This window comes from Streptomyces sp. NPDC001002 (assembly GCF_053599215.1).
The window spans coordinates 1-57,337 of record NZ_JBSFLV010000027.1 but is presented as its reverse complement, the minus strand read 5'-3'; the positions used below and the strand labels follow the sequence as shown (position 1 = coordinate 57,337).

Genomic DNA, 57,337 nt, shown 5'->3' with positions numbered 1-57,337 from the left:
GTTCGGTGTGGATGCCCTCCGACACGCGCTCGATGCCGGACTCCACCATGGAGTCGTTCCCGGTCACCGTGCCGTCGAGAGCCGACTGCACCTGCGCGGTGAGCTTCTTCTCTTGCTGCACCGCGGAGTTGGAGCGACTCGGCGACGCGGAGGGCGAAGAGGGCTTGGAGGGCGTGGAGCCGGCTTCGGCATCGCTTCCCGACGTGCACGCGACCAGGAGGAACACCGGTGCCAGGGCAGACCCGAACAGGACAGTGCGTACCCCGCGCGTGGCGGTCATGAAAAAGCCCCCGTCGACTGTGCTTGCCCGTGCTCGAAAAGAGGCTGGGGCACCGGATTCCCTCCGGCGCCCCAGCTCAACAGCTTCCGCGTGCTCTGCGGTGGGTGTGGGATTTGAACCCACGGTGACATCGCTGCCACGACGGTTTTCAAGACCGTTCCCTTAGGCCGCTCGGGCAACCCACCCCGCGCCGCCCACCTGGGACGGAGCGGGTACAGCGTACCCGGCTTGGTCGATTCTCGGGGAGCGTGGGGCGGGAGGGGGCGTGTGGGAAGGTCGGACGCAGGGACGGTCGAGGAAGGGGTACGGCACGTGGACAGCAATCGGCGCCAACTGGCGGAACGCTTCGTCGAGTTGCACAAGGAGGGGTGCTTCCTGTTGCCCAACGCCTGGGACGTGGGGAGTGCCAAGGTGCTGGAGGCCGCCGGGTTTTCCGCGCTCGCCACGACCAGCGCCGGGGTCGCCTTCTCCCTCGGGCGGCCTGATCATGACTTCTTCGCCGACGCCGCAGCGGCGGGGGGTGACGGGCGCGTCGATCGGTCGACCATGCTCGCGCGCGTGCGCGAGATCGCCGGTGGCGTGTCCGTGCCCGTCAGTGCCGATCTGGAGGACGGGTACGGGGAGGCGCCCGAGGTCGTCGCCGAGACCATCAGCGCCGCGCTCGCCGCCGGTGTGGCCGGCGGCAATGTCGAGGATTTCACCGGGGAGCGGGCGCGGCCGCTCTATCGGTACGACCTTGCCGTGGAGCGGATTCGGGCCGCTCGGGAGGCTGTTGACGGCCACGGGGAGCCGTTCGTGCTCGTGGGGCGGACCGATGTGCTGCTGGTGGGCGGTTCGCTCGACGAGTGTGTGCGGCGGGCCAACGCGTATCTGGCGGCCGGTGCGGACTGCGCGTTCGTGCCGGGGGCCGCGGACGCGGCGACCATCGGGACGCTCGTGCGGGAACTCGACGGGCCGCTCAACGTGGTCATGGGGCTGACCGGGAACGCGCTGGGGATGGCGGAGTTGCGCGAGTTGGGGGTGCGCCGGGTCACCGTGGGGGGCAGTATCGCGCGGGCCATGTATCGCCGGCTCGTGCTCGCCGCGCGGGAGTTGGCCGAGTCGGGGACGTTCTCGTACGCCGAGGACCAGATGTCCCAGGGGGAGCTCAACAGCCTCTTCGAGAAGTGAGAACCCAGAGGTGAACCAAGAAGTGAGCCGGGTGTCGGAGGGGGAGCTCCGGCACCCGGCTCATCGCGCTTCACGCACGCGTGCGCGTCAGTTGGATCCTCGGACGGACCCTCGGACTCAGCTGTCGCCCTCGCGGGAGCCCAGCGTCAGGTCCACCGTGTGGGACTTGCCGCCGCGCTCGTAGGTGATCGTGACCTTGTCGCCCGGCTTGTGGGTCCAGATCTCGCCGATCAGGGTGGGGCCGGAGTCGATCACGTGGTCGTCGAGCTTGGTGATGACGTCGCCGGGCTTGAGGCCGGCGTCGGCGGCGGGGCCGCCCGCCTCGACGGCGTCGGAGCTGCCGGCGCCCTGTTCGCTGATCTTCGCGCCGCCGGTGGAGTCCTCCAGGGAGACGGACGCGCCGATCTTCGCGTAGACCGGCTTGCCGGTCTTGATCAGCTGCTGGGCGACGTACTTGGCCTGGTTGATCGGGATGGCGAAGCCGAGGCCGATCGAGCCGGACTGGCTGGTGCCGCCCAGACCGCCGCTGCCGGTGGACTGGATCGCGGAGTTGATGCCGATGACGTTGCCCTGGGCGTCCAGGAGGGGCCCGCCGGAGTTGCCCGGGTTGATCGAGGCGTCGGTCTGCAGGGCGCTCATGTAGGAGGCGTTGGAGCCGGTGCCGTCGCTGGAGGCCACGGGGCGGTTCTTCGCGCTGATGATGCCGGTGGTGACGGTGTTGGACAGGCCGAAGGGCGCGCCGATGGCGATCGTGGAGTCGCCGACGGCGACCTTGTCGGAGTCGCCGAGCGTGAGGGGCTTGAGGTCGGACGGCGGGTTCTTGAGCTTGATGACCGCGACGTCGTAGCCCTGGGCGTGGCCGACCACTTCGGCGTCGTACTTCTTGCCGTTCGGGAAGGTGGCCGTCAGCTTGCCGCCGTCGATCGCGTCCGCGACGACGTGGTTGTTGGTGACGATGTGGCCCTGGGTGTCGAAGACGAAGCCGGTGCCGGTGCCGCCCTCGCCGCTGGTGGACTCGGCCTCGATGGTGACGGTGCTGGGTACGGCCTTGGCGGCCACGCCCGCGACCGTGCCGGCGTCGCGCTTGACGTCACCGCCGCTGGTGGAGGCGGAGACGGTGGTGGAGCCGCTGTTGTCGTCGTTGTCCTTGGCCAGGGTGTAGCCGAGGCCGCCGCCCAGGCCGCCGGCGACCAGTGCGGCCACCAGGATCGCGGCGATCAGTCCGCCGCGCCCGCTGCCGGACTTGTGGCTGTGGGCGGGCTGCTGCTGGTACGAGTCGCCCCAGCCGGCACCCGAGCCGCCGCCCGCGCCGCCGTCGGCGTAGGAGGGGGTGGCCGGGGGCGGGGGCGGCCAGGCCGCGTCGGGGGCCGAGCCCTGGGAGTGGTCGCCCGTCGAGGCGTAGCCGGGGCCCTGGGAGGCGCCGGCGGACGCGTACGTGGGCGCGTGGCCGGAGTGCAGCAGGTCCTGCTCCGGTGCGCCGGGGGCGCTCGAAGGCGTCGGCGGGAGCGGAGTCGTGGGCGCGCCCCCCTCGGGGGCGACGCGTGCCGAGGGGGCGGGAGCATCCACCGGCACGGGGGGTGCGGACGGGGCCGGGGGTACCGGGGTGCCCTCGTTCTCGGTGCTCACAGCTTGTCTCCTCGGTCCACGGCTGGTCTTCTCGGTCGCACTCGGGCATGCCCGTTCACGTTGTTCGACGGTCCGGTGCGCTGCAGCTGTGCATGTCCTTTTGTATGCCGTCAGCTTTTCCCATGAGCCGTCAGGGCACCATAAGCGGCGCCTGTGCGTTCGGGGCTATTCCTTATATAGGTCATGAGGGGCAAAAGGGACGCAATCTCTGCCCCTCCGCTCGCACGACTACCCCCGGGCGGTGGCACCATGACGCGGTGACCCACGCACGGCAGCCCCGGACCCAAGTCGTCGCCCACCGAGGAGCCTCCGAAGAGGCCCCCGAGCACACCCTGGCCGCGTACAAGAAGGCGATCGAGGACGGTGCGGACGCCCTCGAGTGCGATGTACGTCTGACCGCCGACGGACATCTCGTCTGTGTCCACGACCGTCGCGTCAACCGTACGTCCAACGGCCGCGGAGCGGTGTCGGCGCTGGAGCTCGCCGATCTCGCCGCACTGGACTTCGGCGCCTGGAAGACTCGGGAGGGCTGGCGCACGCGCGACGAGGAGCCGGACTGGGAGTACCGGCCCGAGGACCGCGCCGACACCTCCGTACTGACCCTGGAGCGGCTGCTGGAGCTCGTCGCGGACGCGGGGCGGCGGGTGGAGCTGGCGATCGAGACCAAGCACCCCACGCGCTGGGCGGGGCAGGTGGAGGAGCGGCTGCTGCTGCTCCTGAAGCGGTTCGGGCTGGACGCGCCGGCCGCGCCCGAGGAGTCGCCGGTGCGCGTGATGAGTTTCTCGGCGCGCTCGCTCCATCGCGTGCGTGCCGCGTCGCCGACGCTGCCGACGGTCTATCTGCTGCAGTTCCTCTCGCCGCGGCTGCGTGACGGGCGGCTGCCCGCGGGTGTCGGGATCGCGGGTCCCTCGATCCGTATCGTGCGCAACCACCCGACGTACATCGAGCGCCTTCAGCGGGCCGGTCACCGGGTGCACGTGTGGACCGTGAACGAGCCGGAGGACGTGGACCTCTGCGTCGACCTGGGCATCGACGCCATCATCACCAACCGCCCGCGCGCGGTGCTGCGCCAGCTCGGGCGCTGAGCCCCGTCCCACAGCTGAGTCCCGTCCTCACAGGAATCCGCGTCCTCTTTACACAGAAGACCGGCTTGACGCGGAAGACCGGCTTTACACAGGAGAGTGGTAAAGACCTGTGAAGAAACCCTTGACCCACCCGCCCCAATGACGCCATCCTCCCAATCTCAGTCACTCCGGCGAATTCCAGCCACGTGACTACGGGGAGTGCACCGGCGCGTTCGGTCCGTGTTCGATCATTCCGAATGCGTCACCGAACGTGAGTTGGCCGGTTTCCGGTTCAGGCCAATGGGGCATCCACACCGTGGCGTGGGGCGAAGGAGGTCTCGGGGGTGGCGTTGGTGGTGGCACAGGAGGTGCCCACGTCGTCGAGCATGGCCGTACCCCATGGCCCTGCGGGCGTGGGCAAGGCGAGACATCGCATGCGCGAGCAGCTGCGCAGGGGCGGGGTGTCGGACGCGGTCGTCGACGATGCCGTGCTGATCCTGTCCGAGCTCTTGAGCAACGCGTGCAAGCACGGTCGTCCCTTGGGCGACGCCCTCGCCGGGGACGGTGACGTGCGTGCCGCGTGGCGCGTCGACGCGGGCGGCCGGCTCACGGTGGAGGTGACGGACGGTGGCGGACCCACCCGCCCGGCTCCGGCCACTCCGTCGGTCACCGCGCACGGCGGCCGGGGGCTGAACATCATCACGGCGCTGGCCGACGACTGGGGTGTGCGCGACGACACCCGCGGCGAGGTCACGGTGTGGGTCGTCGTGCGCGACGCCGTTCATGATCCGGACGCCGGACACCGTCGTGACGACTTCGCTACGCGCGTCACGGCACCCTCGGTCCGGCCGCTGCCCGCACTGGGCTTCACGGACGCGTTCGACGAACTGGACTGAACCTCTGGTCCGACCGGACCGCAGCACGGAACCTCGGGTCCGCGCGCGAGCCTGACCGCTGAACCTCTGGTCCGGACACAAGCCTGAGCCCTGAACTTCCGGTTCGGGCGCCGGCCCAACCGCTCAACCTCGGGTCCGGGCAAGGGCATAAGCCCTGAACCGCGGATCCGGGCGCGAGCCTGACCGCTGAACCCCGGGCCCGGGCACCTGCCTGAACCCTGAACTTCCGGTTCGGGCGCCGGCCCAACCGCTCAACCTCGGGTCCGGGCACGGGCCTGACCGCTCAACCTCGGGCCCGCGCACAGGCCTGAGCCCTGAATCTCGGGTCCGGGCGTGACCGATCTCCGGTTGAACCTCGGGCGCCGGCCCGGACCGAACCTCCGGTTCCGGGACGAGCCGGTGCGTTGTCCACAGGTCGGCACGGACAGCCACGTTGTCCACAGGCTCCGGCCGGTCATGGCATGAACGGCTAGGCTCCCGCCCGTACGAGACGAGCCGTAACCGGGAGACACCCACGATGGCCAAGAAGCGACCCCTTACCAAGGCCAACCAGCCTCGGATCACCGACGGAGAGGTCCCGGTCGTCGGCGCGCGCGAGCCCTGCCCCTGCGGCAGCGGCCGGCGTTACAAGGCCTGCCACGGCCGGGCCGCCGCGCACGCGGTGACCGAACTGGTGCACCGCCCCTTCGAGGGCCTGCCCGGCGAGGGCGACTGGGTGGCCCTGCGCGAGCTGGTCCCCGCCGCCACCGCCGAACTGCCGCTGAAGGGCGGCCTCCCCGAGGGCGTCCCGTCGGTCCTGCTCGCGACGGTGCTGCCGATGGCCTGGCCGGCGCTGCGCCGCGAGGACGGCTCGGTGCTGATCGGCCTGCAGAACGACACGGCGTCGGGCGACATCAGCCGCGACCTCGCCGACACCCTCCAGCGCGCCCTCGCCGCGGAGCCGGGCAATCCGGTCCAGAGCCGCCGGGCGCCCGCCGAGGGTCCGCGCCTTCAGGATCTGCTCGATCCCGAAGGCGCGTTCGAGCCAGTTGTGCACAGCGGCTTCGAATTCTGGGTCCCGGACGCGGAGAACGCGACTCCGGAAGTGACCGCCTCCCTGGAGCGGGCGAACGCCGCGGCGATCCCGACCGCGAAGCTCACGGGCGTGGACGCGGCGTACTGGTGCGAGACACCGGACAAGAACCACCTGCGCTGGGTCATGCCGCACGAGGAGGAGCTGCTTCTGGACGCCCTCGCGCGGCTGCACGCGGCGGGCCGCTCCAACCTCGGTGACGGCACGCGCCTCGTGGGTTCCTTCCGCGCTCACGGCCTCACCGTCCCGGTCTGGGATCTGCCCAGCGGCGTCGGCGCGGAGGACGTGGAGAAGCCGGCCGCCGAGTTCGCCGAGCGGCTCGCCGGGGCCCTCGCGGCGGGTGTGCCGCTGACCGCGGACGAGCGCCGCGCGCGCGGCGGGCTCACCAACCGGCAGGTCACGCTCAGTTGACAGGGTGTGACGAGATCGTGTCGAGCCGGCCGGTCGGCCGGCTCGGCACGATCACTCGGAATCGGTGAATCCGGTCACAAGTCCCGCTCTCCACAAGCAAATCCGTGACTGGAAAGCCCGGATCGAATTTGCGAACCGCCGATCTCTTGTTACCGTTCCAGTAGCCCGGTTGCTGGTGCATCCCCCGTCGCCAGCAACCGGGTCTTTGCATGCCCGCCCTTCGTTTACGGAGCGCAGGCCTCTGTCAACTGCCCGTGGAGGCCCCGGAGTTGCTCTCCGAGCCGGCATCCGGGTTCACCGCGAAGCCATCGCCCGCACCATCACGCGAGCCATCGCTCGAGCTACCGCCCGCGCCGACACCCGAGTCACTTCCCGAACGCAGCAGCAACGGCCCGCGTCCGCCGCGCGCCGCGAACTCCGCGACCGCCGCGTAGGAGTCGGGTCCGCCCTGGCTGCGCTCCCGAGGTGTCTCGCAGGTCCCCGGATCGTCCCCCGCGCCCACCGCGCAGTTCATCCGCACGGTGCGGTCGGCGGGTGCCATGAGGGTAAGGACGGCGTCCAGGGCCTCACCGGTGGCGTTGCGGTAGTAGGTGCGCGCCCAGGTGTCCTCACCCTGGGTGAGGACACAGGTCTGCGCCTCGATGCCGTCGGGCGAGGTGAGTTGGGGACCGCAGCGGGCGGCGGTGGCCAGGCCGAGGCCGAGCAGGAGGGGCGAGCGGGAGGGCTCGACGGAGGGCGCCGCCTTGGCGTCGTCGGCCGGGGAGGAGCGTACGGCGGCGGGGGCGCGGACGACCGCGTGGCCCGCGTCGCCCACCTGGCCCGCGGACGCCACGGCCAGCGGCAGCACGACCGCGGCGACCACGACGCCCGCGAGGGCGAGGAGACGAACTCTTCGGGGGTCAGGCCCGCCGCGAGGCGGCTGTGGGGCGCTGTGTCCCCCGGATTCGCGCAGCATGGACGGAAGATAACTTCCGCGCGCGGGTGGGCAGTCCCGCGCGCGCCGGACACCCCTACAACTCGGGGGCGCTCACACCCGTACGAGTGAGGGCCTCGACGACCGCGTCCACCACGGCCTCGACGTCGGGCACCCAGGGCGAGGCGGTGCCGGGCAGCGGGGCGCGCTCCCAACGGATCTCGCCCTCGCCCGATTCGGACGGGGGCAGGGCGAGGTAGCCGCCCTCGCCGTGGAAGCGGAGGGAGCCGGGGACGAAGTCCTTGGCGTAGAGCAGTTCGCCCAACTGCTCCATGGAGTAGGGCTTCACGAGGATCGCCCAACGGCTGGCCGTCGCGACGACCGGGCCGAGCCGCATGCCCCTGCGGTCGAGTGCGGCAAGAGCGTGCGAGGCCGCGAGGGCCGGCAGGCTGACCGCGCAGGGCGCCTTGCCACCGGTGGCCAGGATGATCGGCGCGGTGGGTCGGTTGGTCCACCACCAGCGCACCATGCGGGCGTCGGTGGTGCCGGCCAGCAGGCCGGGGTCGAAGGGGTGGGCACCGGGCACCGTGCACTCCGGGTCCGGGCAGCCGCAGCGACCCTGCGGGTCCGCCGCCACGCCCGGGAGTACGGGCCACTGCCATTGGGTCGCGAAGGTCAGGGCCGCGCTGATCAGTTCAGGCCCCCCGTCGCTGCGCTGGGACAGGAGCCTGCGTCGCTTTCCGAGGATCTCGCGCATGAGCGCTCGTTCCTTTCCGTTGCACCGCTGGCAACACCGTGGGCCACATCACATCATGTGTCGATCACTTCACTGTGCGTACCTGTTGGCGCATCACACCCCTGTGAAAACCAGGGGGAACCCCATATGGGCCGAGCGTCGGCTGCTTCCTCGGCAGCCTCGTCCATGCCGTATCGCTGGATCCATCAAAAGCATGGGCGTGGCGTGGGGGTGGCGAAGTCTGGCGTTTTGCCGTCCCGCATTTTTCTCTTCGCCTCCGCCACGGGAGGATGGGGCACGGTCGTCGGTGGCTAAGACGCTCGGGTCGGTCACCAGGTTCCGGGTGACTGTCAACCACCCCTGGCCTTCTCCGAGTACGTACCCATCACGACCGGTGTGACGCTCCGTGGAGCAAGGCCAGTCGACCGCAATACCCCGTTACCCGAGTCAGTTTTAAGCCAACTTTGCTTTTCCGCAAGGGGTGGACTGGTTGCCCATGGACACCAGGAATCCCGGCAGGACAATGCTGGACATCCCCTCACGAGTGCGTGTACATGTGGAGACACTGCTAGCGGCGCAGAATGACATGGGGGTTTGCGATGCTTTTGAGCAATACGCACCGGTCGGAAAGCCGGACGCCATGAACGCCCCTCACCCTCCGAAAGTGGCCGGAATCGATTCAACGGTTCCCTCGCCCGCACACACTGTCGCGCCCGCGCCTGCCGTCCCGGGCACCCCTCCGGGCGCCCCGAGCGCCCTGCTCCAGGACCGTCTCGCCGGTTGGGTCTCGGACCTCACGACCCTCCATGAACTCACCGAACGGCTGGCCCGCACCGACACACTCGACGGCGCGCTCAAGGAACTCCTGCACGCCGGAGCCGCCCTCGTGGGCGCCCGCCGCGGACTCGTCGTCCTGGAACCGGGCGACGGCCTGGGCCCCGACACCACGATCGGCCTCGGCCTGGCCCGGGCCGACCTCGGTCACATCGAGACCGTGCCGCGCAGCGCGATGTCCTACGGCCGCATCCTCGACGGACTGCCGGGCGCGGACGGCGAGATCGCCGAGCCGGACCTGCTCGCCGAGGACGGCCTGGACCCCCGCCACCGCGAGGTCGCCGCGCGCCTGGGCTACGCGGCCTGCTACGCCCTCCCGCTGACCGCCGAGACCGCGGGCCGGATCGGCGCCGCCGTGTGGCTGTACGACGAACCCGCCGAGCCGGTCGAGCGGCAGCGGCACCTGATCGGCCTGTACGCCCGCTACGCCGCCGAGCACCTGGCCCTGCTGGTCGAGGTGGAGCGCACGCGCGCGTGCGTGGCGACGATCTCCGAGGAGCTGCTGCCGTCCCGGCTCCCCCGGGTGGCCGGCGTCCAGCTCGCGGCGCGCCACCGTACCGGGCCGCGCGGGGGCGGCGACTGGTACGACGCGCTGCCGCTGCCGGACGCCGCGCTGGGTCTCGCGGTCGGCTCGGTCACCGGATCCGGGCCGAGCGCGGTCGCCGCGATGGGCCGGCTGCGGGCGAGCCTGCGGGCGTACGCCGTGATGGAGGGCGAGGACCCGGTCGCCGTCCTGTCCGACCTGGAGCTGCTGCTGCGGCTGACCGAGCCCGCCCGCTCCGCCACCGCCCTGTTCGCCTTCTGCGAACCCGCGCTGCGCAAGATCACCCTCGCCGGTGCCGGGCACTGCCCGCCGCTGCTGGTCGGCGAGCGGCGCACGGAGTTCGTGGAGACCTCCGTGTCCGCGCCGCTGGGCATGCTGGCCTGCTGGGAGGCACCCAGCGTGGAGCTGCAGGCCGAGCCCGGCGAGACCGTGCTCCTCTACACCGACGGCCTGCTGCACCGCACCGGAGACGCCACCGACCGCGCTTTCGCCCGCCTGCACGCGGCGGCGGCCGGCGTCCCCAAGGCGGTCCGCCACGACCCGGACGCGATCGCCGAGCACGTACTGCGCACGATGCTGCCGGACGGCCTCGACGCGCAGGACAGCGCGGAGGACGTGGTGTTGCTGGCGGCGCGCTTCGAGTAAGTCGGGGGCGTGTGTCCGCGCGTGTGCGCCGCTGCCGTAGGTAACAGGCCTTCCGGCCCTGGGACCCCTTCCGTACGACCGTACGATGGAGGGGGTCCAGTGCCGTATCGAGGAGGATGACCGTGGCGGAGGAGCTCCCGGAGACCCCGGAGACCGCTGAAGAAGAGCCGATCAAGCAGCGCAAGAACGGCCTGTACCCGGGCGTGTCCGACGAGTTGGCCGAGATCATGAAGTCCGGTTGGGCCGACACCGAGTTGCGTGACCTGGAGCCGATCGCCCAGGTCGCCGAGACCGCCGCCCGCCGGGCCGCGCTCTCCGCGCGCTTCCCGGGCGACCGTCTGGTGATCCCGTCCGGCAATCTCAGGACCCGTTCGAACGACACGGACTACCCCTTCCGGGCGTCGGTCGAGTACGCGTACCTCACCGGCAACCAGACCGAGGACGGCGTCCTGGTCCTGGAGCCCATGGCCGAGGGCCACGAGGCGACGATCTACCTGCTGCCGCGCTCCGACCGGGACAACGGCGAGTTCTGGCTCTCCGGCCAGGGCGAGCTGTGGGTCGGCCGCCGCCACTCGCTGACCGAGGCCGGCACGCTCTACGGCATCCCCGCCTCCGACGTGCGCGAGCTGGCGGACAAGCTGCGCGAGGCGACCGGCCCGGTGCGGGTCGTGCGCGGCTACGACGCCGGTATCGAGGCGGCCCTGACCGACAAGGTCACCGCCGAGCGCGACGAGGAGCTGCGGGTCTTCCTCTCCGAGGCGCGGCTGGTCAAGGACGAGTTCGAGATCGGCGAGCTGCAGAAGGCCGTCGACTCGACGGTCCGCGGCTTCGAGGACGTCGTGAAGGTCCTCGACAAGGCCGAGGCGACCAGCGAGCGCTACATCGAGGGCACGTTCTTCCTCCGCGCGCGCGTGGAGGGCAACGACGTCGGCTACGGCACCATCGCCGCCGCCGGCCCGCACGCGTGCACCCTGCACTGGGTGCGCAACGACGGCCCGGTGCGCTCCGGCGACCTGCTCCTCCTGGACGCGGGCGTCGAGACGCACACGTACTACACGGCCGACGTCACCCGCACGCTGCCGGTCAACGGCCGCTTCAGCGAGGTCCAGAAGAAGGTCTACGACGCCGTGTACGAGGCCCAGGAGGCCGGCATCGCGGCGGTGCAGCCGGGCGCCAAGCACCGGGACTTCCACGACGCGGCGCAGCGCGTGCTGGCCGAGAAGCTCGTCGAGTGGGGCCTGGTCGAGGGGCCCGTGGAGCGGGTCCTGGAGCTGGGGCTCCAGCGCCGCTGGACGCTGCACGGCACGGGTCACATGCTGGGCATGGACGTCCACGACTGCGCCGCCGCGCGCGTGGAGTCGTACGTCGACGGCACGCTGGAGCCGGGCGTGGTGCTGACCGTCGAGCCGGGGCTGTACTTCCAGGCCGACGACCTGACCGTGCCCGAGGAGTACCGGGGGATCGGCGTCCGGATCGAGGACGACATCCTGGTGACGGAGGACGGCAACAGGAACCTGTCGGACGGGCTGCCCAGGCGGTCCGACGAGGTCGAGGCGTGGATGGCCTCGCTCAAGGGCTGACACACGAAGGATGGCCGGGTACCAGTGCGGTGCCCGGCCATTCACGTGCCTCGATTCATTTCACGTACCTGAGGGGGAAGGTTTTCGTGGGGGACTTCTGGTCCGGTGTCGGTGTCGATCTGCATCTGGAGCCGGAGGCCGGTGACGGGCGCCGGGTCGGCCTTGAACGGGCGCTGCGGGACGCCGTGCGGGACGGCAGGCTGGCGCCCGGGACCCGGCTGCCGGCGACCAGGCGGCTCGCCGGTGAGCTCGGCATCTCGCGGGGCACCGCCAAGGCCGCCTACGACCAGCTCGTCGCCGAGGGCTATCTGACCGCGCGGCAGGGCTCGGGGACGCAGGTCGCGCAGCTGCCCTCGACCGACACCGAGGCCCCGGACGCGGCGGCACACGCGCGTGCGCCCCGATTCGACCTGCGCCCCGGGAGCCCGGACGTCGGGGCGTTCCCGGCGGCGGCCTGGCTGCGGGCGCTGCGCCGGGCCATCGCGACGGCTCCCCTGCTGGCGTACGACTACGGGGATCCGCGCGGGCGGATCGAGCTGCGGACGGCGCTGTCGGGGTATCTGGGGCGCACGCGGGGAGTGATCGCGCCACCCGAGCGGATCGTGATCACCTCCGGCTATGTGCAGGGGCTCGCCCTCCTCACGCGCGTGCTGGACGGCGCCGACATCGCCATGGAGGACCCCGGGCTGCCCTTCCACCGCGAGGTGGTCCGGCGCAACGGCGGGACCGTCGTGCCGGTCGCGGTGGACGAACGCGGGGTGTGCCCCGAGCAGTTGGGCGAGGTCGCCGCCGCCGTCGTCACGCCCGCCCACCAGTACCCGACCGGCGTGACCCTGCACCCCACCCGCCGGCGGGCGCTCACCGACTGGGCTCGCGCGCGTGGGGCACTGATCATCGAGGACGACTACGACGGGGAGTTCCGCTACGACCGCCAGCCCGTCGGCGCGCTCCAGGGCATGGCCCCCGGACAGGCCGTCTACCTGGGCACCGCCTCCAAGACCCTCGGCCCCGCACTCCGGCTCGGCTGGATGGTCCTGCCCCCGCACCTGGTCGACGCGGTCGCCGACGCCAAGCTGCACAGCGACCACCACACCGAGACCATCGGCCAGTTGGCGCTCGCCGAACTGATCGAGAGCCACGCCTACGACCGTCACGTGCGCGCGTGCCGGCTCAGATACCGGCGCCGCCGGGACCAGCTCCTGGACCGGCTCGGCAACCGGCGCGGGGTGCGCGGCATCGCGGCCGGACTGCACGCGCTCGTGGAGGTCGGCGACGAGGAGGAAGTGCTCGCGCGGGCCGAGGCGGAAGGCCTCGCGGTGGGCCGCCTCGGCGACCACTGGCACGCACCCGGGGAAGGGCGCCCGCAGGGGCTGGTCGTGGGGTACGGGACGCCCCGGGAGCGGGTGTATCCGGAGGCGTTGGAGGTGTTGGGGAAGGTGCTGGCGGACGGCTGAGGTCAGCCGGGACCGCAGAATTGGACCAATGAGATGGACGAGTATTGGGCCTGATCCAAGGCCCAATAAGACCCTACCGTCGTACTCATGACCACTCGCCGCACCCTTCGCTCGGGCTCCCGCCTCGTCCCGCCCGCCGGTCCCCAACGCACCCTGGCCCTCGCCCAGTTGACCAACTCCGTCGGTGACGGCGCCTACTACGTGACCTCGGCGCTCTACTTCACCCACGTCGTCGGGCTCGCCCCCGCGCGCGTGGGGCTCGGGCTGACCGTCGCCTGGGCCGTCGGCTCGCTGGCCGGGGTACCGCTGGGACGGCTCGCCGACCGGCGCGGGCCGCGCGGCACGGCCGTGCTGCTGGCCCTCGCGACGGGACTTGCGGTGGCGTCCTTCCTGGTCGTACGGGACTTCGTGCCGTTCGTGGCGGCCGCGTGCGCGTACGCGACCGCGCAGTCGGGCCTTGCGGCAGCCCGGCAGGCGCTGCTGGCGGGGCTGGTGTCCGCCGGGGAGCGGACCGGGCTGCTCGCGCATCTGCAGTCGACGCTCAACGCCGGGCTCGCCGTGGGCGCGGGTCTGGGCGGACTGGCGTTGCAGGCGGGGACCCGGGGCGCGTATCTCGGGGTGTTCGCGCTGGACGCGGTGAGCTTCCTGCTGTGCGCCGGGGTGCTGCTGCGGCTGCCCGCGCCGGCACCGGTCGCCGTCCGCAGGCGGGAGTCGCTCGGCGTGCTGCGCGACCGCCCGTACGCCCTGCTGACCCTCCTCAACACCGTGCTGCTGCTGCGGATGCCGCTGCTCAGCCTCGGGCTGCCGTTGTGGATCGCCGAGCGGACCGAGGCGCCGACCTGGCTGGTCTCCGCGCTGTTCGTGCTCAACACCGGGGTCGTGATGCTGTTCCAGGTGCGGACCGCGCGCGGGATCACCGGGCTCGCGTCGGCCACGCGCGCGGTGCGGCGTTCGGGGTGGATCATGCTCGCGGCGTGCGCGGTGTTCGCGCTGTCGGCCGGGATGTCGCCGTGGGTGGCGGTGGGCGTGCTGGTGGTCGGGGCGGTGCTCCAAGTGGTCGCCGAGATGGGGCAGTCGGCCGGGTCCTGGCAGCTGTCCTTCGATCTGGCGCCCGCCGACCGGGTCGGCGAGTACCAGGGGTTCTTCGGGACCGGCGTGACGGTGGCCAGGACGATGGGGCCGCTGGTGCTGACCTCGCTCCTGGTCGGGTGGGGGACGCCCGGGTGGCTGCTGCTGGGCGGGGCGACCGTGGTGGCGTCGTACGCGATGGGGCCCGCGACCCGGCGGGCGGCCGGCCGGGCGGCGGGCGCCGAATGCGAGGCGGTCAGGCGGCCGGTGCTCGCGAGCTGACCGGCAGGGCGTCCAGGAACAGCGCCCCCGCCAGCAGCCCCGCACTCCCCCGCGGGCTCCACGCGCGCGCGTGCAGATCGGCGTCGAGGCTCGCGAGGGCTTCGGCGCCCGCCGCCGTCGACGTACCGCCTGCTTCGAGCACTCCGCGGGCGCCCGCCTGGACGTGGCGGAGGCCCAACGGGCCCGCGGTGTACAGCAGTTCCGTGTCCTGGAGGGTGGACATCACGGTGCACAGGGCGTCCAGGCGGGCCTCGGCCTCCGTGGCGCCGGCCGAGCGGGCACTCGCGAGGGCGTCCAACGCCCGGCGTACGTGCGGGAATCCGGCGCGGGCCTCGCCCCGGGCGCCCGCGGCGCCGTACTTCACGGAGATCGACGAGCCGCGCGAGGGCCGGCGCGGGGCGCCCTTGTCGTTGTAGGCGGCGATCCTCTTGGCCACCGCGGCCGTCTCGCGGCCGCCGGCGGCGGGGGTGAGCGCGGCGGCCGCGACGAGGAAGCCGAGCGCCCACAGGGCGCCCTTGTGGCCGCCGCCCGCGAGGCCCACCGAGTGCTCGGTGGATCTGCCGATCGCGCCCAGTTCGGCTCGTAACGCGGGCGTCGGTTCGCCGATGCGGCGGGCCGCCGCGGCCATCGCCGCGAGGCCGGGCGCGAGCGCCTTGGCCGACCAGCGCAGCGAGCCGTGGTCCTTGCACAGGGCGTGTGCGCCCAGGTCGCGCGGGTCGGGCAGGCCCGGCTTGGGAGCCAGGGCCAACTGCCCGGTCAGCGCGGCCACGGCGGCCCTCGCCAGCGTCTCGTCCGCACGGCTGCTCATGGATGCCTCCTCTGCTTCCCGTCCACAGCGGGAAGGTAAGTACCCCTGCCGTCAAGGATGTTGGGCCGGCATAAGAGCAAGCTGTGAGCGCCGGGAAAGCCGAGGGGCGGGGCGTTCGGTCGTCAGGCGGTCCACGCGTGCAGCTTGTCCGGGTTGACCACCAGCCAGAGGTCGGTGATCAGGCCGTCGTGGACGTCCGCGGCGAGGACGGCGAAGGTGGTGCCGTGGATGTTGACCACCACGCCGGGCGTGCCGTTGACGTCCTCCTCGACGAGTTCCACCTCGGGTTCGCGGCGCATGAGGCCGAGGAAGAGCCGGGCCACCTTGTCGCGGCCGACGATCGGGCGCAGGGCGGCGCGCACCTTGCCGCCGCCGTCGCTGCGGGACTCGACGGCGGGATCGAGCAGGGCGACGAGCGCGTCGAGGTCGCCGGTCTCGCACGCCTCGCGGAACGCGGAGACGACCTGCCGGTGCTCCTGCGCCGTACTACCGCCGGGCCGTTGGTCGGCAAGGCGGCGGCGCGCGGAGGCGGCCAGTTGGCGGCAGGCCGCGGAGCTGCGGCCCACCGTCTCGGCGATCTCCGCGAACGGCAGGCCGAAGACGTCGTGGAGCACGAAGGCGACGCGTTCGGCGGGCGTGACCGAGTCCAGGACCACGAGCATCCCCATGCTGACCGACTCGTCGAGGGTGATCCGGTCGGCGGGATCGTCGCCGGCCGCGTCCTCGCCGGTGCTGGTCCAGGTGGCGCCGTGCCGGACGGGCTCGGGCAGCCACTCGCCGGTGTAGCGCTCGCGGCGGACCCGGGCCGAGGCGAGCTGGTCGAGGCAGATGCGCGAGGCGACCCGGGTCAGCCAGGCCAGCGGCACCTCGATCGCCCGCTGCTTCTCCTCGGACAGGGCGTACCAGCGGGCGTACGTCTCCTGGACCACGTCCTCGGCGTCCTGCACCGAACCGAGCATCCGGTAGCCGAGGTTGAGCAGCCGGCGCCGCTCGGCCCTGAGCGAGCCGAGGGTGGGGTCCTGGCCGGGTCCGGTCGGCGGGGGCACGGCGCGGTCAACCTCCCTGTACGACGTTCTCGGCGAGCCAGGCGTCGAAGGTCTGGGTCCCTCGCGTGCCGGGTCCGGTCGGCAGCTGGCCGCCGCCGATCATGGCCGCGCCGGTGGCGCCGGGCAGCCTGACCGGCAGGAGCAGGCGGCGCTGGTGGCGGGCCTTCAGCAGCCGGCGGACCATGTCGACGAGCTGTTCGACGCGCGGTCCGGCGAGGTCGGGGGCCATGCCCTGGGCCGGGGCCAGGACCAGCCTCACGAGGTCCTGTGCCACCTCGCGGGCCGCGACCGGCTGGGTCCGCATCCGGGGCACCACGGCGAGGGGTTTCGGGACCAGGGCGAGGGTCTGGTCCGCGAACTCGTGGAACTGCGTGGCGCGCAGCACCGTCCACGGCGTCGGACCACTCCTGACGAGCTCCTCCTGGCGGAGTTTGCCCTGGTAGTAGCCGAGGCCGACCCGTTCGATGCCGACGATCGACAGCGCCACGTGGTGTCGTACCCCCGCCCGCGCTTCGGCGTCCAGGAGATTGCGGCCGGCGCTCTCGAAGAACGCGACGGCCTTCTTGGCGCTCGTCGTCGTCACGTTGCTCACGTCGACGACCGCGTCCACACCCGCCAGGGCCGCGTCGAGTCCCGTACCGGCGACGAGATCCACCCCGCGCGACCGGGACAGCACCACCGGCTCCTGCCCCGCCGCGGTCAGCTCCTCGACCACCAGCCGCCCGACCAGCCCGGTCCCGCCCGCCACCGCGATCCGCATACCGGGCCGCCTCTCCTTCGCGCTCATCGTCTCGTACGTCATCGGGTGCCGCCCTGTCGGACGGACCGGACCGGCAGCAGCAGGACGATCGCCAGCAGCACCAGCGCGGCCAGGAACACCACGTTGAGCACCTGGTCACGCGTCCCGTACATGTCGAGGTGCTGCACGTGATAGCTGAAGTGCAGCACGTTGAAGACCAGCCACACCGCACCCGTCGTCTGCACCAGCCGGGTGTTGCGCACGGACCGCAGGGCGATCAACGTCAGGGCGCCCAGCGCCAGGAACATGGCGCCGGCGTCCTTCGCGAGGTGTTCGTTGTAGGGGCCCAGCTGAGGCAGCCAGCTCAGTCCGAGGCCGGGGAAGTTCGCGTACCAGCCCGTCGGGGAGAAGTACGCCCAGAAGCCTGTGTACAGGGCGACCACGGCCAGCGGGCCGAGAGCCGTGTACCGGATTTTCGTGTTCATGCCCCAGTGACGAGACAGCGCCCGCAGAAGTGAGGTGGGCCCGAAGCCGAGCGCAGTGGATCTACACCGCCATCAGCGGTGCGTCCTCCTGCCACTTGAGGATCTTGTCGAAGCTGACCACCGTGCCCGCGCGGCCCGGCTTGTTGCCGATGTGCACGTGGTCGGCGAGCTCCTGGATCAGGGTCAGGCCCCGGCCGTGCTCGGCGTCCGTGCGGGCGGGGCGGGCCGGGACGGCCGGCGCGGTGATGCCGGGGCCCGAATCGGTCACCTCGATACGGCACTTGACGCCGTCCAGGTACGCGGTGACCCGGTACGCCTCCGAAGGGCCCCCCGACGTGGCGGAACCGCCGTGCTCGACGGCGTTCGCACAGGCCTCGCTGAGGGCGACCGAGAGGTCGTAGGAGACATCGGGGTCGACGCCCGCGGTCTCCATGGTGCCGAGCAGCAGGCGCCGCGCGAGCGGCACGCTCGCGGCCTCGCGGCGCAGATGGAGTGACCACCAGATGCTCATGCTCCAGCCTCTCTGGCCGCGGCTCGACATACCGTTACCTATTGCCGCCACTGCCCCGGTATAAGCGTGGAGTTGACGTGATACCGCCCATACGGTCGATGCGTGTCGGATGGAATCGGTGTATGTGCGGGCGGCCCGGTCCAGAGAGTGATCTTCCGGTTGTTATGTCATCTTGCGGACCTGCCGTATGGGACCCGTAAGCCCAGTGCGATGATGAGCCCGCCATGACTGCCCCCCACGAGCGTACGGCGCGTTCCGGAAGAGACCTCCGGATCCTGCGGGCCGCGGTGTTCGCCGCGGTCTGCGTCGTGCTGGCCGGGGCAGGCCACGCGTTCGCCTCCTGCGCCACCGTCCCGCCGTGGACGCTCGTCGCGGGCTTCCTGGGCGTCGTCCTGGTCGCGGCCCCGCTCGCCGGACGCGAGCGCTCGCTGCCCGGGATCGCGGCCCTCCTCGCCCTCGGCCAGACCGTGCTGCACACGCTGTTCGGACTCGGCCAGCACGGCATGACGACCATGGCCGGCGGCTCGATGACGTCCGGCTCGATGGCCTCGATGTCGACCACGGACATGTCCCTCGTAGAACGGGCGGCCCGGATCGTCTGCGGGACCACCGCGGCGGCCATCAGCCCCACCCAGGCCCGGCAGATCCTCTCCGACGCCCGGCTCACCACCGACTCGACCACGGGCATGTCGGGCATGGACATGGGCTCCATGCACCACCCCGCGGACGCCCTGTCCAGTGCCGGTTCGGCCGCCTCGCTGCTGCCGTCCCTGCCAATGCTGCTCGCGCACGTCCTCGCGGGCATCGCCGCGGGCTGGCTGCTGCGCCGCGGGGACCTGGCCGTCCGGCGGCTGGTCGAACTCTCCGCCCTCTCCCTGACCGAGGGGGCGTTCGTACGGTCCCTGCGCGCGGCGCTCGCCCTGGTGCGCGCCCTGCGGGCCGGGCTCCCGGCCACGCCCGCGACGGTCCCGGGGCCGCCGCGCACCGCCCTGCTCGCGCCGCCCCGGCCGCATACCGCCGCGCTCCAGCACACGGTGATCAGGCGCGGTCCGCCGGCCGCCGACGCACGCGCTCTCGCCCTCGCCGCCTGACGCGACGCGACCGCCACTCCGTATCCAGCGGGAGACATCCGGCTGGATGCGTCCCTGGGGACATCCATCGGGACCGGAGAGGGGCCGCCGTCGTGCGGCACACGCGTGCGTGCCCGTTCGGCACCCGCGCCCCTCAGACCATCCGGATCACCGGAACCACACTCGAAGTGGAGTGCTCCCTGCCATGAAGGCTTCTCGTCTCGCCGCCACCGGCGCCGTCGCCGCCGCTGCCGTAGTCGTCCTGTCCTCGCCCGCGTTCGCGCACGTCAGCGTGGCCGCCGAAGGTGCCGCCGCCAAGGGCGGTTACGCCGTCGTGGACTTCAAGGTCCCCAACGAGCGCGACGACGCCTCCACGACCAAGCTGGAGGTCTCCTTCCCGACCGACCACCCGTTGGCCTCGGCGATGCCGGAGCCGATGGCCGGCTGGAAGATCCAGGTCACCAAGGCCAAGCTGGCCAAGCCCCTTGAGATGCACGGCGAGAAGATCAGCGAGGCGGTCTCCAAGATCACCTGGACCGCCACGGGCAAGGGCGTCGAGCCCGGCTACTTCCAGAAGTTCCCGGTCTCCGTGGGCGCGCTGCCCGAGGACGCCGACGAACTGGTCTTCAAGGCGATCCAGACGTACTCCAACAAGGAGGTCGTGCGCTGGATCGAGGTCCAGGAGGACGGCCAGGAGGAGCCGGAGAACCCGGCCCCGGTGCTCGCCCTCTCGGCCGCCACCGAGGACCACCACGGCTCGACGACCGCCGAGGACGCCTCCGACGACACCGAGGCGACCGAGAAGACGGCCGCCGAGACCACCGCCTCGGACACCGACAGCAGTGACACCACCGCGCGCGTGCTCGGCGTCGTGGGCATCGTGGTGGGCGCGCTGGGCGTGGCGTACGGCGTGCTGGCCGGCCGTCGGCGTACCAACGCCTGAGGCCCACTCCGGTCCGCGTGCACCGGGGTCCGCGCGACCCCGGTGCACGGCGGTGCTCTCACATCTGGGACATTTTTCTATGCGCAAGAAGACGTTCGCCGCGGCCGCGCTGCTCGCTGCCGCCTCCTTCACTCTCTCCGCCTGCGGCAGCGGCGGAAGCGACAACTCACCGGTCGCCGTGGTCTCCGAGGACACCTCGCAGAAGGCCGCGACCGTGCTCGACAAGCCGTTCGAGAAGCCGGACCTCGTCCTGACCGACACCAAGGGCGAGAAGTACGACCTCCGCAAGGAGACCGCGGGCCGGCCGACGCTGATCTACTTCGGCTACACCCACTGCCCCGACATCTGCCCGCTGACGATGAACAACCTCGCCGTCGCCAAGAAGCAGTTGTCCAAGGCGGAGCAGGACAAGCTGCGGATCGTGTTCGTGACCACCGACCCGGGCCGTGACACCCCGGCCGAACTCGGCAAGTGGCTCAAGGGAATCGACTCCCAGATCGTCGGCCTGACCGGCGACTTCGCCACCATCCAGGCCGGCGCCCGCACCATGGGCATCTCCATCGAGCCGACCCACAAGGACAAGAAGACCGGCAAGGTCGTCTCGGTGCACGGCACCCAGGTCATCGCCTTCTCGCCGAAGACGAACGGCGGTTACGTCCTGTACGGCGAGGACGCGACCGTCGACGACTACACCAAGGACCTCCCCAAGCTGATCAAGGGGGAGAACCCGTGAGGCACCTCGCCCTGCCGGTCGCCGTCGTGGTGGGGGCGGTCGTCCTCACGGGATGCGGAGGCTCCGGCGACGGCAAGGCCGAACTGTCCGTCAGCTCCTCGTACATGCCCCAGCCGGTCTCGGACATGGCGGCCGGTTTCCTGACCATCGCCAACAAGGGCGGCGCGAAGGACGAGCTGACCTCGGTCACCAGCGCCGCCGCGGGCAGCGTCTCCGTGCACGAGACGGTCGGGCAGACCATGGAGGAGGTCAAGTCCCTCGATGTGCCCGCACACGGTCAACTCGTGTTCAAGAGCGGCGGTAATCACCTGATGTTCGAGAAGCTGAAGCGGAAGCCGAAGCAGGGCGAGAACGTGACCGTCGAACTGCACTTCGCCAAATCCGGCCCGATCACGGTCGAGATGCCGGTGAAGTCGGCCACGTACAACCCTGCGACCGGCCACTGAGGGAGGCACGACCGTGACACCGACCATCACCCCCCGCCGCACGCGCACGCTGGTGCTGCTGATCCTGGCCGTCTTCGGCGCGCTGCTCGCCGGCGCCGGGCCGGCCTCCGCACACGCCGCGCTGACCGGCAGCGACCCCGCACAGGGGGTGGTGGTCGACAAGGCGCCCACCGCGGTCACGCTCACCTTCTCCGAGAAGGTGGCCACCTCCAGCGACTCCCTGCGCGTCCTGGACCCCAAGGGCAAACGCGTCGACACCGGCAAACCGACCGAGACCAGCGGCACGACGTACGCCGTCCCGCTGCACAGCGGCCTGCCCGACGGCACCTACACGGTGTCCTGGCAGGTCGTCTCGGCCGACAGCCACCCCGTCGCCGGCGCCTTCACCTTCTCCATCGGCGCCCCCTCGACGACCACCGTCTCGGTCTCCGACGAGACCGTCGGCGGCGGCATCGTCGGCTGGCTGTACGGCTTCGGGCGGTACATGTCGTACGCCGGTTTCATCCTCATGGTCGGCGGCGGCGCCTTCGTGCTGGCCTGCTGGCAGCGCGGGGCCGGGGTACGGCCCGTGCAGCGCCTGGTGGTCTCCGGGTGGCTGACGATCACCGCGTCCACCCTTCTGCTACTGCTCCTGCGCGGCTCCTACACCAGTTCCGGCAAGGTCGGCGCGATCTTCGACCTGAACCTGCTCGGGCAGGTGCTGCAGACCAAGACGGGCGCGGCCCTGATCTCCCGGCTGCTGCTGCTCGCCGCGGCGGCCCTCTTCATCGCGGTGCTCTTCGGGGCGTACGAGAAGCGGGAGGACGAGGAGAAGCAGGACCTGACCTTCGGGCTCGCGATCGGCGGGTCCGTGGTGGCCGCCGGGCTCGCGGCGAGCTGGGCGCTGGCCGAGCACGCCTCGACCGGCCTCCAGCCGGGCATCGCGATGCCGGTCGACGTCATCCACCTGCTGGCCGTCGCCACCTGGCTGGGCGGGCTCTCCGCGCTGCTCGTCGCGCTGTACCGGTCGGAGGTCCCGATCGAGGCCTCGGCCGTACGCCGTTTCTCCCAGGTCGCCTTCGGCAGCGTCGTCGCGGTCGTCGCGACCGGCATCTACCAGTCCTGGCGCCAGCTCGGCTCCTGGGCGGCCTTCACCGACACGGGGTACGGACAGCTGCTGCTGGTCAAGATCGGGCTCGTGGCGGTGCTGGTCGGGATCGCGTTCATCTCGCGACGGTGGACGGGGCAGTTGGCGGGGACGGCCGTCACGGGCACGAAGTCGGACACGGAAACCGTCACGGCCGATGAAGGCGTGCTCGGCGAGAAGGAGCCGGCCGCCGCACGAGCCGGTACGGCCGCCGCCAAGGCGAGCTCGACGTCCGCGGCAGGCGGGAAGGGTGCCAAGGGTTCTGGTTCTGGTTCCGGTTCCGGTGGCTCGAAGGCCGCCTCCGGCTCCAAGCGTGCCGCTCAGCTCGCCCGCCAGAAGGCCGCCGTCGCCACCGCGCTGCAGAAGCGGCAACGGGACGCCGATCCGCGGCGCTTCGGGCTGCGCAGGTCCGTACTCGCCGAGGCGGGTGTGGCCGTCGTGCTGCTCGCCGTCACCACGGTGTTGACGCAGACCGAGCCCGGGCGCACCGAGGAGGACGCCAAGGCCGCTACCGCCGCGTCGTCTTCCTCCTCTTCTTCGTCGGACTCGTCCTCCGGGGCGCTGACACTCACCATGTCGTTCGACACCGGCGGCACGGACGGCAAGGGTGTCGTGTCGGTCGACTTCGACCCCGCGCGCGTGGGCGGCAACGAGATGCACGTCTACGTCACCCGGCCCAACGGCCGCGCCTTCGACATCCCCGAGGTCAAGGTCGCCTTCACCCTGGAGGCGAAGAAGATCGGGCCGCTGCCGGTCGCCCCGGACCGCGTCTCCACCGGACACTGGTCGGCGAGCGGGGTGCAGATCCCGATGGCCGGCGACTGGAAGGTCGCCGTGACCGTGCGCACCTCCGACATCGACCAGGTGACCGTCTCCAAGAACGCTCAGATCGGCTGAACCGCACCATGACCGACCAGTCCGTCCCCGAGGCCCGCACCGCCAAGGCCACCCCCGAGGAGGCCGTTTCCGAAAACGTCGTCCTCAAGGAGGCCGATTCCGGAAACGTCGTCCTCAAGGAGGGCAACAAGGGGGGCGATTCCGAGAACGCCACCCCTGGGAAGGGCGTTTCGCGACGCGCCCTGCTCGGTACCGCCGGCGCGACCGGGCTCGTGCTCGGCGCGGCCGGCGCGGGCGTGGGCTATGCCGCCGCGCCCGCCGGGGCGACCCCGCTCACCTCGCTCGGCAGCGACCGGGCGATGTTTCACGGGAAACATCAGCCCGGCATCACCGAGGGCCTCCAGGCGCGCGGCCACCTCGTCGCCTTCGACCTGGCGGCGGGCGCGGGCCGCAAGGAGGCCGCCGCGCTGCTGCGCCGCTGGTCGGCGACTGCCGAGCGGCTCATGGCGGGCGAGGCGGCGACGCACGACGACACGGACGTGGCCCGGGACGCCGGCCCGTCCTCGCTGACGGTGACCTTCGGCTTCGGACACAGCTTCTTCGCCCGCACCGGACTGGAGAAGCAGCGCCCGGTCTCCCTCGACCCACTGCCCGACTTCTCCTCCGACCAGCTCGACAAGGCGCGCAGCGACGGCGACCTGTGGGTGCAGATCGGCGCCGACGACGCCCTGGTCGCCTTCCACGCCCTGCGCGCGATCCAGAAGGACGCGGGCAGTGCGGCCCGGATCCGCTGGCAGATGAACGGCTTCAACCGGACCCCGGGCGCCACGGCCCACCGCATGACCGCCCGCAACCTCATGGGCCAGCTCGACGGCACCCGCAATCCCAAGCCGACCGAGTCCGACTTCGACCGGCGCATCTTCGTGCCCGCGTCCGGCGCGAAGGACCCGTCGTGGATGGCGAACGGCTCCTACGCCGTCGTACGCCGGATCCGCATGCTCCTCGACGACTGGGAGAAGCTCTCGCTCACCGCCCAGGAGAACGTGGTCGGGCGCCGCAAGTCCGACGGGGCGGCGCTGACCGGGGGCACCGAGACGACCGCGATGGACCTGGAGAAGACCGACGCCAAGGGCGAGTTGGTCGTCCCGGTGAACGCGCACGCCCGGATCACCCGGCCCGACCAGAACGGCGGGGCGGCGATCCTGCGGCGCCCGTTCTCGTACCACGACGGCTTCGAGGCGGACGGGGTCCCGGACGCCGGGCTGCTCTTCGTGTGCTGGCAGGCCGATCCGCTGCGCGGCTTCGTGCCGCTCCAGCGCAAGCTCGACCGCGGCGACGCCCTGTCGAAGTACATCCGGCACGAGGCCAGCGGGCTCTTCGCGGTGCCGGGCGGGGCGGCGACCGGCGAGTACGTGGGGCAACGGCTGCTGGAGAGCTGAGGTCACGCTGATTCACCCGGTCGTGAGACACGCGCACGGCGCCCCCGCAAGGGCCATTAGGGTGAGGTCATGCCAGCTAGCTATGCCTATCTCGGCCCCGAGGGCACCTTCACCGAAGTCGCCCTGCGCACGCTTCCGGAGACGGCCACCCGGGAGCTGATCCCGTACGTGTCCGTGCAGTCCGCGCTGGACGCGGTCCGCGCCGGCGAGGCCGAGGCCGCCTTCGTGCCGATCGAGAACTCCGTCGAGGGCGGCATCACGACGACCCTCGACGAGCTGGTCGCGGGCGCGCCGCTGATGATCTACCGCGAGGTGCTGCTGTCGATCACCTTCGCGCTGCTGGTCAGGCCGGGCACGAAGATCTCGGACATCAAGACGGTCTCCGCGCACCCGGCCGCCCAGCCGCAGGTGCGCAACTGGCTGAAGGCGAACCTCCCGGACGCGCTGTGGGAGTCGGCCGCCTCGAACGCGGACGCGGCCCGGCTGGTCCAGGAGGGCCAGTACGACGCCGCCTTCGCGGGTGAGTTCGCCGCCGCCCGGTACGGCCTGGAAGCCCTTGAGACCAACATCCACGACGCCGAGAACGCGCAGACGCGGTTCGTGCTGGTGGGCAGGCCCGCCCGGCCCGCCGCGCCGACCGGCGCCGACAAGACGTCCGTCGTGCTGTGGCAGCGCGACGACCACCCCGGTGGACTGCGCGACCTGCTGGGCGAGTTCGCCGCCCGCGGGGTCAACCTGATGCTGCTCCAGTCCCGCCCCACCGGCGCCGGCATCGGCAACTACTGCTTCTGCATCGACGCCGAGGGCCACATCTCCGACCGCCGGGTGGCCGAGACCCTGATGGGGCTGAAGCGGATCTGCCTGGAGGTGCGCTTCCTGGGCTCGTACCCGCGTGCGAACGCCGGTGTCGAGGACGTGAGCGCGCCACGACCGGGGACCTCGGACGAGGAGTTCGTCTCCGCGTCCGACTGGGTGGCGCGGTGCCAGGACGGACGTTTCTGAGGCGGACGGTCCCTTCTGGGGCGCGGGTTTCCACACGTGTGTCCGGCCGGTCCTACCTGCAGATTTTAGTTATCCACAGGAGTTATCCACAGGTCCGCTTCTCGACCTGGGGACAAGTCGACAGCGGAGCACTACCTTGTCGACAAATCGGCCTCCAGCTGTCTACGGCGTCCACCGGCGCGCACATCACCGTTCGTCCACTCTTTTCCATTAGGCAACTCTTTGGGGCGACCCCTTTCCACTCGAAAGTAGTGGTAAGGGCGGGTTTGACCGCTGAAACTCGGGTGTGACGAGCGGGTTTCGGAGTGATCGATTCCGAAATCCACAGATCCACCACACACCCTGTGGATAACTCTGCGGAGAGGGTGTCTCCCTGTGGACAACGGCCGCCTCAAATCCCGTTCCCCACAAGGAAATCGAGTCAACGCGGCGCCCCGCGCCTGCCCCGTCCCGGGGAGTGAGACGCGCTTTATTGACACGTTTCGCAATTGCCTCATAACGGAACGTAGGCCGCTATTCGGTGCGGCTTCGGGGCAGTAGCGAATAGTGAGTCGTGAGGCGTATCCCCGCACCGGTAGCCTTGACCGCGTGATTGACCTTCGCCTGCTTCGTGAGGACCCCGACCGTGTGCGCGCGTCCCAGCGCGCCCGTGGAGAGGACGTCGCGCTCGTCGACTCCCTCCTGTCCGCCGACGAGCGGCGCAGGTCGTCCGGCGTCCGCTTCGACGAGCTGCGTTCCGAGCAGAAGGCGCTCGGCAAGCTCATCCCCAAGGCCTCCGGCGACGAGAAGGCCGAGCTGCTCAAGAAGACGGGCCAGCTCGCCGCCGACGTCAAGGCGGCCGACGCGGAGCAGCACGAAGCCGACGAGGAGACCAAGCGTCTCGCCATGCAGCTCGGCAACCTCGTCCACCCCGACGTCCCGGTCGGCGGCGAGGAGGACTTCGTCGTCCTGGAGACGCACGGCACGATCCGCGACTTCGCCGCCGAGGGCTTCGAGCCCAAGGACCACCTGGAGCTCGGCGAGGCGCTGGGCGCCATCGACGTCGAGCGCGGCGCCAAGGTGTCGGGCTCGCGCTTCTACTACCTGACCGGCGTCGGCGCGCTCCTGGAGCTGGCCCTCGTCAACGCGGCGATCGCGCAGGCCACCGAGGCCGGCTTCACCCCGATGCTGACCCCCGCGCTGGTCCGCCCGCGCGCCATGGAGGGCACCGGCTTCCTCGGCCAGGCCGCGGAGAACGTGTACCACCTGGAGAAGGACGACTTCTACCTGGTCGGCACCTCCGAGGTGCCCCTCGCCGCGTACCACATGGACGAGATCCTCGACGCCGACAAACTGCCGATGCGCTACGCGGGCTTCTCGCCCTGCTTCCGCCGCGAGGCCGGCACCTACGGCAAGGACACCCGCGGCATCTTCCGCGTGCACCAGTTCGACAAGGTCGAGATGTTCTCGTACGTCGACCCGGCGGACGCGGAGAACGAGCACAAGCGGCTCCTGGACTGGGAGAAGCAGTGGCTGGACGGCCTTGAGCTGCCCTTCCAGGTCATCGACGTGGCCTCGGGCGACCTCGGCGCGTCGGCGTCCCGCAAGTTCGACTGCGAGGCGTGGATCCCGACCCAGGGCAAGTACCGCGAGCTGACCTCGGCCTCCAACTGCGACGGCTTCCAGGCCCGCCGGCTGTCCGTCCGCATGCGCGACGGCAAGAAGGTGCAGCCGCTGGCGACGCTGAACGGCACGCTGTGCGCCGTACCGCGCACGATCGTGGCGATCCTGGAGAACCACCAGCTGGCCGACGGCTCCGTGCGCGTGCCCGAGGTGCTGCGCCCGTACCTCGGCGGCCGGGAGCTGCTGGAGCCGGTCGCCAAGTGAGCACCGGCTTCCCGTACAAGCTGATCGCGACCGATCTCGACGGGACGCTGCTGCGCTCCGACGAGTCGGTCTCCCCGCGCACCCGTGCCGCCCTCGCGGCGGCCACGGAGGCCGGCGCCGCGCACATCGTGGTGACCGGCCGCGCGGTCCCCTGGACCCGGCACATCCTCGACGACCTCGGCTACGAGGGTCTCGCGGTCTGCGGCCAGGGCGCACAGGTCTACGACGCCGGCGCGCACCGCCTGCTGACCTCGGTGACGCTGGACCGGCAGCTGGCGGCGGTGGCCCTGGCCAAGATCGAGGCGGAGGTCGGTCCGCTGTATCTGGCGGCGAGCCGGGACGGGCTGGACGGCGATGTGCTGGTCGGCGACGGCTACACAGTGACGGGCTCGCTGCCCTCGACCCCGCTCTCGGACGTCTCGGAGCTGTGGGCGGCGCCGCTGAACAAGATCTACATCCAGCACGCGACCCTCACGGACGACGAACTGGCCGCGGCGGCAACGCTTGCCGCCGGCGGTTTCGTCACGGTGGCGATGGCCGGTGAGGGGATCGTCGAGCTGTTGCCGCTGGGGTTGTCGAAGGCGACGGGGTTGTCATTGGCGGCCCGGCGTCTCGGCATCAAGGCCGCGGAGACGATCGCCTTCGGCGATATGCCGAACGACATCGCGATGTTCGCCTGGGCGGCTCGGGGAGTGGCGATGGCCAACGCCCATGAGGAGCTGAAGGCCGTGGCGGACGAGGTGACGTCTTCCAATGAGGAGGACGGTATTGCGGTGGTCCTGGAGCGACTGCTGGCTTGAGGTCGTCGGATGCTGCGCGCCGGTGGGGGCTGGTCGCGCAGTTCCCCGCGCCCCTGGGTGGGACCAGTCAGCCTTGGTCTTCAGTGATGCGTCTTGCGGAGGATGCACGGATCGAACGTGCGCGGGCCTTTCAAGCCCGACCACGGCTTAGCAAGCCGGTGCCTTTCCACTCGGCCAATCCTCCGGGAAGGCGGCCCACGCGAGAGCGACGTCGCGTGCTCGAAGCGGCCGCCCCGGACAGTTCGGGTGGGGTGGACTCGACGGTGGGGTAACTACACCGGAGTCCGCCGTGAACTGCCCTGTCGGGAGCTGGACGTACTGTCGTGCATGGACATCGTCCGGCTCCTCTCCCAGCTTGTGGTGGACGACAACCACTGTGCCGGGAGAACGAGTTGGGCGCCACCGAATAAATCAGCGAACCACCGCGCCGACCAGCGCCCTACCGGCGGCGCCACTTGCGTCGACGGCTCTTGCTGAAGAACCAGCCCGCCGGCGGCTCGTCGGAGCGCCAGGGCTGCGGCTCGGGCTCCTCCCGGCGCCAGCGCGCGGCGAGCATACGGGCCCGGGCGGACGGCTCGGACGTCTCCGCGGACCTTATGAAGTCATCGTCCAGGACAAGGTCGTCCCAGGCGCCGTCCCCGTACTGCGAGGCCTCGTCCGCCATCCCCGTTCCTCCTAGCCGTCCGTCCCCTTTACCCCAGTGTGCCCGGACAGAGGTGAAGCCTCCGTCAAGATCCGGAGCTGTCCGGGCACAGGGTCTGTCTGTCGGGTCACTCCTCGCCGGCGAGGGTCAGCGTGCGCAGCTTCTGGCCGGCGTACCAGGTCGCGAGGACCGTCACCACGATCAGCAGGACGACCGCTGTGGTCAGTCCGACGTCCGAGGTGACCAGGTCGCCGCCGGCCACCTTGTGGGCGACGGCGAGCGACCACTGCTGGACGCTCAGGGTGCGGGCGCCGGAGACCAGGGAGCCGAACAGGGCCTCCCAGACCAGGGCGTAGACCAGGCCGAAGACCACCGCGTGCCGGGACACCGTGCCGAGCAGCAGGAACATCGACGCGTACGCGATCGAGGCGACGAGCGCGGCCACCGTGTAGGCGACGGCGATCTGCTGGCCGTTGCCGTTGAGGATGAAGCCCGCGATGAGCGTCGGCAGGGCCGAGAACACCATCGTCACGCCGATCGCCACGATGAGCTTCGTGAAGATGATCGTGGGGCGCTTCAGGGGCTTGGACAGGAGGTAGACGACGGAGCCGTCGTCGATCTCCGGGCCGATCGCGCCGGTGCCCGCGATGACGCCGATGATCGGCACCATCGTGGCCAGCGCGAGCCCGCCGAGCAGGTCGGAGGCGGTCTGGTCGTCGGCTCCCGCGAGGGCGCGGACGACGACCGAGATCACGATCAGCAGCAGCGGCAGGGCGCCCAGGATGAGGGCCCGGCGGCGGCCGAGCAGGGCCCGGTAGGTGAGTCGGGCGACTGTGGGGTCGTACATCTCTTGGCCTCCTACGCCGCGACGAGATACGAGAAGACGGATTCGAGCGACTCGTCGGACGGCGAGACCGTGAGCAGCCGGATGCCGTGGTCCCTGGCCACCTTGGGCAGCAGGGCCGTGAACCGGCCGAAGTCGACGGCCTGGATGCGCAACGCGCCCTCGGCCAGGTCGACTTCGATGCCGGCGGTCGACGGGTCGGCGATCAGGGCGGCCGCGAGGGCGCGGTCGTCGCTGGAGCGCACCAGGTAGCGGTGCGGGCGGTCGGTCATCAGGCGGCGGATCTTGCGGAAGTCGCCGCTGGCCGCGTGCCGCCCGGCGACGACGACCTCGATGTGCCAGGCGAGCTGCTCGACCTCTTCGAGGATGTGGGACGAGAAGAGCACCGTGCGGCCCTCGTCGCCCATCTTCCGCAGCAGGTCCATCAGTTGCATGCGCTGGCGCGGGTCCATGCCGTTGAAAGGTTCGTCGAGCAGGAGGAGCGAGGGGTCGTGCACCAGGGCGCTCGCCATCTTCACGCGCTGGCGCATGCCCTTGGAGTACGTCGAGATCTTGCGGTCCTGCGCGTACTCCATCTCGACCGTGGCCAGGGCCTTCTGGGCTGCCTTGGCGCCGAGGCCGTGCAACTCGGCGTTGGCGACGACGAATTCGCGTCCCGTGAGGAAGTCGTACATCGCCTCGCGCTCGGGGACGATGCCGATGTGCTTGTAGATCTGTTCGTTGCGCCAGACCTGCTCGCCGTCGAGGGTGACGGTGCCGGTGGAGGGGGCCAGGAAGCCGCCCATCATGTTGATCAGGGTGGACTTGCCGGCGCCGTTGGGGCCGAGCAGGCCGGTGACGCCGGGACCGATGGTCATGGTGACGTCGTTGACGGCGACCACGTTGCCGAACCAGCGGGAGACGTGGTCGATGGAGAGCGTGGTCACAGTCCGACCTTTCGGTAGCGGCGCATCAGGAGGCCGTAGCACGCGGCGATCAGGCCCAGGAGGACGAGGACGTAGACCACGCCCTCACCGTTGCTGGGTCCCACGGCGCCGGGGAAGGCCGACTCCGCGCCCAGGAAGGCCGATTGCACGCCGTCGATGAGCGTGACGGGCGAGAAGAGGCCCATCCACGGGATGGCGCCGGTGCTGTCCTGCGTCTCGGCGATCGCCTGGAGGGTGGAGACCGCGCCGTAGGAGATCGTCATCACGGCGATGACGGCCGCGATGCCGAAGCCGCGCCGCGGGGTGATCGAGGCGATGACCAGGCCGATGCCGGCGAAGAGCAGCGAGAGCAGCGCCACGGAGACGAGCCCCTGGGCGAACCCCTTGGTCTGGTCGGCGAAGTCGAGTTTGGCCAGCAGTGCGCCCACATAGAGGACGAGCAGCGGGGCCGCGGTCAGGATGAACATCGCGGAGGCCAGCGCCGCGTACTTGGCGCGCACGTAGTCGGCGGTCTCGATCGGCCGCGAGAAGTACAGCGGCACGGTCTTGAAGCGCAGGTCGCGCGAGACGGACTGGGGCGCCTGGGAGGCGACGTACAGGCTGATGACGGCCTGCATGATGATCGCGTAGCGCGTGTAGTCGACCGGGAGGTCCTTGGCCTTGGTGGCGACCGCGACGGCGACCATGATGGCCGCGGGCACGCAGATCACCACGAAGAGCAGCATCGGCAGCACCTTGGACTTGACCGAACGGCCCAGGCCGTAGGAGCCGCGCAGGGACTGCGAGTACAGCGAGCGGGTGGCGTAGGAACGGCCCAGGCGCGGGCCGTCGTAGTTGCGGTAACCGATGTTGTGGATTCGGGTCTGGTCACCCGGGGCCGGTACGGATGTCTGGAGGGGCTGCTCAACTGCCATGGCCGACCGCCTCCTTCCGCTGCTCATGCTCGTCGGCCTCGTTCGTGAAGACCTCGGAGATGTGGTGCCGGCGCTGCTCCATGCGCACCAGGCCGAGTCCGAGGTCGGCGACGATGTCGCGGACCACGTCGTACGTCTCCTCGCCCTGTGCGGTCAGCAGCAGGACGTGGCCGGCGCCGGGCAGGCCGTTGGTGCCGTCCAGGACCTCGACCCCGCGCGCGTGGAGCGCGTCGCGCACCACGCGCGTGCCGTCCGGGTGCGTGTCGGAGTCGGTGACCTCGACGGCGAGGGTGGTGGTGATCTGGGTGAAGTCCGTGGTGGAGCTGGAGCGCAGCAGCTTGCCGCCGTCGACCACGATCACGTGGTCGCAGGTGCGCTCCAGTTCGCCCAGCAGGTGGGAGGTGACCAGGACGGAGATGCCGAAGTCGGTGTGGATACGGCGGATGAGGCCGAGCATCTCGTCGCGGCCGACCGGGTCGAGGCCGTTGGTCGGCTCGTCCAGGAAGACCAGCTGCGGGTCGTGGACCAGGGCCTGGGCCAGCTTCACGCGCTGCTTCATGCCGGTGGAGTAGCCGCCGATGGGGCGGTACCGCTCCTCGTAGAGGCCGACGTGCCGCAGCGTGTCCGCGGTGCGCTCTCGCGCGGCGGCCGGCGGCAGGCCGGACATGCGGGCCATGTGCACGACGAACTCGGTCGCCGACACGTCCGGCGGCAGGCAGTCGTGCTCCGGCATGTAGCCGACCCGCTCGCGGATGGCGGCTCCCTTGGTCGCGACGTCGAGACCGAGCACTTCGGCACGGCCCTCGGTGGCGGGGGACAGACCCAGAAGGATCTTGATCAACGTGGACTTGCCGGCTCCGTTCGCGCCGACGAGCCCGGTCACACCGGGCCCGACGTCGACGGACAGCCGGTCAAGCGCGGTCACCCTGGGGAACCGCTTGCTCAGGCTTTCGGTCGCGATCACAGTCACGTTTAAGAAGGTAGTGACGCGGACCACGTCGGTCGTCAGACCGAAGAGCTGTCTTCGTCTCACACTCCAGATGTACGGATCCTTAGGGGATACCCCTACCTGAGAGCTACGCAGAGTTATCCACAACGCGAGGTTGTCCACAGCCCGGAGCCCGCCTATTGACGCAGCCTCTAACTACTGTCACATTCGCTGGTGTCAAGTTACGGACACGTAGCGCAGTCGATGGAGACGGTGGGGCGGGGTCGGCATGACGACGGCGGTGACGGGCGAACTCTCCGCGCGATTGCGGGGGTTCAGGCAGGTCCAGCAGCTCGCGTACGAGTGCGCGGAGGCGGTCGCGGCCCGCCTGGAGCCGGGCGTGTCGGAGCGGCAGGCCGCGCGGATGCAGCGCGAGTGGCTGCGCGCGCGGGGAGTCAAGGACTGGTTCCACCTACCCTTCGCCTGGTTCGGCGACCGCACGGCGTTCGTGAACTTCCGCGTCCCGCTCCAGTTCTTCCCCACCGACCGCCGCCTGGAGCCCGGCATGCCGTTCATCCTCGACATGGCTCCGGTGTACGAGGGCTACACGGCCGACATCGGCTACTCGGGCTCCCTCGGCGCGAACCCGGTGCAGGACCGGCTCATGGCCGACCTGGAGGCGCACCGCGAGCTGATCCTGCGCGAGGTCCGCGAGAAGCGCCCGCTGCGCACGATCTACGAGGACGTGGACCGCCTCATGGTCCGCCAGGGCTACGCCAACCGGCACCGCGCCTACCCCTTCGGCGTGATCGCCCACAAGGTCGACCAGGTCAAGCAACGCCGTTTCTCACCGCACCTGTTCGGGTTCGGCACCCAGTCCCTCAAGGGCCTGGCGAGCGACGCCCTGCACGGCCACCGGGACGGCTGGTCCCCGCTGTGGTCGCCGTACCGCTTCTCCGACCACCCGCCGCAGCCGGGCCTGTGGGCGGTCGAACCCCACCTCGGATTCCGGGGCACGGGCGCCAAGTTCGAGGAGATCCTCGTCGTCACCGACTCGACGGATCCCCAGGAGAGCGCCTTCTGGCTGGACGACGATCTGCCGCACGTGCGGCGCTGGGCGGAGGAGAAATGACGGTGGCGAGGAAGCCCGGCAACAAGGGCACGGCGGCGGACCTCGGGCAGACGGAGGCGGAGGTGCTCCAGGGCGCGCGCGAGCGCCGGGTACTGACCGGCGACGTCGACCTGTGCGTCGCCGAGCTGGGGGACCCCGGGCGGCCGACGGTGGTCCTGGTGCACGGCTACCCGGACAGCAAGGAGGTGTGGTCCGAGGTCGCCGCCCGGCTCTCCGAACGCTTCCATGTCGTCCTCTACGACGTCCGCGGCCACGGCCGGTCGACCGCGCCGCAGCCGCTGCGCGGGGGCTTCACCCTGGAGAAGCTCACCGACGACTTCCTCGCGGTGATCGACACGGTCAGCCCCGACAAGCCGGTGCACCTGGTCGGGCACGACTGGGGCTCGGTGCAGTCCTGGGAGTTCGTCACCGTCGGACGCACCGAGGGCCGCATCGCCTCCTTCACCTCGATGTCCGGGCCCTCCCTCGACCACTTCGGGCACTGGATCAACAAGCGCCTGCGCAAGCCCACCCCGCGCCGGGTCGGCCAACTCCTGGGCCAGGGCGCCAAGTCCTGGTACGTGTACCTGCTGCACACGCCCGTGCTGCCCGAACTGGCCTGGCGCGGCCCCCTCGGCAAGCGCTGGCCGCGCATCCTGGAGCGCGTCGAGAAGGTGCCCCGCGGCGCCTACCCGACCTCCTCGCTGCCCCAGGACGCGGCCCACGGGGCGTGGCTGTACCGGGACAACGTCCGCGCCCGGCTGCGCAGGCCCCGCCCCGACGCCTACGCGCACGCGCCCGTGCAGCTCATCACGCCGCTGGGGGACGCGTTCCTGTCCGAGCGGCTCTACGACGAACTGGAGGAGTGGGCACCCCGGTTGACCCGGCGCACGATCCCGGCCAAACACTGGATCCCGCGCACCCGGCCCGACCAACTGGCCGCCTGGATCGGAGAGTTCGTGACGAGCACGGAGAGCGCGGCGGGCGGCAGGACCCAGGTGAAGGCCGACGGCAAGTACGCCGACCGCTTCGGCGGGCAGCTCGTGCTGGTCACCGGCGCCGGCAGCGGCATCGGACGGGCCACGGCGTTCGCGTTCGCCGAGAACGGCGCGCGCGTGATCGCCGTCGACCGCGACCAGGAGGCCGCGGAGCGCACCGCCGAACTGTCCCGGCTGCTCGGCGCCCCGCGCGCCTGGGCCGAGACCACCGACGTCTCCGACGAACAGGCCATGGAGAAGCTCGCCGCGAAGGTCGCCGCCGAGTACGGGGTGGTGGACGTGCTGGTGAACAACGCCGGGATCGGCCTGTCCGGCTCCTTCTTCGACACCAGCCCCGAGGACTGGAAGAAGGTCCTCGACGTCAACCTGTGGGGCGTCATCCACGGCTGCCGGCTCTTCGGCAAGCAGATGGCCGAGCGCGGCCAGGGCGGCCACATCGTCAACACCGCGTCTGCGGCGGCCTACCAGCCCTCCAGGGCGCTGCCCGCCTACAGCACCTCCAAGGCGGCCGTGCTCATGCTCAGCGAGTGCCTGCGCGCCGAACTCGCGGGCCAGGGCATCGGGGTGAGCGCCATCTGCCCCGGCTTCGTCAACACCAACATCACCTCGACCGCACGCTTCACCGGGGTCGACGCCGACGAGGAGAAGCGGCGACAGAAGCGGTCGGCGCGCCTGTACGGGCTGCGCAACTACCCGCCGGAGAAGGTCGCCGACGCGATCGTGCGGGCGGTCGTGCGCAACGAGGCGGTCGTGGCGGTCACTCCGGAGGCGCGGGGCGCCCGGCTGCTCGGCCGGTTCGCGCCGGGTGCGCTGCGCGCGATCGCGCGGATGGAGCCGCCGCTGTGAGCGGGCGGAGCGTGTGGGTCTCGCAGATGGGGTCGCTGCTGTGAGCGGGCGGATCGCGCGGATGGAGCGGCTGCGGTGAGCGGGCGGATCGCGCCGCGCCGGGTGTCCTTCGACTGGTCGCGCACACCCCTGCACTGGATCCCGCGCGAGCCGACCGCGACCCATGTCATCAACGTGCTGCATCTGCTGCTGCCGGCGGGGGAGCGGTGGTTCGTGCAGGTCTTCAAGGAGGGCCTGCCGCGTATCAAGGACCCCGAACTGCTCGTGGACGTCAAGGGGTTCATGGGCCAGGAGGCCACCCACAGCGTGCAGCACTCGCACGTGCTGGATCACCTGGCCGCGCAGCACCTCGACACCGAGGACTTCACCAAGTACGTCGACTTCCTCTTCGAGCGGCTGCTCGGTGAACGTCCGCCGCTCGGCGTCCCGATCCCCCGGCGCGAGTGGCTGCGCTTCCGGCTCTCGGTGGTCGCGGCGATCGAGCAGTTCACCGCGGTGCTCGGCGACTGGATCCTGGCCGCCGAGGCCCTGGACGCGGCCGGAGCCGACGAGGTCATGCTCGACCTGCTGCGCTGGCACGGCGCCGAGGAGGTCGAACACCGCGCGGTCGCCTTCGACATGTTCCAGCACTGCGGCGGCACCGGCGCGCCCCGTTACGCCTTCCGCGTCGCGGGCATGGCCGTCACCGCGCCCGTGATGCTCTACATGTGGCTGTGGGGATCGGCCTACCTGATCCGCCACGACCCGCGGCTCGCGGGCCGACTGCGCTACTCCCTCGTCGCGCACGAACGAGCCGTACGCAAAGGCCTGTTGCCCGCGTGGCGGGATCTCGGCGCGGCGATCCCCCGCTATCTGCGGCGCTCCTACCACCCCTCCCAGGAGGGTTCGATGAGCCGGGCGGTGGAGTATCTGCGCAGGTCACCGGCGGCGAGGTCGGTGGCGTGAGCGCCCCGGCCGGCTATCGCATAGAGGACCTCGCGCACGTCAGCGGCGCCACCGTCCGCACCATCCGCGCCTACCAGGACCGCGGCCTGCTCCCCCGCCCCGAGCGCCGCGGCCGGGCCAACCTGTACTCCGACGCCCACCTCGTCCGGCTGCGCCAGATCGCCGACCTCCTCGACCGCGGCTACACCCTGGCCTCCATCAAGGAGTTGCTGGCCGCCTGGGACGCCGGCCGGGGCCTGGGCGGGGTGCTCGGGCTGGTCGCCGAGGTCGACGGTCCGTGGACCGACGAGGAGGCGGTACGGATCTCGCGGGCCGAGCTCGACGAGCGGTTCGGCGGGTCGCCGGACGACGCGGCGGTCGCGGACGCGGTCGAGCTGGGGGTGCTGGAGCCGGTGCCGGGGGACGCGGACTCCTTCCTCGTGCCGAGCCCCCAAGAGCTGGCCGTGGCCGTGGAGTTGTACGAGGCGGGCGTGCCGCTGTCCGCGATCGCCGGTCATCTGCGGGAGTTGAGGGGTCAGGTCGAGCACATCGCGGCCAGGTTCCTGGAGTTCACCACCGAGCACGTCTTCGCGCGCTACCTGCACGGATCACGTCTTCCGAGCGACGCGGACGCGGCCGAGGCGGCCTCGCTGGTGCGGCGGCTGCGGCCCCTGGCGCAGCAGACGGTGGACGCGGAACTGGCCCGGGCGATGCGGCTGTTGGCGGTGCGGCAGCTGCGTCGGCAACTGGGGGACGGTGGTGCGGAGGAGGCGGGTGTCGAGTCGCGGGGCGCGTCACGCTCCGTGGTGTTGCCCGAGGGGACAATTCGGGCGGTGGAGGGGTTGGTTGGGGTGGAGCGGGTGAGTGAGTTCGTGGCGTTGGCGGCTGAACGGGAGGTGCGGGCAAGGGGGTTGGATGCGCTCATGCCAAGGGGCGGGCCCCCAGCTGATCTTGACGAACAGCTGTGACAGGACCGGGAGTTGTCCACAGAACCGCCAATTAGCCTGTGGATAACTACAGTTGGTTGTGGACCAAACCTCTCTTCAAAAGAAAATGCGTGACGCACGTCTCTCCCGTCATGCTGACCGGATGGAAGAAAGACATAAAGAACGAGACAAAGACGAGCGACGCACCGTGAAGGTGTCGAAGTACCTGTCGAAGCACCTGAGGCATCAGCCGGAGCGGATCGGACTGACCCTCGACGAGGCGGGCTGGGTCGAGATCGACGTACTGATCGCCGCGGCCGCCGCGCACGGGTTCCGGTTCACCCGGGACGAGCTGGACCATGTGGTCGCCGCCAACGACAAGCAGCGCTTCGCGATCGACGGCACCCGGATCCGCGCCAGCCAGGGCCACAGCGTCGAGGTCGACCTCGGACTGCCCCCGGCCACCCCGCCGCCGTACCTCTACCACGGCACCGTGGCAGCCAACCTGGACGCGATCCGCGCCGAGGGCCTGCGGCCCATGAACCGCCACGACGTGCACCTCTCACCCGACCGCGAGACGGCCACCCGCGTCGGCGCCCGCCGCGGCCGCCCGGTGGTGCTCTCCGTCGACACCGCCGCGATGCACCGCGACGGCCACGTCTTCCAGGTCAGCGCGAACGGGGTGTGGCTGACGAAGGCGGTACCGGCGGAGTATCTGCGGTTTCCCGAGGGTTACTGAGCCCTGCCGGGGAGGAGCGGCCGGGTGGGCGTGCCGCGTCCGGTGCCCGTTTCGTCCGTTGTCGGTGCGGGGTCGTAGGCTCGATCGCATGAGTCTGCGTCTGAGCACCGTGATCCTCCCGTACCTCCGCTGGCACGAAGGCGGGCGTGCGACCTGGCAGCGGGCCGAGCAGCTCGGCTTCCACACCGCCTACACCTACGACCACCTGTCCTGGCGCACCTTCCGCGACGGCCCGTGGTTCGGTGCCGTGCCGACGCTGACCGCCGCCGCGGCCGTGACCGAGCGAGTGCGGCTCGGCACGCTGGTCACCTCGCCGAACTTCCGGCACCCGGTGACCCTCGCCAAGGAACTGATCTCCCTCGACGACATCTCCGACGGCCGGATCACCCTGGGCATCGGCGCCGGCGGCACCGGCTTCGACGCCACCGCGCTCGGCCAGGAACCCTGGACCCCGCGCGAGCGCGCCAACCGGCTCGCCGAGTTCGTACCGCTGCTCGACCGGCTGCTCACCGAGGACTCCGTCTCCTACGAGGGCGACTTCTACTCGGCCCACGAGGCGCGCAACATCCCCGGCTGTGTGCAGCGCCCCCGGCTGCCCTTCGCGGTGGCCGCGACCGGCCCGCGCGGGCTGCGGCTCGCCGCCCGGTACGGACAGGCATGGGTGACCACCGGCGACCCCAAGCTGTACGAGGAAGGCACGCCGGAGCAGTCTGTGCGGGCCCTGCGCGGACAGCTCGACAGGCTCACCGACGCCTGCGCGGAGCTCGGCCGGGACGCGGACGAGTTGGACAAGATCCTGCTCACCGGCTTCACCCCGGACCGCGCCCGTCCGCTGTCCTCCCTCGACGCGTTCGTCGACTTCGCGGGCCGCCACCGGGACCTCGGCTTCACCGAGCTCGTGATCCACTGGCCGATCCCCGACTCCGACTTCGCCACCGACGAGAAGGTCTTCGAGCAGATCGCCATGGAGGCGGCGGCCCAGCTGGGCTGACCCCGCCCGAGGCCTCGCCCAAGGCCTCGCCCGAGTCCTCACCTGAGGGTCATCTATGTCTCATCTGTGCACTCCGCCGCACGGGCGTGCGCGCATATGCGGGAGAATGGGCCGGTGACCTCTGCGACTCGACAGCCCGAGACCCCGGCATCCGCCGCCCCACCGCGGCTCATAGCCACCGATCTCGACGGCACCCTGCTGCGCGACGACAAATCGGTCTCCCCGCGCACCGTCGCCGCCCTCGCCGCCGCTGAGGAGGCGGGCATCGAGGTCTTCTTCGTCACCGGCCGCCCGGCCCGCTGGATGGACGTCGTCAGCGAACACGTCCACGGCCACGGCCTGGCGATCTGCGGCAACGGCGCCGCCGTGGTCGACCTGCACGGCGGCCCCGGCGCCCACCGGTTCGTGAAGGTGCGGGAGCTGGCGCGGGACAACGCGCTGGACGCCGTAGGACTGCTGCGGGACGCGGCGCCGGGCACGGTGTACGCGGTCGAGCAGACGTACGGCTTCTACCAGGAGCCCGACTATCCCAAGCTGCACATGGAGACGCCGGACACCCTCGCGCCGGCCGAGCGTCTCCTGGCGCCGGACGCCCCGGGAGCCGACGAGCCGGTGCTGAAGATCCTCGCGTACCACCCGACAATCGACCCGGACGCCTTCCTCACCCTGGCCCGGCTCGCAATCGGCGACCGCGCCAACGTGACCCGCTCCAGCCCCAGCGCCCTGCTGGAGATCAGCGGCCCCGACGTCTCCAAGGCCAGCACGCTCGCCCTGTGCTGCGCCGAGCGCGGGATCTCGCACGAGGAGGTCGTCGCCTTCGGTGACATGCCCAACGACGTGGAGATGCTCACCTGGGCCGGCCGGTCGTACGCGATGGGCAACGCCCACCCGGACGTGATCGCCGCGGCCTCGGGGCGGACGGTCGCCAACAACGAGGACGGGGTGGCGGTCGTGATCGAGGAGCTGCTGGAACGGCTGCCGTAGGCGGCTCTGGCTCGCGAATACGGCAGGGATGCGGGCGTGACCGCGGCTGCTCGGCCCACCGGCACCCCCACCCCGCTGCTCAGCCGACCGGCACCCCCCGCGCCGCCAGCCACGGCACCGGGTCCACCGCCGAGCCCAGTTCCGGGGTGACGCGTACCTCGAAGTGCAGGTGCGGGCCGGTGGAGTTGCCGGAGGTGCCGGACTGGCCGATCCACTGGCCGGCGGCCACGCGCTGGCCCTGGTCGACGGTGACGGCGGCGAGATGGGCGTACTGCGTGTAGTAGCCGCCCGGGTGTTCGAGCACGACTGCGATCCCGAAGGCTCCCCCGCACGACACCTTCACCACCCGTCCCGCGCCGGCCGCCCGCACGGGCGTCCCGATCGGTACCGCGAAGTCCTGCCCGGTGTGCCGGTTGGCCCACCGGGCGCCGCCGCTGCCGAAGCCCGCGGACAGTTCGTAGGTCTCCACGGGCGTCACCCACGCGCCCGTCACCTGCGTCCGGGGCTGGTCGAGCCGGACCGCGCCCCGGCAGGCGCCCGCCGCGACCGAGACGTCCGCCTGGCCCTGCAACTGGCCCCGTGCCTCGTCGAGTCTGCTCTGGATGGTCTCCTTCACGGCGGCGAGTTCGGTGCTGCGCCGCTCCAGCGTCCGCCAGGCCGTCGCCGCCTTCGTCCGGTCGGCGGCGAGCCGCGCCTCGGCCCGACGGCTCTTGTCGAGCGCGTTGCCGACGGCCAGATTCACCTGCGAGAAGACATGCTGACCACGCATCAGCTCGTCCGTGCTGCTCGCGAGGACGATCTGCGCGGCCATCGGCAGACCCCCGCCGTCGCGGTACTGGGCGCGCGCGATCCGGCCCAGGTCCTCGTGCAGTACGGCGATCTCCCGCCGCTCCCGGTCCAGCAGTTCCTCGGCCCGCTGCGCCCGCGCCCGCTGCACCTCCGCCTGCAGCCGGCCCGCCTCGTACTGCCGCGTCGCCACCGCCGCGTCCTCGTAGAGCCGGGCCACCTGAGCGCCGACGCTCATGTCACCGGCGCCCGTCTCCGCGCCGGACGCGCCGTCGCCCGATCCGCCGTCGGCAGCCGTGGCCCGCGCCGCCAGCACCGCCAACGCGCACAGCAGCACCGGAACGAACAACGGGGGACGGCGAGGTGAGCCCATGTCAGCGATCCTGACCCGACCGCCCGCCACCTGGCCTGTTCAAGTCGTACGCCTGGGGGACAGGTTGCTGCGGACGGGTCACTCACGGACGGACTGGATGGGTCGGGCGGGGTTGTTACGACCGCCTCGCACCGGAGTCGATACAGCTGCTTCGCCCCGGAGTCAGTACGGCGCCTGCCACACCACCGTCGTGCCGCCGCCGTTCTCGCCGATGCCCGGCCCGTACCGGCTGTCGCCGCCGAGCGACTCGGCCCGGCGCTTGAGGTTCCGCAGGCCGCTGCGACGACCGCCCTCGGGGATGCCGACACCGTCGTCCGCGACCGTCAGCCGCACACCGGGACGCCCGTCCGGCAGGGTCACCGTCGCGTCGAGCACAACGTCGATCCGGGAGGCCCCGGCATGCCGGAAGGCGTTGGAGAGGGCCTCGCGCAGGGCGGCGACGATGTTCTTGCCGGTGAGGTCGCTCACCACGGTGTCGATCGGGCCGACGAAACGGTGGGCAGGCCGGAAGCCGAGCGGCACGGCGGCCGTCTTGATCTCGCGCAGCACCCGCGTGCGCAGCCCCGACGGCGTTTCGGCGGGCCCCTGTTGGAGCGCGAAGATCGCGGTGCGGATCTCCTGGATGGTGACGTCGAGTTCGCCGACGGCCTTGCCCACCCCGTCCCGCACCTCGGGCACGACCGCCCCGCGCTGGGCGCTCTCCAGCATCATGCCCGTCGCGAACAGCCGCTGGATGACGAGATCGTGCAGGTCACGGGCGATGCGATCGCGGTCCTCGTAGACCGCGAGCCGCTCCCGGTCGCGCTGCGCGTCGGCCATCTTCAGCGCGAGCGCGGCCTGCGAGGCGAACTGGGTGCCGAGGACGCGCTCGGTCTCCGTGAACGGCTGCTCGCCGCGCGCCCGCGGCATGACGAGACTGCCCAGCACTCGGCCGTCGCTCTGCAGCGGCAGCATCATGATCGGGCCGTAAGCGCGCGCGAGCGACGACAGCATGCGCGGATCGGTGCCGGCGTCCGCCACGAACACGGGCCGCCCGGCGAGAAGTTCGGCGACGATCTCGCTCTCGGCCGGGATGACCCGGCCGAGTTGGCCCGAGGGCTTCTCGGAGGCCACGGCGACGATCTCCAGGCCGCCCTCGTCCGCGGGCAGCAGCACGATCCCGGCCGCGGCACCGGACAGCCGACGGGCCTGCTCCGCGACGACCTGGAGGGCGTCCTCCGCGTCGCCACCGGAGAGCAGGGCCGTGGTGACGGCGACCGAGCCGTCGATCCACCGCTCCCGCTGCTGGGCGGCCTCGTACAGCCGGGCGTTGCCGATGGCGATCCCCGCCTCCGTGGCCAGCACCCGCACCAGGTCGAGATCACCGTCGTCGAACGGCTCCCCGTCCCGCTTCTCGGCCAGATAGAGGTTGCCGAAGATCTCGCCCTGGACGCGGATGGGCAGCCCCAGGAACGCGTGCATCGACGGATGGTGCTCGGGGAAGCCGCAGCAGCGTGGATCCGTCGTCAGCTCCCCGAGCCGCACCGGCTCCGGTTCCGGCTCCCGGATGAGCGCCCCCAGGAGCCCCTTCTGCCCGTCGGGCAGCCGTCCGATCCGCCGGGCGGTCGCCTCGTCGACGCCGTACCAGACGAAGTCGGTGAGCCCCGCGCGATCCCCGTCCACGACACCGATGGCCGCGTACCTGGCACCGGTCAGGGCCGCCGCGGTCGCGCAGATCCGGTCCAGCGTGGAGTGCAGTTCGAGGCCATTTCCGACGGACCGCATCGCCTCCAGCAGCTGCGGCACGCGTGCCGCCAGGTCGACGGACGGGTCGGGAGACGGGTCTCGTGACATGACCTGAGCGTAATTAGTCGCGTTTGGTACGGAAAGTCGGGCCGAAGGACGCGGCACCCCGCTATACGGCTGCCACCAACAGCTCCGTCTCCGCTTCCCGTTCCGCCATCGCCCGCAACGGCCCCTCCACCGCGGCCAGTTCCGCGTAGGTCCCTCGCTGCACGACCCGTCCCTCGCCCAGGACGATCACCTCGTCCACAGCTTCCAGTCCGGCGAGACGGTGGGTGATCAGGACGGTCGTACGGCCCTCCGTCGCGGCCAGCAGGTCGGCGGTGAGGGCGTCGGCAGTGGGCAGGTCGAGGTGTTCGGCGGGCTCGTCGAGCACCAGGACGGGGAAGTCGGCGAGCAGCGCGCGGGCCAGTGCCAGCCGCTGCCGCTGTCCGCCCGACAGCCGGGCCCCGTGCTCGCCGACCAGCGTGTCGAGGCCGTCGGGCAGACCGTCGGCCCAGTCGAGGAGCCGGGCCCGCCGCAGGGCGTCCCGCAGTTCGTCCTCGGTGGCGTCCTTCCTGGCGAGCAGCAGGTTCTCGCGCACCGAACTGTCGAAGAGGTGCGCGTCCTGGGCACACAGCCCCACCAGCCGTCGTACGTCGTCGCCGTCGAGGGCGTACGCGTCGACGCCGGCCAGCGTGTACGAGCCGGCCTCCGGGTCCAGGAAGCGCAGCAGCACCTGGGCGAGAGTCGTCTTGCCGGAGCCGGACGGGCCGACCACGGCGATCCGGCGCCCCTCGTCGAGGGTCAGGTCGAGACCGGCAAGGGCGTCCCGGTCCTGCCCGTCGTGCCGGGCGGCGAGGCCCTTGAGGGCGACCGGGAACGGCGAGGCGGGCGCCTGCCGGGGCCGCTCCGGCTCCCGTACCGGCTCGGGCGCGTCCAGGACCTCGTACACGCGCTCCGCGCTGCGGTGCACGCGTTGGCGGTACCGGACGGCGAGCGGGAGGCCGAGGACGGCCTCGAAGGCGGCCAGCGGGGTGAGGACGACGACGGCCATCGTGACGCCGCCGAGCCGTCCGTCGGCGACCGCCTGGGCGCCGACCAGGGCGGTGGCGGTGACGGTCAGGCCCGAGATCAGGGCGGTGAGTCCGTCGCCGAGGGCGGTGGCGGCCGCGGCGCGCGCGGCGATGCGGGTGAGGGTGCCGTCGGCCCGTCGGGTCTCTGCGGTGCGTGCGGGCAGGGCGCCGGCGACGGTCAACTCGGCGGTGCCGGTGAGCAGATCGGTCACCCGGGTCGCCAACGCCCCGCGGGCCGGGGCCAGTCGGTGCTCGGCGCGGCGGGCGACCGCGCCGGTGAGCAGCGGGACTCCGGCGCCGGCCGCGAGCAGCCCGACGGCGAGCACGGCACCGGCCTCCGGCAACAGCCAGGCCGTGAAGCCGACGGACGCGGCGGACACCGCGACGGCGGCACCGGCGGGCAACAGCCAGCGCAGCCAGTAGTCCTGGAGGGCGTCCACATCGGCGACCAGCCGGGACAGCAGGTCGCCCCGGCGGGTACGGCGCAGCCCGGCGGGCGCCAGCCGCTCCAGGCGCCGGTAGACGGCGACCCGGGTGTCGGCGAGCATCCGCAGCACGGCGTCGTGCGACACGAGCCGCTCGGCGTACCGGAAGACGGCCCGCCCGATCCCGAACGCCCTGGTCGCCGTCACGGCCACCATCAGATACAGCACCGGCGGCTGCTGCGAAGCCCGTGAGATCAACCAGCCGGAGGTCGCCATGAGCCCGACGGCACTGCCGGTGGCGAGACTTCCGAGCAGCAGAGCGAGCAGGAGACGGCCACGGCGGGGGCCGGACATGGCACGGACGCGAGCGAGGACACCGCGGGTGTCCGCGGTCGGCCCGGTCGGCTCCGCCTCAGCGAAGTCGGTGCCGACGGCGGTCTCGATCGACCGGGCCTCGGCGGTCCTGGGCCCGGCGTCCACAGGAACGGTGTCCAGAGGAGCGGCAGCCACGGGCGCCGCCAGCCGCACCACCCGGTCGGCCACGCCGAGGAGCGCCGGCCGGTGCACGACCAGCAGCACGGTCCGCCCCACCGCGAGCCGCCGTACCGCCGCCACGACCTCGGCCTCGGTGGCCCCGTCCAGCGCCGCCGTCGGCTCATCGAGCAGCAGCACGGGCCGGTCCGCGAGGAACGCCCGGGCCAGCGCGAGCCGTTGCCGCTGCCCGGCGGACAGCCCCGACCCGTCCTCACTGAGCGCGGTGTCGACGCCCTCGGGCAGCGCGTCCACGAACTCCAGCGCCCCGGCATCCGCCAACGCCCGCCTTACAGCGGCCTCGTCGGCATCGGGACGGGCAAGGCGTACGTTCTCGGCGATCGTGCCGGCGAACAACTGCGGGCGCTGCGGCACCCAGGCGATCCGCGACCGCCACTGCTCGGGGTCGATGTCGGCGAGGTCGGTGCCGCCGATCAGGACCTGACCCTCGGTGGGCGGCACGAAGCCCAGCAGCACGTTCAGCAGCGTTGTCTTGCCCGCGCCGCTCGGTCCGACGAGGGCGACCGTCTCCCCGGGTTCGACGGTGAAGGACGCGTCCGACACGGCGGCCTCGGCCCGCCCGAGGTACCGGACCGTCACGCCCTGGAAGGCGATGCCCCCGGCCGGCACAGCCCCCGTCCCCGAGGTCGGCACCGGTGTCTCCAGCACCGAGAAGATCTCCTCGGCCGCGGCCAGCCCCTCCGCCGCCGCGTGGTACTGCGCGCCGACCTGGCGCAACGGCAGATACGCCTCGGGCGCGAGGACGAGGACGACCAGACCCACGTAGAGGTCCATGTCACCGTGGACCAGGCGCATGCCGATCGTCACGGCGACCAGCGCCACCGACAGCGTCGCGAGCAGTTCCAGCGCGAAGGAGGAGATGAAGGCGATGCGGAGGGTCCGCATGGTCGCCTGGCGGTACTCGCCGGTGATGCGACGGATCGAGTCGGCCTGCGCCTTGGCCCGCCCGAACACCTTGAGGGTCGGCAGTCCCGCGACCACGTCCAGGAAGTGTCCGGACAGCCGGGACAGCAGCCGCCACTGACGGTCCATCCGAGACTGGGTGGCCCAGCCGATCAGGATCATGAAGACGGGGATCAGCGGCAAGGTCCCGACGATGATCGCCGCCGAGACCCAGTCCTCGGTGACGATCCGGGCCAGCACCGCCACCGGGACGACCACCGCGAGGCCCAACTGCGGTAGGTAGCGCGAGAAGTAGTCGTCGAGGGCGTCGACCCCGCGGGTGGCGAGGGCGACCAGCGATCCGGTCCGCTGCCCGCTCAGCCACCCGGGGCCGAGCGCCACGGACCGCTCCAGCAACCGCCCACGCAACTCCGACTTCACCGCCGCGCTGGCGCGGTGCGCGGCGAGTTCCGTGAGCCAGGAGACCAGGGACCGGCCGACAGCAACCGCCGCCAACAGCAGCAGGGGAGTGCGGAGTTCAGCGACGGACATGCCGTGCTGGAAGGCGCCGACCACGATCTCGGCGATGAGCATCGCCTGGGCGATCACCAACACCGCCCCGACGACACCCAGTCCGACGACCGCCATCATGAACGCGCGGGTGGCACGGGCGTATCGCAGCAGACGTGGGTCGATCGGTTTCACGTGAAACACACCCTCTTCTCAAGGGGCATGTTTCACGTGAAACATGCCCCACCTCGAACTCAGTGCGCGGCGTCCGCGATGTGCTGCGTACCGATCCGCTTGCGGAACACCCAGTAGGTCCAGCTCTGGTAGAGCAGCACGATCGGGGTGGCGATCCCCGCGCACCAGGTCATGATCTTCAGGGTGTACGGGCTCGACGAGGCGTTGGTGACCGTGAGGCTCCAGTCCGCGTTGAGCGAGGACGGCATGACGTTCGGGAAGAGCGACAGGAAGAGCATCGCGACGGCCGCGATGATCGTGACGCCGGACAGTGCGAACGCCCAGCCCTCACGCCCGGCCGCGGTAGCCCCCAGCGCGGCGAGCAGCGCCGCCACGGCCACGACGAGCGCGACCAGGCTCTTGCCGTCGCCGTTGTCGATCTGCGTCCAGATCAGGAAGGCCAGCGCGAGGACTGCGGTGAGGACACCGACCTTCAGGGCCAGTCGCCGTGCCCGCTCCCGGATGTCCCCCACGGTCTTGAGCCCCGTGAACACCGTGCCGTGGAAGGTGAACAGCGTCAGCGTCACCAACCCGCCGAGCAGGGCGTAGGGGTTGAGCAGGTCGCCGAGGTTGCCGACGTACTCGAAGTCCTTGTCGATCTTCACGCCCCGCACGATGTTGCCGAAGGCCACGCCCCACAGGAAAGCGGGGAGCAGCGAGGTCCAGAAGATCGCGGTCTCCCAGTTGCGCTGCCAGTTCTCCTCGGGGCGCTTGGCCCGGTACTCGAAGGCGACTCCGCGCACGATCAGGCAGACCAGGATGAGCAGCAGGGGCAGATAGAAGCCGGAGAAGAGGGTGGCGTACCACTCGGGGAAGGCGGCGAAGGTCGCGCCACCGGCCGTGAGCAGCCATACCTCGTTGCCGTCCCAGACCGGTCCGATGGTGTTGATCAGCACGCGCTTCTCGGTGCGGTCGCGGGCGAGCAGCTTGGTGAGGATGCCGACCCCGAAGTCGAAGCCCTCCAGGAAGAAGTAGCCGGTCCACAGGACGGCGATGAGGACGAACCAGACGTCGTGAAGTTCCATGACTCGATCTCCCTGGGCCTAGTACGAGAAGGCCATCGGCTTGTCGGCGTCACGGGTGTCGCCGCCGATCTTCGTGGGCGGGTTGAGGTCGGCCTCGGTGAGTTCGGGCGGTCCGGCCTTGACGTACTTCACGAGCAGCTTGACCTCGATGACGGCGAGGATCGCGTAGAGCGAGGTGAAGACGATCATCGAGGTGAGGACCTCCCACTGGGAGACCCCGGGGGAGACCGCGTGCCGGGTCTGCAGGACGCCGTAGACGACCCAGGGCTGGCGGCCCATCTCGGTGAAGATCCAGCCCCAGGAGTTGGCGATCAGCGGGAAGCCGAGGGTCCAGATGGCCACGAGCCAGTAGAGGCGGCCGAGTTTGGGGCTGAGGGCCTTGTTGCGGAAGAGGACCAGGTTCGGCACCTCGTCGTCGGCGACCCGCAGGTGCTGTGGCAGCAGGAACTTCTTGCGGGTCAGCCAGAGTCCGACGATGCCGATGGCGAAGGACGCCATGCCGAAGCCGATCATCCAGCGGAACGCCCAGAAGGCGACCGGGATGTTGGGCCGGTAGTCGCCGGGTCCGTACTTCTCCTGCTCGGCCTTGTTGGTGTCGTTGATGCCGGGGACGTAGGAGTTGAAGTTGTCGTCGGCGAGGAAGGACAGTATCCCGGGCACGGACAGCTCGACGGTGTTGTGGCCCTTGCTCACATCGCCGTAGGCGAAGATCGAGAACGGCGCGGAGTCCTGGCCGTCCCACAGCGCCTCGGCGGCGGCCATCTTCATCGGCTGCTGCTTGAACATGACCTTGCCGAGAGTGTCACCGCTGATCGCGGTGAGCATTCCCGCGATGACGACGGTGATCAGGCCGAGCCGCAGCGAGCTCTTCATCACGGAGATGTGCTTCTTGCGGAACAGGTGGAAGGCGGCGATGCCGACCATGAACGCGCCACCGGTCAGGAAGGACGCGCTGAGCGTGTGGAACGCCTGGGCCAGCGCGGTGTTCTGGGTCAGGACGAGCCAGAAGTCGGTGAGTTCGGCACGCCCCTTGGCCTCGTTGATCTTGTAGCCGACCGGGTGCTGCATCCACGAGTTGGCCGCGAGGATGAAGTACGCCGACAGGATCGTGCCGATCGAGACCATCCAGATGCAGGCCAGATGGATCTTCTTGGGCAGCTTGTCCCAGCCGAAGATCCACAGACCGATGAAGGTCGACTCGAAGAAGAAGGCGATCAGCGCCTCGAAGGCGAGCGGGGCGCCGAAGATGTCACCGACGAAGCGCGAGTAGTCGGACCAGTTCATGCCGAACTGGAACTCCTGCACGATGCCGGTGACGACACCCATCGCGATGTTGATCAGGAAGAGCTTGCCCCAGAACTTGGTCGCCCTGAGGTACTTCTCCTTCTCCGTGCGCACCCAGGCGGTCTGCAGGCCGGCCGTCAGAGCGGCGAGCGAGATCGTCAGGGGGACGAAGAGGAAGTGGTAGACGGTGGTGATGCCGAACTGCCAGCGCGCCAATGTCTCCGGCGCCAGAGCCAATTCCACGTCGTCAGTCTCCTTATGTCGCCGTGGTCACAGCGGCAGTTTGCCCCCTTTGTCACATACAAAGCGGAGCAATGGGACACGCTTGTGAACGCGTTCACATTCACAAGCAAGTATGACGCATGACAGTTCGACTCCGGGCGGGTGGGGCCCCCTCACGGCCAAAGGGGACCCACATCACATCGCCGGACCACTACGGGAAGCTCGGGTTCCGGAAACCGCCGGAGGCTAGAGCTCCTTGCGGAACGCCTCCGCCACCTTCAGGAAGATGTCGTTCGCCTCGGTCTCCCCCACCGTGATCCGCGCGCCCTCGCCGGCGAACGGCCGGACCACGACGCCGTGCTGCTCGGCCAGCGCCGCGAAGTCGAGCGTGCGCTCCCCCAGCCGCAGCCACACGAAGTTGGCCTGGGTCTCGGGCACCGTCCAGCCCTGGCCACGCAGCGTCTCGACCACGCGGTGGCGCTCGCCGACCAACGAGCCGACCCGGCCGAGCAGTTCGTCCTCGGCGCGCAGCGAGGCGACCGCCGCGTCCTGGGCGAGCTGGCTCACGCCGAAGGGCACCGCCGTCTTGCGCAGCGCCGCCGCCACCGGCTCATGGGCGATCGCGAAGCCGACGCGCAGACCGGCGAGCCCGTACGCCTTGGAGAAGGTCCGCAGCACGCAGACGTTGGGCCGCTGCCGGTACAGCTCCACCCCGTCCGGCACCTCGATGTCCCGGATGAACTCGCGGTAGGCCTCGTCCAGGACGACGAGCACATCGGCGGGCACCCGGTCCAGGAACCGCTCCAGCTCGGCCCGCCGGACGACCGTGCCCGTCGGGTTGTTGGGGTTGCAGACGAAGATCAGCCGGGTCCGCTCGGTGATCGCGTCCGCCATCGCGTCCAGGTCGTGCACATCGCCCGGGGTCAACGGCACCTGCACGGCCGTGGCACCGCTGATCCGCGTGATGATCGGGTACGCCTCGAAGGAGCGCCAGGCGTAGATGACCTCGTCGCCGGGTCCCGCGGTCGCCTGCAGCAGCTGCTGGGCGACGCCGACCGAGCCGGTGCCGGTGGCCAGGTCGGTGAGCGGGACGCCGAAACGGTCCGACAACTCGTTCATCAGACCCGTACAGGCCATGTCCGGGTAGCGGTTGAAGGAGGAGGCCGCGGCCGTCACGCTCTCCAGCACGCCGGGCAGCGGCGGATACGGGTTCTCGTTCGAGGACAGCTTGTAGGCCACCGGGCCGCCGGCGGCTGCGGGCTTGCCCGGCTTGTAGGTGGGGATACCCGCCAGCTCGGCGCGCAGCTTGGGGCTCGTCTCGCTCACCGCAGTCCTCCTCGCGACCACCGGCGGACCCGTCGCCACCACCGGCTTCCAATACTTCTCACCTTATGAGGATTCGCCGCCGGTGCGTACAGCCGAGGGACTTCCTGATCAGACCTCATCCACCACATCCGCATCACGGGCATCAGGGCACGAAGGATGACGAATCGGGGGGCGCAGATACATATATCTATGCACCGGTGGCTCACGCCGTGGCGCGCATCACCCGTGCAGGTGAGTTGAGACCTCTTCGAAACATCGGGAAGTTGGCAGGCTCATGCGTGCCGACAAGTCACGTAGTGCCATTGGATCGTTCAACTGACTTTGTTTCAAAGGTAGTTGACACCAAATGACCATGCAGAAACGTGCCTGTCAACGCGTGCATATGCGTCCGCCCTACCCGACCGCATGAGCCCTACTATCGGCTCGCCATGACAGCAGCAGGGAAGCACCAGGTGAGCCGCGCGGAAACCTCACGTCGAGGGAGCAGGCCGGGCCGGGCGGGCATCAGAGACGTGGCCGCCGCCGCCGGAGTCTCCATCACGACCGTCTCCGACGCCCTGAACGGCAAGGGCAGGCTCCCGGACGCCACCCGCCGCCACGTCCGCGAGGTCGCCGACCGGCTGGGCTACCGCCCGTCGGCCGCGGCCCGAACCCTCCGTACCGGCAAGTCGGGTCTCATCGGCCTGACCGTGACGACGTACGGGGATGAACCTTTCACCTTCACCGAGTTCGCGTACTTCGCGGAGATGGCCAGAGCCGCCACCTCGGCCGCGCTCGCCCGCGGCTACGCGCTGGTGATCCTCCCCGCGACCTCGCGCCACGACGTGTGGTCGAACGTCGCCCTGGACGGCACGGTCGTCATCGACCCCTCCGACCAGGACCCGGTGGTCAGCGAGCTCGTCCGGCAGGGTTTACCGGTCGTCTCCGACGGCCGCCCGGCCGGCTCGCTCCCGGTCACCGCGTGGGTCGACAACGACCACGAGGCCGCCGTACTCGGCATCCTCGACCACCTGGCCGACGCCGGCGCCCGCCGCATCGGCCTGCTGACCGGCACGACCACGGACACGTACACCCGGCTGTCGACCACGGCGTACCTGCGCTGGTGCGAACGCGTGGGCCAGGACCCGGTGTACGAGGAGTACCCGGCGCACGACCCGTGCGCGGGCGCCGTCGCCGCCGACCGGCTGCTCGCCCGCCCGGACCGTCCCGACGCCGTCTACGGCCTGTTCGACCCGAACGGCACGGATCTGCTCGCCGCGGCCCGCCGCTACGGCCTGCGCGTACCGGACGACCTGCTTCTGGTCTGCTGCAGCGAGTCCACCGTGTACGCCAACACCGAGCCGCCGGTCACCACGCTCTCGCTGAAGCCGCGCCGCATCGGCACCGCCGTGGTGCAGCTCCTCATCGACGCGATCGAGGGGGTCGAATCGGACCAACCGGTCGAGCAGGTGATACCGACGGAGCTGATCGTGCGCACCTCGTCCCAGCGACGTCCCCCGCGCACGACGGTCAGCCCGCCGAGGTCACCCGAGAAGGGGTAGGCCGACCCTCACCAGGGGTGGTCCAAGCCCTGCCCAATCGGGGCGAAAGCCGCGGTGAACTGGACTCTTGCTCCGATTCACCACCCCTGGGTCATCACATGGCGCGATCGGCATTCCTATGATGGGCCCACGACACCGCGGGCCGCTGCGACCAGGCAGTCCGAAGCGGTTCAGATGCGGCGTGATGGTGGAGGGGTCTGATGACTCAGGGGGCCGGTCAGGGACCCGAGGCGGAGCGGGCGGCGACGCTGCGCGACTTCCGGGTACCGGCGTACGTCCACGAGACCGGTCCGTACGGCGACACCACGCACCCGGGTGATGTCGCCGTACCCGTCGAGGAAGTGGCCGACCACCCCGACGGGTACACACCGACCCGGCGTGATCTGCCCGTCATCAACCGCGGTGACACGCTTCAGGTGCCCGTCGATCCCGCCTCGCTGGCCGCGGACCGGGAAGAAGGCGCCGCCGGTCCGCTCTTCGTCGTCGGTGACGTGCACGGCTACCTCGACGAACTGCTGGCCGCCCTCCAGGAGCGGGGTCTGATCGACTCCGCAGGCAACTGGAGCGCCGGCACCGCGCGGCTGTGGTTCCTCGGCGACTTCACCGACCGCGGGCCCGACGGCATCGGCGTCATCGACCTCGTGATGCGGCTGTCCGCCGAGGCGGCCGCGGCCGGCGGCTACTGCAAGGCCCTCATGGGCAACCACGAGTTGCTGCTGCTCGGCGCCAAGCGGTTCTCCGACACCCCCGTCAACTCCGGTGCCGGCACCGCCACCTTCCAGGCGGCCTGGCTGCTCAACGGCGGCCAGAAGACCGACATGGACCGCCTCCAGGACCACCATCTGCAGTGGATGGCCCGCCTCGACGCCGTCGAGGAGGTGGACGGCTACCTCCTCGTCCACTCGGACACCACCGCCTACCTCGACTACGGCGACTCGATCGAGGCGGTCAACGACACCGTCCGCGAGACCCTCACCCGCAACGACGCGGACGAGTGCTGGGACCTGTTCCGCAAGTTCACCAAGCGGTTCTCCTTCCGCGACGAGGGCGGCGCGGACGCCGTGCGCTCGCTGCTGGACACCTACGGCGGCACCCGGATCGTGCACGGCCACAGCCCGATCCCCTATCTGCTGGGCGAAGTCGGCTCCGAGGAGAGCGAGGAGGAGCCCCGGCCGTTGGTCGAGGGACCGCACATCTACGCCGACGGACTGGCCATCGCGATGGACGGCGGCGTGACCATGGCCGGAAAACTGCTGGTCCAGCAACTGCCGCTGGAAATCTAGCCGTTCACAGGGCGGATATCCCCCCGGTATCCCCGCGCACGACGAGCGCGACGAACAGCGCAGGCCAGGGCCCAATTTCTGGAAACCCCCTGTCACCCTGTGCCGTCGCCGCTCTACCATCGGCTTATCCGTAGCAGGCTCCCCTCCGTTTCTGCCCGACGGCTCGTTGGCATGCGAGCCCCAAGCCCTACGGAGCATCGGGGGATGCACATGAACAGCGTTCCGCAGCACCTGCACAGCGAGGACCGCCAAGAGTACGAGCGGATCCTCGACGAGGCGCTGCGCTCCGCCCCTACCCGCCCGGAACTGGCCGCTGTCGGACAGCGGCTGAACCCCGAACAGCTGCGCACCATGGCGCTGAACGCCACCGCCCTCATCACGGTGGCCGCCGCGACCGAGTACCAGCACTACGTGAAGGTCCGCGAGGAACTGCGCCAGCCGGCGTCGTCCACCCCGTCGTCCTCCCGCGAGACCGGCTCGGCCGAGCCGGGCGTGGGCGCGATGGGGCTCGCCACCACCCTGGGGGAGGCAGCCGAAGGGGCGGGCGCCGTCGCCGTCGCCGCGGTCCTCACCCCCGTCCTCGCCGGCACGGCCGCGGCGATCTTCCTGCTCGTGGGCTACATCCTCAAGATGCTCACCCCCGAGCCGGCCTTCGCCCAGACCATGCTCACCGCCGGATGGGTGTTCGGCGCCATGACCGCGGCCGCGATCCTCGTCGCCGCCGTCGGGCTGCTGCTCACCGCACTGCGCAACAGGCCCTCGCTCGATACCGGCCCCTACGGCGAACTCGGCGAGGAGGTGACCCGAGCCAGGGAAGCCTGGCGCGAGGCCCTCCTGGAGCGCGGCATCCTGCCCTTCCTGCGAGACGCGCTGGCCGACCCCGGCACCGCCGTGGCCCTGCACCCCACGGCACCGTCGGCGCCGACCAGCCGTATCCCGCACCTCGGCTACGACCGCCCGGGCTTCAGCAGCCCGGACGACGGCCCGGCCGCCGGTCCCCGTCCGAGTTTCTCGAGCCCGGACTACACGAGCCCGGACTTCGGAGGCCCGGAACACCAGCCGGAGTAACCCTCGGCTTGCGCCCTCCGCTCGACAGACCCCTTCGGGGGAGCGCAAGCCGAACATCCGTTCTGTCGGCCGAATGACCGACAACCGCGCGTGAGAACCGTAGGCACGGTCGACGTGACCGTCGCTCACCCCGTGGTAGGAACAGGCGGTGGCCGATACACGGATCACTGTGGTGATCGCCGACGACCAGCAACTGGTACGCACCGGATTCAGTCTGATCCTGGGGGCGCAGCCGGGCATCGACGTCGTCGGCGAAGCGGCCGACGGCGTGGAGTGCGTCGATCTGGCCCGCAGGCTGCGCCCGGACGTCGTGCTGACCGACATCCGCATGCCCCGCCTCGACGGCCTGGACGTGGTGCGGCAGTTGGCGGGGCCGGGAGTGGTCGATCCGCTGAACGTCGTCCTGATCACCACCTTCGACCAGGACGACTACGTACGGATCGGGCTGCGGAACGGCGCGTGCGGGTTTCTGCTCAAGGACGCCTCGCCGGGGCTGCTGGTGGAGGCGGTGCAGGCGGCGGCCCGTGGGGACGCGCTGGTGTCGCCCGCGGTGACGGTACGGCTGCTGCGGCGGCTGGAGGAGAACGAGCGGGGCTCGGCGCCGGAGGACGCGGGGGTCGGCGGGCTCAGCGGGCGGGAGCTGGACATCGTGCGGCTGGTCGCGGTGGGGCGGACGAACCAGGAGATCTGCGACGAGCTGTTCCTGTCGCTGTCGACGGTGAAGACGTATCTGGCGCGCATCCAGGCCAAGCTCGACGCCCGCAACCGGGTGGAGGTCGCCGCGTGGGCGTGGGAGCACGGCGCGGTGCACCGGCCCCGGTGACGTCCGGCCGTCAGCGCCTGGGCAGGTCGGTCCGGAGGGAGTCGGCGACGGGCACGGCCAGCGGGAGGGCGGCCTGTACCTGCCACCCGCCGTGGGGGAGGGCGCCGGTGCTGAGCGTGCCGTCGAGGGCCTCGACGCGCTCACGCAGGCCCAGCAGACCGAAACCGCCACGACCACCGGCGGGTACGGCGGCCCGGTGACCGGGCGCGGTGTTGGTGACCGTCACCTCCAGCCAGGCGGGGTCGGCGTCCAGGTGGACGGTGGTGCGGGCCCCTGGGGCGTGCCGGCGGACGTTGGTGAGGGCCTCCTGGACCAGCCGCTGCACGGAGAGTTCGACCTCGGGGCTCAGGCGGGCGGTGCGAGCCGCCGCTGTGACCTCCAGTTGGGCCGGTGCGCCCTGGCCTGCGGCGGTGGAGTGGGCGGAGACCAGGTCCGCGAGATCGGTGAGCAGGTCGCCCGGGCGCAGGGCGGCGTGGTTGTCCTCGCGCAGGACGCGCACCAGGCGGCGCATCGACTCCAGGGTCTCCGTCCCGGACCGGGCGATCTCGCGCAGGATGGGCTCCACCTTGTCGGGAGCGGTGGCCTTGATGGTCAACGCGGCGTTGGCCTGGACGATGATGCCGGTCATGTGATGGGCGATCAGGTCGTGCAGATCGCGGGCGAGAGCGAGACGTTCGGCCTGGCGTACGTCGTGCACGGCGCGTTCCCTGCGGATCTCCAGGGAGCGGATGGCACAGCCGATGACGACGCAGATCGCCAGGGCGATGGTCAGAACGTAGCCACCGGCCGCGAACGCCCCCCGTGATCCGCTGCGCAGCGGCATCGCGAGGATCGTGACGACCACGGTGAGGGTGTACGCGGTCGCGATTCCAGGCCGCCAGGAGTGCCCCGTCGTGTGCACGACGAGGACGAGCAACCCGGCTGTCTCCAGCGCCCCCCACCACCCCATGTCGGAGGGTTCGAGCACGGTCCAGACGGTCGTCGCGAGGGAGATCGCCACCGCGGCGACGACCCGCTTGACCAGACCGGCCGAGCGCGGCAGGCCGAGAGCGAGCAGCCCGATCAGCGGACCGGTGACGTACACGGGCAGCCAGGTGGTGGGCGATCCGTAGGGATCGGCGCTCTTGTCCAGCAGGGCGAGGTCCGCGGCCCAGGTGAGCAGGAACGCGATCAGGCTGCTGACCTTGAGCAACCGACCGGCGACCGGGTTGAGCAGGCGTTTCCAGTCCACGCGGTTCAGCGTAGGAGCGCGGGTCCGATCCGGTGTCGGCCGAATGACCGACAGGCCGGTGCGTGACGCGTCCGAACGGTCGACACGGCGTGGCCCGTCCTGACGGAAACCTGGTGGGCACGGCGGCCGGTGACCCGTCCCCCGAGGCCCGGCCGCCGGACAACGCGCCGACCGGCGTCGGCACGTTCGGCGTCGGCACGCTCGGTGTCTGTGCCGGTGCCGGTAGCGAGGGGGCGGGCCACGCGGTCCGCCCCCTCGTCACCCTTCACCCGTCAGTCGGCGATCGGCAGGTACATCCGGTTGCCCGCCGCCGCGAACTCCTTCGACTTCTGGGCCATGCCCTCCTCGACCTCCGCCCTGGTGCCGCCGTGTTCACGGCGGATGTCCTGGGAGATCTTCATGCTGCAGAACTTCGGCCCGCACATCGAGCAGAAGTGGGCCGTCTTGGCAGGCTCCGCCGGCAGCGTCTCGTCGTGGAACTCCCGCGCGGTGACCGGGTCCAGGGCGAGGTTGAACTGGTCCTCCCACCGGAACTCGAAGCGGGCGTCGGACAGCGCGTCGTCCCAGTCCTGCGCGCCGGGGTGTCCCTTGGCCACGTCGGCGGCATGGGCGGCGATCTTGCCGACCGCGTTCTTGTAGTACGTCGTGTCGTACGCCGTGGTGGTGGCCGCGGCCGGGCACGCGCCGTTCACCTCGCAGGAGGTCGTCCTGCGCAAGGCGCTGCGCCTCGACGAC

Annotated in this window: 49 protein-coding genes, 2 tRNA genes and 1 pseudogene (1 of these 52 cut by a window edge); 28 read left to right on the top strand and 24 right to left on the bottom strand. The window is 71.0% G+C overall.

Going from position 1 to position 57,337, the window contains the following annotated elements; translation table 11 throughout:
- A protein-coding gene (locus ACWDR3_RS15200) for a hypothetical protein (protein WP_450352940.1) crosses the window boundary here: on the bottom strand, positions 1-280 show its 5' portion. 227 nt of this gene lie to the left of the window's left edge; 280 of the gene's 507 nt are visible here — the first part of the coding sequence; the start codon lies at positions 278-280; its stop codon lies off the left edge, out of view.
- Positions 281-378: 98 nt separating this feature from the next.
- Positions 379-465: transfer RNA gene (locus ACWDR3_RS15195), tRNA-Ser, on the bottom strand.
- 127 nt (positions 466-592) lie between these two features.
- Here ACWDR3_RS15195 and ACWDR3_RS15190 point away from each other — a divergent pair.
- Positions 593-1,450: an isocitrate lyase/PEP mutase family protein gene (locus ACWDR3_RS15190; protein ID WP_450352939.1), complete on the top strand. Its 858-nt coding sequence runs from the start codon at positions 593-595 to the stop codon at positions 1,448-1,450.
- Between the two features lie 117 nt (positions 1,451-1,567).
- Here the strand turns inward: ACWDR3_RS15190 and ACWDR3_RS15185 are convergent, their stop codons facing one another.
- Complete coding sequence (locus ACWDR3_RS15185) at positions 1,568-3,076, bottom strand: S1C family serine protease (protein WP_450352938.1); 1,509 nt, start codon at positions 3,074-3,076, stop codon at positions 1,568-1,570.
- Between the two features lie 257 nt (positions 3,077-3,333).
- Between ACWDR3_RS15185 and ACWDR3_RS15180 the strand changes: the two genes are divergently transcribed.
- The 3 genes and pseudogenes from ACWDR3_RS15180 to ACWDR3_RS15170 all read left to right on the top strand — a co-directional run bounded on the left by ACWDR3_RS15180 (position 3,334) and on the right by ACWDR3_RS15170 (position 6,519).
- On the top strand, positions 3,334-4,161 hold the full coding sequence (locus ACWDR3_RS15180; RefSeq protein WP_450352937.1) for a glycerophosphodiester phosphodiesterase: 828 nt from the start codon (positions 3,334-3,336) through the stop codon (positions 4,159-4,161).
- Between the two features lie 236 nt (positions 4,162-4,397).
- Positions 4,398-5,036: pseudogene (locus ACWDR3_RS15175) on the top strand (ATP-binding protein).
- Between the two features lie 517 nt (positions 5,037-5,553).
- A complete protein-coding gene (locus tag ACWDR3_RS15170; RefSeq protein ID WP_450352936.1) occupies positions 5,554-6,519 on the top strand; it encodes a DUF5926 family protein in 966 nt (321 codons plus the stop codon).
- Positions 6,520-6,763: 244 nt separating this feature from the next.
- Here the strand turns inward: ACWDR3_RS15170 and ACWDR3_RS15165 are convergent, their stop codons facing one another.
- Positions 6,764-7,474 (bottom strand): hypothetical protein, encoded by a 711-nt coding sequence (locus tag ACWDR3_RS15165; RefSeq protein ID WP_450352935.1) that lies wholly within the window; start codon positions 7,472-7,474, stop codon positions 6,764-6,766.
- 55 nt (positions 7,475-7,529) lie between these two features.
- Positions 7,530-8,189 (bottom strand): bifunctional DNA primase/polymerase, encoded by a 660-nt coding sequence (locus tag ACWDR3_RS15160; protein ID WP_123999052.1) that lies wholly within the window; start codon positions 8,187-8,189, stop codon positions 7,530-7,532.
- 502 nt (positions 8,190-8,691) lie between these two features.
- Here ACWDR3_RS15160 and ACWDR3_RS15155 point away from each other — a divergent pair.
- The 4 genes from ACWDR3_RS15155 (at position 8,692) to ACWDR3_RS15140 (ending at position 14,575) form a co-directional block, all read left to right on the top strand.
- Entirely contained in the window at positions 8,692-10,191 is a 1,500-nt protein-coding gene (locus ACWDR3_RS15155; RefSeq protein ID WP_450352962.1) for a PP2C family protein-serine/threonine phosphatase, read from the top strand.
- Between the two features lie 116 nt (positions 10,192-10,307).
- The gene (locus ACWDR3_RS15150) at positions 10,308-11,771 is read left to right on the top strand and encodes an aminopeptidase P family protein (protein WP_450352934.1); all 1,464 of its coding nucleotides are present in this window, start codon (positions 10,308-10,310) and stop codon (positions 11,769-11,771) included.
- Between the two features lie 86 nt (positions 11,772-11,857).
- Positions 11,858-13,225 (top strand): MocR-like pyridoxine biosynthesis transcription factor PdxR, encoded by a 1,368-nt coding sequence (gene pdxR, locus ACWDR3_RS15145; protein ID WP_450352933.1) that lies wholly within the window; start codon positions 11,858-11,860, stop codon positions 13,223-13,225.
- A gap of 87 nt (positions 13,226-13,312) precedes the next feature.
- Positions 13,313-14,575, top strand: a complete 1,263-nt coding sequence (locus ACWDR3_RS15140) for an MFS transporter (RefSeq protein WP_450352932.1) — start codon at positions 13,313-13,315, stop codon at positions 14,573-14,575.
- On the opposite strand, the gene ACWDR3_RS15135 is transcribed toward ACWDR3_RS15140, so the two are convergent.
- The 5 genes from ACWDR3_RS15135 to ACWDR3_RS15115 all read right to left on the bottom strand — a co-directional run bounded on the left by ACWDR3_RS15135 (position 14,550) and on the right by ACWDR3_RS15115 (position 18,164).
- Positions 14,550-15,383 (bottom strand): triphosphoribosyl-dephospho-CoA synthase, encoded by an 834-nt coding sequence (locus ACWDR3_RS15135; RefSeq protein ID WP_450352931.1) that lies wholly within the window; start codon positions 15,381-15,383, stop codon positions 14,550-14,552. The two genes, ACWDR3_RS15140 and ACWDR3_RS15135, sit on opposite strands and share 26 nt — an antisense overlap.
- Positions 15,384-15,505: 122 nt before the next feature.
- The gene (sigJ, locus tag ACWDR3_RS15130) at positions 15,506-16,429 is read right to left on the bottom strand and encodes an RNA polymerase sigma factor SigJ (RefSeq protein WP_450352930.1); all 924 of its coding nucleotides are present in this window, start codon (positions 16,427-16,429) and stop codon (positions 15,506-15,508) included.
- A gap of 7 nt (positions 16,430-16,436) precedes the next feature.
- Entirely contained in the window at positions 16,437-17,231 is a 795-nt protein-coding gene (locus tag ACWDR3_RS15125) for an SDR family oxidoreductase (RefSeq protein WP_450352929.1), read from the bottom strand.
- The gene (locus ACWDR3_RS15120) at positions 17,228-17,653 is read right to left on the bottom strand and encodes a hypothetical protein (RefSeq protein WP_450352928.1); all 426 of its coding nucleotides are present in this window, start codon (positions 17,651-17,653) and stop codon (positions 17,228-17,230) included. The genes ACWDR3_RS15125 and ACWDR3_RS15120 overlap by 4 nt, the downstream gene beginning before the upstream one ends.
- Positions 17,654-17,714: 61 nt before the next feature.
- Positions 17,715-18,164 (bottom strand): ATP-binding protein, encoded by a 450-nt coding sequence (locus tag ACWDR3_RS15115; RefSeq protein ID WP_450352927.1) that lies wholly within the window; start codon positions 18,162-18,164, stop codon positions 17,715-17,717.
- A 224-nt stretch (positions 18,165-18,388) separates the two neighbouring features.
- On the opposite strand from ACWDR3_RS15115, the gene ACWDR3_RS15110 reads away from it, so the two are divergent.
- From ACWDR3_RS15110 to ACWDR3_RS15070, 9 genes are all read left to right on the top strand, one after another.
- Positions 18,389-19,255: a hypothetical protein gene (locus ACWDR3_RS15110; RefSeq protein WP_450352926.1), complete on the top strand. Its 867-nt coding sequence runs from the start codon at positions 18,389-18,391 to the stop codon at positions 19,253-19,255.
- Between the two features lie 184 nt (positions 19,256-19,439).
- Positions 19,440-20,177: a YcnI family copper-binding membrane protein gene (locus tag ACWDR3_RS15105; RefSeq protein WP_450352925.1), complete on the top strand. Its 738-nt coding sequence runs from the start codon at positions 19,440-19,442 to the stop codon at positions 20,175-20,177.
- A gap of 79 nt (positions 20,178-20,256) precedes the next feature.
- Positions 20,257-20,910 (top strand): SCO family protein, encoded by a 654-nt coding sequence (locus tag ACWDR3_RS15100; protein WP_450352924.1) that lies wholly within the window; start codon positions 20,257-20,259, stop codon positions 20,908-20,910.
- Complete coding sequence (locus tag ACWDR3_RS15095; protein ID WP_450352923.1) at positions 20,907-21,356, top strand: copper chaperone PCu(A)C; 450 nt, start codon at positions 20,907-20,909, stop codon at positions 21,354-21,356. The genes ACWDR3_RS15100 and ACWDR3_RS15095 overlap by 4 nt, the downstream gene beginning before the upstream one ends.
- 13 nt (positions 21,357-21,369) lie before the next feature.
- The gene (locus ACWDR3_RS15090) at positions 21,370-23,379 is read left to right on the top strand and encodes a copper resistance CopC/CopD family protein (RefSeq protein ID WP_450352922.1); all 2,010 of its coding nucleotides are present in this window, start codon (positions 21,370-21,372) and stop codon (positions 23,377-23,379) included.
- An 8-nt stretch (positions 23,380-23,387) separates the two neighbouring features.
- On the top strand, positions 23,388-24,758 hold the full coding sequence (efeB, locus tag ACWDR3_RS15085) for an iron uptake transporter deferrochelatase/peroxidase subunit (RefSeq protein WP_450352920.1): 1,371 nt from the start codon (positions 23,388-23,390) through the stop codon (positions 24,756-24,758).
- A 69-nt stretch (positions 24,759-24,827) separates the two neighbouring features.
- Positions 24,828-25,760 (top strand): prephenate dehydratase, encoded by a 933-nt coding sequence (gene pheA / locus ACWDR3_RS15080; RefSeq protein WP_450352919.1) that lies wholly within the window; start codon positions 24,828-24,830, stop codon positions 25,758-25,760.
- A gap of 588 nt (positions 25,761-26,348) precedes the next feature.
- On the top strand, positions 26,349-27,626 hold the full coding sequence (gene serS, locus ACWDR3_RS15075) for a serine--tRNA ligase (protein WP_450352918.1): 1,278 nt from the start codon (positions 26,349-26,351) through the stop codon (positions 27,624-27,626).
- The gene (locus ACWDR3_RS15070) at positions 27,623-28,426 is read left to right on the top strand and encodes an HAD family hydrolase (RefSeq protein ID WP_450352917.1); all 804 of its coding nucleotides are present in this window, start codon (positions 27,623-27,625) and stop codon (positions 28,424-28,426) included. Before serS ends, ACWDR3_RS15070 begins: the two co-directional genes overlap by 4 nt.
- 96 nt (positions 28,427-28,522) lie before the next feature.
- On the opposite strand, the gene ACWDR3_RS15065 is transcribed toward ACWDR3_RS15070, so the two are convergent.
- The 6 genes from ACWDR3_RS15065 to ACWDR3_RS15040 form a co-directional block, all read right to left on the bottom strand.
- Positions 28,523-28,610, bottom strand: a tRNA-Ser gene (locus ACWDR3_RS15065).
- 255 nt (positions 28,611-28,865) lie between these two features.
- Positions 28,866-29,090, bottom strand: a complete 225-nt coding sequence (locus tag ACWDR3_RS15060; RefSeq protein WP_450352916.1) for an SGM_3592 family protein — start codon at positions 29,088-29,090, stop codon at positions 28,866-28,868.
- A 106-nt stretch (positions 29,091-29,196) separates the two neighbouring features.
- Positions 29,197-29,916 carry an ABC transporter permease subunit gene (locus ACWDR3_RS15055; RefSeq protein WP_450352915.1) on the bottom strand — a complete coding sequence of 240 codons (720 nt, stop codon included), beginning with the start codon at positions 29,914-29,916 and terminating at the stop codon, positions 29,197-29,199.
- Between the two features lie 11 nt (positions 29,917-29,927).
- Positions 29,928-30,839, bottom strand: coding sequence for an ABC transporter ATP-binding protein (locus ACWDR3_RS15050; protein ID WP_450352914.1), 912 nt, complete (start codon positions 30,837-30,839; stop codon positions 29,928-29,930).
- Positions 30,836-31,753 (bottom strand): ABC transporter permease, encoded by a 918-nt coding sequence (locus tag ACWDR3_RS15045; RefSeq protein WP_450352913.1) that lies wholly within the window; start codon positions 31,751-31,753, stop codon positions 30,836-30,838. The genes ACWDR3_RS15050 and ACWDR3_RS15045 overlap by 4 nt, the downstream gene beginning before the upstream one ends.
- Entirely contained in the window at positions 31,743-32,717 is a 975-nt protein-coding gene (locus tag ACWDR3_RS15040; RefSeq protein ID WP_450352961.1) for an ABC transporter ATP-binding protein, read from the bottom strand. The genes ACWDR3_RS15045 and ACWDR3_RS15040 overlap by 11 nt, the downstream gene beginning before the upstream one ends.
- Positions 32,718-32,970: 253 nt before the next feature.
- On the opposite strand from ACWDR3_RS15040, the gene ACWDR3_RS15035 reads away from it, so the two are divergent.
- The 7 genes from ACWDR3_RS15035 (at position 32,971) to ACWDR3_RS15005 (ending at position 40,200) form a co-directional block, all read left to right on the top strand.
- On the top strand, positions 32,971-33,813 hold the full coding sequence (locus ACWDR3_RS15035) for a M24 family metallopeptidase (protein WP_450352912.1): 843 nt from the start codon (positions 32,971-32,973) through the stop codon (positions 33,811-33,813).
- A 62-nt stretch (positions 33,814-33,875) separates the two neighbouring features.
- Positions 33,876-35,636, top strand: coding sequence for an SDR family oxidoreductase (locus tag ACWDR3_RS15030; RefSeq protein ID WP_450352960.1), 1,761 nt, complete (start codon positions 33,876-33,878; stop codon positions 35,634-35,636).
- Between the two features lie 75 nt (positions 35,637-35,711).
- Complete coding sequence (locus ACWDR3_RS15025; protein WP_450352911.1) at positions 35,712-36,581, top strand: metal-dependent hydrolase; 870 nt, start codon at positions 35,712-35,714, stop codon at positions 36,579-36,581.
- Positions 36,578-37,528: a MerR family transcriptional regulator gene (locus ACWDR3_RS15020; protein WP_450352910.1), complete on the top strand. Its 951-nt coding sequence runs from the start codon at positions 36,578-36,580 to the stop codon at positions 37,526-37,528. Before ACWDR3_RS15025 ends, ACWDR3_RS15020 begins: the two co-directional genes overlap by 4 nt.
- Positions 37,529-37,649: 121 nt before the next feature.
- Positions 37,650-38,225, top strand: a complete 576-nt coding sequence (locus ACWDR3_RS15015; protein WP_450352909.1) for an RNA 2'-phosphotransferase — start codon at positions 37,650-37,652, stop codon at positions 38,223-38,225.
- 88 nt (positions 38,226-38,313) lie between these two features.
- A complete protein-coding gene (locus ACWDR3_RS15010) occupies positions 38,314-39,216 on the top strand; it encodes an LLM class flavin-dependent oxidoreductase (RefSeq protein ID WP_450352908.1) in 903 nt (300 codons plus the stop codon).
- Between the two features lie 96 nt (positions 39,217-39,312).
- Entirely contained in the window at positions 39,313-40,200 is an 888-nt protein-coding gene (locus tag ACWDR3_RS15005) for a Cof-type HAD-IIB family hydrolase (protein ID WP_450352907.1), read from the top strand.
- 79 nt (positions 40,201-40,279) lie between these two features.
- Here the strand turns inward: ACWDR3_RS15005 and ACWDR3_RS15000 are convergent, their stop codons facing one another.
- From ACWDR3_RS15000 to hisC, 6 genes are all read right to left on the bottom strand, one after another.
- Positions 40,280-41,359 (bottom strand): peptidoglycan DD-metalloendopeptidase family protein, encoded by a 1,080-nt coding sequence (locus tag ACWDR3_RS15000; protein WP_450352906.1) that lies wholly within the window; start codon positions 41,357-41,359, stop codon positions 40,280-40,282.
- A gap of 162 nt (positions 41,360-41,521) precedes the next feature.
- The gene (locus ACWDR3_RS14995) at positions 41,522-43,192 is read right to left on the bottom strand and encodes a sensor histidine kinase (protein WP_450352905.1); all 1,671 of its coding nucleotides are present in this window, start codon (positions 43,190-43,192) and stop codon (positions 41,522-41,524) included.
- Between the two features lie 61 nt (positions 43,193-43,253).
- Complete coding sequence (gene cydD, locus ACWDR3_RS14990; protein WP_450352904.1) at positions 43,254-46,760, bottom strand: thiol reductant ABC exporter subunit CydD; 3,507 nt, start codon at positions 46,758-46,760, stop codon at positions 43,254-43,256.
- Positions 46,761-46,819: 59 nt separating this feature from the next.
- Positions 46,820-47,824, bottom strand: coding sequence for a cytochrome d ubiquinol oxidase subunit II (cydB, locus tag ACWDR3_RS14985; RefSeq protein ID WP_450352903.1), 1,005 nt, complete (start codon positions 47,822-47,824; stop codon positions 46,820-46,822).
- A gap of 18 nt (positions 47,825-47,842) precedes the next feature.
- Positions 47,843-49,351, bottom strand: a complete 1,509-nt coding sequence (locus tag ACWDR3_RS14980; RefSeq protein ID WP_450352902.1) for a cytochrome ubiquinol oxidase subunit I — start codon at positions 49,349-49,351, stop codon at positions 47,843-47,845.
- 225 nt (positions 49,352-49,576) lie between these two features.
- The gene (gene hisC, locus ACWDR3_RS14975) at positions 49,577-50,656 is read right to left on the bottom strand and encodes a histidinol-phosphate transaminase (protein WP_450352901.1); all 1,080 of its coding nucleotides are present in this window, start codon (positions 50,654-50,656) and stop codon (positions 49,577-49,579) included.
- A 428-nt stretch (positions 50,657-51,084) separates the two neighbouring features.
- On the opposite strand from hisC, the gene ACWDR3_RS14970 reads away from it, so the two are divergent.
- The 4 genes from ACWDR3_RS14970 to ACWDR3_RS14955 all read left to right on the top strand — a co-directional run bounded on the left by ACWDR3_RS14970 (position 51,085) and on the right by ACWDR3_RS14955 (position 55,371).
- Entirely contained in the window at positions 51,085-52,197 is a 1,113-nt protein-coding gene (locus ACWDR3_RS14970) for a LacI family DNA-binding transcriptional regulator (protein ID WP_123999019.1), read from the top strand.
- A gap of 200 nt (positions 52,198-52,397) precedes the next feature.
- The gene (locus ACWDR3_RS14965) at positions 52,398-53,480 is read left to right on the top strand and encodes a metallophosphoesterase (RefSeq protein WP_450352900.1); all 1,083 of its coding nucleotides are present in this window, start codon (positions 52,398-52,400) and stop codon (positions 53,478-53,480) included.
- Positions 53,481-53,684: 204 nt separating this feature from the next.
- Positions 53,685-54,548 carry a hypothetical protein gene (locus tag ACWDR3_RS14960; protein ID WP_450352899.1) on the top strand — a complete coding sequence of 288 codons (864 nt, stop codon included), beginning with the start codon at positions 53,685-53,687 and terminating at the stop codon, positions 54,546-54,548.
- Positions 54,549-54,696: 148 nt separating this feature from the next.
- Positions 54,697-55,371: a response regulator gene (locus ACWDR3_RS14955; RefSeq protein WP_450352898.1), complete on the top strand. Its 675-nt coding sequence runs from the start codon at positions 54,697-54,699 to the stop codon at positions 55,369-55,371.
- A gap of 10 nt (positions 55,372-55,381) precedes the next feature.
- On the opposite strand, the gene ACWDR3_RS14950 is transcribed toward ACWDR3_RS14955, so the two are convergent.
- A complete protein-coding gene (locus ACWDR3_RS14950) occupies positions 55,382-56,602 on the bottom strand; it encodes a sensor histidine kinase (RefSeq protein WP_450352897.1) in 1,221 nt (406 codons plus the stop codon).
- 272 nt (positions 56,603-56,874) lie between these two features.
- Positions 56,875-57,337: phosphomethylpyrimidine synthase ThiC (locus ACWDR3_RS14945; RefSeq protein ID WP_450352896.1), on the bottom strand; the 463-nt coding region annotated here is incomplete at its 5' end.

What these genes read in the sequence shown, in the direction of transcription:
- ACWDR3_RS15170 (WP_450352936.1), top strand. Translation starts at nt 5,554, where the DNA reads ATGGCCAAGAAGCGACCCCTTACCAAGGCCAACCAGCCTCGGATCACC.
- ACWDR3_RS15165 (WP_450352935.1), bottom strand. Translation starts at nt 7,474, where the DNA reads ATGCTGCGCGAATCCGGGGGACACAGCGCCCCACAGCCGCCTCGCGGC.
- ACWDR3_RS15160 (WP_123999052.1), bottom strand. Translation starts at nt 8,189, where the DNA reads ATGCGCGAGATCCTCGGAAAGCGACGCAGGCTCCTGTCCCAGCGCAGC.
- ACWDR3_RS15155 (WP_450352962.1), top strand. Translation starts at nt 8,692, where the DNA reads ATGCTGGACATCCCCTCACGAGTGCGTGTACATGTGGAGACACTGCTA.
- ACWDR3_RS15150 (WP_450352934.1), top strand. Translation starts at nt 10,308, where the DNA reads ATGACCGTGGCGGAGGAGCTCCCGGAGACCCCGGAGACCGCTGAAGAA.
- ACWDR3_RS15140 (WP_450352932.1), top strand. Translation starts at nt 13,313, where the DNA reads ATGACCACTCGCCGCACCCTTCGCTCGGGCTCCCGCCTCGTCCCGCCC.
- ACWDR3_RS15135 (WP_450352931.1), bottom strand. Translation starts at nt 15,383, where the DNA reads ATGAGCAGCCGTGCGGACGAGACGCTGGCGAGGGCCGCCGTGGCCGCG.
- ACWDR3_RS15125 (WP_450352929.1), bottom strand. Translation starts at nt 17,231, where the DNA reads ATGACGTACGAGACGATGAGCGCGAAGGAGAGGCGGCCCGGTATGCGG.
- ACWDR3_RS15120 (WP_450352928.1), bottom strand. Translation starts at nt 17,653, where the DNA reads ATGAACACGAAAATCCGGTACACGGCTCTCGGCCCGCTGGCCGTGGTC.
- ACWDR3_RS15115 (WP_450352927.1), bottom strand. Translation starts at nt 18,164, where the DNA reads ATGAGCATCTGGTGGTCACTCCATCTGCGCCGCGAGGCCGCGAGCGTG.
- ACWDR3_RS15110 (WP_450352926.1), top strand. Translation starts at nt 18,389, where the DNA reads ATGACTGCCCCCCACGAGCGTACGGCGCGTTCCGGAAGAGACCTCCGG.
- ACWDR3_RS15105 (WP_450352925.1), top strand. Translation starts at nt 19,440, where the DNA reads ATGAAGGCTTCTCGTCTCGCCGCCACCGGCGCCGTCGCCGCCGCTGCC.
- ACWDR3_RS15100 (WP_450352924.1), top strand. Translation starts at nt 20,257, where the DNA reads ATGCGCAAGAAGACGTTCGCCGCGGCCGCGCTGCTCGCTGCCGCCTCC.
- efeB (WP_450352920.1), top strand. Translation starts at nt 23,388, where the DNA reads ATGACCGACCAGTCCGTCCCCGAGGCCCGCACCGCCAAGGCCACCCCC.
- pheA (WP_450352919.1), top strand. Translation starts at nt 24,828, where the DNA reads ATGCCAGCTAGCTATGCCTATCTCGGCCCCGAGGGCACCTTCACCGAA.
- ACWDR3_RS15060 (WP_450352916.1), bottom strand. Translation starts at nt 29,090, where the DNA reads ATGGCGGACGAGGCCTCGCAGTACGGGGACGGCGCCTGGGACGACCTT.
- ACWDR3_RS15055 (WP_450352915.1), bottom strand. Translation starts at nt 29,916, where the DNA reads ATGTACGACCCCACAGTCGCCCGACTCACCTACCGGGCCCTGCTCGGC.
- ACWDR3_RS15045 (WP_450352913.1), bottom strand. Translation starts at nt 31,753, where the DNA reads ATGGCAGTTGAGCAGCCCCTCCAGACATCCGTACCGGCCCCGGGTGAC.
- ACWDR3_RS15035 (WP_450352912.1), top strand. Translation starts at nt 32,971, where the DNA reads ATGACGACGGCGGTGACGGGCGAACTCTCCGCGCGATTGCGGGGGTTC.
- ACWDR3_RS15015 (WP_450352909.1), top strand. Translation starts at nt 37,650, where the DNA reads ATGGAAGAAAGACATAAAGAACGAGACAAAGACGAGCGACGCACCGTG.
- ACWDR3_RS15010 (WP_450352908.1), top strand. Translation starts at nt 38,314, where the DNA reads ATGAGTCTGCGTCTGAGCACCGTGATCCTCCCGTACCTCCGCTGGCAC.
- ACWDR3_RS15005 (WP_450352907.1), top strand. Translation starts at nt 39,313, where the DNA reads ATGCGGGAGAATGGGCCGGTGACCTCTGCGACTCGACAGCCCGAGACC.
- ACWDR3_RS15000 (WP_450352906.1), bottom strand. Translation starts at nt 41,359, where the DNA reads ATGGGCTCACCTCGCCGTCCCCCGTTGTTCGTTCCGGTGCTGCTGTGC.
- ACWDR3_RS14995 (WP_450352905.1), bottom strand. Translation starts at nt 43,192, where the DNA reads ATGTCACGAGACCCGTCTCCCGACCCGTCCGTCGACCTGGCGGCACGC.
- cydB (WP_450352903.1), bottom strand. Translation starts at nt 47,824, where the DNA reads ATGGAACTTCACGACGTCTGGTTCGTCCTCATCGCCGTCCTGTGGACC.
- ACWDR3_RS14970 (WP_123999019.1), top strand. Translation starts at nt 51,085, where the DNA reads ATGACAGCAGCAGGGAAGCACCAGGTGAGCCGCGCGGAAACCTCACGT.
- ACWDR3_RS14965 (WP_450352900.1), top strand. Translation starts at nt 52,398, where the DNA reads ATGACTCAGGGGGCCGGTCAGGGACCCGAGGCGGAGCGGGCGGCGACG.
- ACWDR3_RS14960 (WP_450352899.1), top strand. Translation starts at nt 53,685, where the DNA reads ATGCACATGAACAGCGTTCCGCAGCACCTGCACAGCGAGGACCGCCAA.